The organism is Microbacterium meiriae (assembly GCF_025143875.1).
GTDB lineage: Bacteria > Actinomycetota > Actinomycetes > Actinomycetales > Microbacteriaceae > Microbacterium > Microbacterium meiriae.
The window spans coordinates 1-54,931 of the sequence record NZ_JAMBDU010000024.1 but is presented as its reverse complement, the minus strand read 5'-3'; the positions used below and the strand labels follow the sequence as shown (position 1 = coordinate 54,931).

At 70.5% G+C, this 54,931-nt stretch carries 51 protein-coding genes and 2 tRNA genes; 16 read left to right on the top strand and 37 right to left on the bottom strand.

Translation table 11 applies throughout. From position 1 onward, the window contains the following. Positions 1–44: 44 nt before the first annotated feature. From ndk to M4D53_RS13890, 5 genes are all read right to left on the bottom strand, one after another. Positions 45–461 carry a nucleoside-diphosphate kinase gene (gene ndk / locus M4D53_RS13910; protein ID WP_071329548.1) on the bottom strand — a complete coding sequence of 139 codons (417 nt, stop codon included), beginning with the start codon at positions 459–461 and terminating at the stop codon, positions 45–47. A 1-nt stretch (position 462) separates the two neighbouring features. Further along, on the bottom strand, positions 463–879 hold the full coding sequence (locus tag M4D53_RS13905; protein WP_232089036.1) for a DUF4233 domain-containing protein: 417 nt from the start codon (positions 877–879) through the stop codon (positions 463–465). Further along, positions 876–2,228 carry a bifunctional folylpolyglutamate synthase/dihydrofolate synthase gene (locus M4D53_RS13900; protein ID WP_259954587.1) on the bottom strand — a complete coding sequence of 451 codons (1,353 nt, stop codon included), beginning with the start codon at positions 2,226–2,228 and terminating at the stop codon, positions 876–878. Before M4D53_RS13900 ends, M4D53_RS13905 begins: the two co-directional genes overlap by 4 nt. After that, positions 2,225–5,719, bottom strand: a complete 3,495-nt coding sequence (gene ileS / locus M4D53_RS13895) for an isoleucine--tRNA ligase (protein ID WP_259954586.1) — start codon at positions 5,717–5,719, stop codon at positions 2,225–2,227. The genes M4D53_RS13900 and ileS overlap by 4 nt, the downstream gene beginning before the upstream one ends. A gap of 312 nt (positions 5,720–6,031) precedes the next feature. Continuing rightward, positions 6,032–6,883: an endonuclease domain-containing protein gene (locus M4D53_RS13890; protein WP_259954585.1), complete on the bottom strand. Its 852-nt coding sequence runs from the start codon at positions 6,881–6,883 to the stop codon at positions 6,032–6,034. Between the two features lie 408 nt (positions 6,884–7,291). Here M4D53_RS13890 and M4D53_RS13885 point away from each other — a divergent pair, with 408 nt between their 5' ends. Next, the gene (locus M4D53_RS13885; RefSeq protein ID WP_259954584.1) at positions 7,292–7,933 is read left to right on the top strand and encodes a pentapeptide repeat-containing protein; all 642 of its coding nucleotides are present in this window, start codon (positions 7,292–7,294) and stop codon (positions 7,931–7,933) included. Here the strand turns inward: M4D53_RS13885 and M4D53_RS13880 are convergent. From M4D53_RS13880 to M4D53_RS13830, 11 genes are all read right to left on the bottom strand, one after another. Then, positions 7,923–9,431, bottom strand: coding sequence for a dipeptide ABC transporter ATP-binding protein (locus M4D53_RS13880; RefSeq protein WP_259954583.1), 1,509 nt, complete (start codon positions 9,429–9,431; stop codon positions 7,923–7,925). The two genes, M4D53_RS13885 and M4D53_RS13880, sit on opposite strands and share 11 nt — an antisense overlap. Beyond that, positions 9,428–10,240, bottom strand: coding sequence for an ABC transporter permease (locus tag M4D53_RS13875; RefSeq protein ID WP_187661710.1), 813 nt, complete (start codon positions 10,238–10,240; stop codon positions 9,428–9,430). The genes M4D53_RS13880 and M4D53_RS13875 overlap by 4 nt, the downstream gene beginning before the upstream one ends. Further along, positions 10,237–11,181, bottom strand: a complete 945-nt coding sequence (locus M4D53_RS13870; protein WP_187661711.1) for an ABC transporter permease — start codon at positions 11,179–11,181, stop codon at positions 10,237–10,239. The genes M4D53_RS13875 and M4D53_RS13870 overlap by 4 nt, the downstream gene beginning before the upstream one ends. 46 nt (positions 11,182–11,227) lie before the next feature. Beyond that, positions 11,228–12,841, bottom strand: coding sequence for an ABC transporter substrate-binding protein (locus M4D53_RS13865; RefSeq protein WP_259954580.1), 1,614 nt, complete (start codon positions 12,839–12,841; stop codon positions 11,228–11,230). A gap of 84 nt (positions 12,842–12,925) precedes the next feature. Next, entirely contained in the window at positions 12,926–14,452 is a 1,527-nt protein-coding gene (locus tag M4D53_RS13860; protein ID WP_259954579.1) for a serine hydrolase domain-containing protein, read from the bottom strand. Then, entirely contained in the window at positions 14,449–15,162 is a 714-nt protein-coding gene (locus tag M4D53_RS13855) for a type 1 glutamine amidotransferase (RefSeq protein WP_259954578.1), read from the bottom strand. The genes M4D53_RS13860 and M4D53_RS13855 overlap by 4 nt, the downstream gene beginning before the upstream one ends. Continuing rightward, positions 15,159–16,289 (bottom strand): dipeptidase, encoded by a 1,131-nt coding sequence (locus tag M4D53_RS13850; RefSeq protein WP_259954576.1) that lies wholly within the window; start codon positions 16,287–16,289, stop codon positions 15,159–15,161. The genes M4D53_RS13855 and M4D53_RS13850 overlap by 4 nt, the downstream gene beginning before the upstream one ends. Beyond that, a complete protein-coding gene (locus M4D53_RS13845; protein WP_259954573.1) occupies positions 16,273–17,160 on the bottom strand; it encodes an aminotransferase class IV in 888 nt (295 codons plus the stop codon). Before M4D53_RS13845 ends, M4D53_RS13850 begins: the two co-directional genes overlap by 17 nt. Positions 17,161–17,191: 31 nt before the next feature. Further along, complete coding sequence (gene menC / locus M4D53_RS13840; protein ID WP_259954572.1) at positions 17,192–18,340, bottom strand: o-succinylbenzoate synthase; 1,149 nt, start codon at positions 18,338–18,340, stop codon at positions 17,192–17,194. Continuing rightward, positions 18,337–19,026, bottom strand: a complete 690-nt coding sequence (locus tag M4D53_RS13835) for a MurR/RpiR family transcriptional regulator (RefSeq protein ID WP_259954571.1) — start codon at positions 19,024–19,026, stop codon at positions 18,337–18,339. The genes menC and M4D53_RS13835 overlap by 4 nt, the downstream gene beginning before the upstream one ends. Next, positions 19,023–19,799 (bottom strand): hypothetical protein, encoded by a 777-nt coding sequence (locus M4D53_RS13830; RefSeq protein WP_259954569.1) that lies wholly within the window; start codon positions 19,797–19,799, stop codon positions 19,023–19,025. Before M4D53_RS13830 ends, M4D53_RS13835 begins: the two co-directional genes overlap by 4 nt. A 93-nt stretch (positions 19,800–19,892) precedes the next feature. On the opposite strand from M4D53_RS13830, the gene M4D53_RS13825 reads away from it, so the two are divergent. The 8 genes from M4D53_RS13825 to M4D53_RS13790 all read left to right on the top strand — a co-directional run bounded on the left by M4D53_RS13825 (position 19,893) and on the right by M4D53_RS13790 (position 29,437). Then, positions 19,893–21,041, top strand: a complete 1,149-nt coding sequence (locus M4D53_RS13825) for a M20 family metallopeptidase (protein ID WP_259954568.1) — start codon at positions 19,893–19,895, stop codon at positions 21,039–21,041. Between the two features lie 314 nt (positions 21,042–21,355). Continuing rightward, a complete protein-coding gene (locus M4D53_RS13820) occupies positions 21,356–23,161 on the top strand; it encodes an ABC transporter substrate-binding protein (protein ID WP_259954566.1) in 1,806 nt (601 codons plus the stop codon). Positions 23,162–23,233: 72 nt separating this feature from the next. Beyond that, on the top strand, positions 23,234–24,277 hold the full coding sequence (locus M4D53_RS13815; RefSeq protein ID WP_101845193.1) for an ABC transporter permease: 1,044 nt from the start codon (positions 23,234–23,236) through the stop codon (positions 24,275–24,277). Further along, positions 24,274–25,188 carry an ABC transporter permease gene (locus tag M4D53_RS13810; RefSeq protein WP_082758500.1) on the top strand — a complete coding sequence of 305 codons (915 nt, stop codon included), beginning with the start codon at positions 24,274–24,276 and terminating at the stop codon, positions 25,186–25,188. The genes M4D53_RS13815 and M4D53_RS13810 overlap by 4 nt, the downstream gene beginning before the upstream one ends. A gap of 1 nt (position 25,189) precedes the next feature. Continuing rightward, on the top strand, positions 25,190–26,839 hold the full coding sequence (locus M4D53_RS13805) for an ATP-binding cassette domain-containing protein (protein WP_259954564.1): 1,650 nt from the start codon (positions 25,190–25,192) through the stop codon (positions 26,837–26,839). After that, positions 26,836–27,798, top strand: coding sequence for a S66 peptidase family protein (locus M4D53_RS13800; RefSeq protein WP_259954562.1), 963 nt, complete (start codon positions 26,836–26,838; stop codon positions 27,796–27,798). The genes M4D53_RS13805 and M4D53_RS13800 overlap by 4 nt, the downstream gene beginning before the upstream one ends. Beyond that, the gene (locus M4D53_RS13795; RefSeq protein ID WP_259954560.1) at positions 27,795–28,628 is read left to right on the top strand and encodes a serine hydrolase; all 834 of its coding nucleotides are present in this window, start codon (positions 27,795–27,797) and stop codon (positions 28,626–28,628) included. Before M4D53_RS13800 ends, M4D53_RS13795 begins: the two co-directional genes overlap by 4 nt. Then, the gene (locus M4D53_RS13790) at positions 28,625–29,437 is read left to right on the top strand and encodes a serine hydrolase (RefSeq protein WP_259954558.1); all 813 of its coding nucleotides are present in this window, start codon (positions 28,625–28,627) and stop codon (positions 29,435–29,437) included. Before M4D53_RS13795 ends, M4D53_RS13790 begins: the two co-directional genes overlap by 4 nt. 96 nt (positions 29,438–29,533) lie before the next feature. On the opposite strand, the gene M4D53_RS13785 is transcribed toward M4D53_RS13790, so the two are convergent. After that, positions 29,534–30,583 (bottom strand): P1 family peptidase, encoded by a 1,050-nt coding sequence (locus tag M4D53_RS13785; RefSeq protein WP_259954556.1) that lies wholly within the window; start codon positions 30,581–30,583, stop codon positions 29,534–29,536. A gap of 157 nt (positions 30,584–30,740) precedes the next feature. On the opposite strand from M4D53_RS13785, the gene valS reads away from it, so the two are divergent. Next, complete coding sequence (gene valS / locus M4D53_RS13780; protein WP_259954555.1) at positions 30,741–33,335, top strand: valine--tRNA ligase; 2,595 nt, start codon at positions 30,741–30,743, stop codon at positions 33,333–33,335. Then, positions 33,335–33,544, top strand: a complete 210-nt coding sequence (locus M4D53_RS13775) for a hypothetical protein (RefSeq protein ID WP_025105004.1) — start codon at positions 33,335–33,337, stop codon at positions 33,542–33,544. The genes valS and M4D53_RS13775 overlap by 1 nt, the downstream gene beginning before the upstream one ends. Positions 33,545–33,629: 85 nt before the next feature. On the opposite strand, the gene M4D53_RS13770 is transcribed toward M4D53_RS13775, so the two are convergent. Genes M4D53_RS13770 through tdh form a run of 4 tightly spaced genes read right to left on the bottom strand, consistent with a single transcriptional unit; the run spans position 33,630 to position 36,736 of the window. Then, positions 33,630–33,848 carry a hypothetical protein gene (locus tag M4D53_RS13770; protein ID WP_187661727.1) on the bottom strand — a complete coding sequence of 73 codons (219 nt, stop codon included), beginning with the start codon at positions 33,846–33,848 and terminating at the stop codon, positions 33,630–33,632. Then, a complete protein-coding gene (locus M4D53_RS13765; protein ID WP_187661728.1) occupies positions 33,845–34,459 on the bottom strand; it encodes an ArsR/SmtB family transcription factor in 615 nt (204 codons plus the stop codon). The genes M4D53_RS13770 and M4D53_RS13765 overlap by 4 nt, the downstream gene beginning before the upstream one ends. 55 nt (positions 34,460–34,514) lie before the next feature. Beyond that, on the bottom strand, positions 34,515–35,693 hold the full coding sequence (locus M4D53_RS13760; protein ID WP_259954552.1) for a glycine C-acetyltransferase: 1,179 nt from the start codon (positions 35,691–35,693) through the stop codon (positions 34,515–34,517). Beyond that, positions 35,693–36,736 (bottom strand): L-threonine 3-dehydrogenase, encoded by a 1,044-nt coding sequence (tdh, locus tag M4D53_RS13755; protein ID WP_187661729.1) that lies wholly within the window; start codon positions 36,734–36,736, stop codon positions 35,693–35,695. The genes M4D53_RS13760 and tdh overlap by 1 nt, the downstream gene beginning before the upstream one ends. An 81-nt stretch (positions 36,737–36,817) precedes the next feature. Between tdh and M4D53_RS13750 the strand changes: the two genes are divergently transcribed. From M4D53_RS13750 to M4D53_RS13740, 3 genes are read left to right on the top strand one after another with little or no spacing between them, the layout of a single operon-like run. Continuing rightward, positions 36,818–37,750 (top strand): LysR family transcriptional regulator, encoded by a 933-nt coding sequence (locus tag M4D53_RS13750; protein WP_259954551.1) that lies wholly within the window; start codon positions 36,818–36,820, stop codon positions 37,748–37,750. Positions 37,751–37,759: 9 nt separating this feature from the next. Beyond that, on the top strand, positions 37,760–39,811 hold the full coding sequence (locus M4D53_RS13745; RefSeq protein ID WP_259954550.1) for a M3 family metallopeptidase: 2,052 nt from the start codon (positions 37,760–37,762) through the stop codon (positions 39,809–39,811). Between the two features lie 19 nt (positions 39,812–39,830). Next, a complete protein-coding gene (locus tag M4D53_RS13740) occupies positions 39,831–40,328 on the top strand; it encodes a GyrI-like domain-containing protein (protein WP_259954549.1) in 498 nt (165 codons plus the stop codon). A gap of 15 nt (positions 40,329–40,343) precedes the next feature. Here M4D53_RS13740 and M4D53_RS13735 read toward each other — a convergent pair whose 3' ends face one another. From M4D53_RS13735 to M4D53_RS13680, 12 genes are all read right to left on the bottom strand, one after another. Next, positions 40,344–40,880, bottom strand: a complete 537-nt coding sequence (locus M4D53_RS13735) for an NUDIX hydrolase (RefSeq protein ID WP_259954548.1) — start codon at positions 40,878–40,880, stop codon at positions 40,344–40,346. 3 nt (positions 40,881–40,883) lie between these two features. After that, positions 40,884–42,152: an ATP-dependent Clp protease ATP-binding subunit ClpX gene (gene clpX, locus M4D53_RS13730; protein ID WP_187661733.1), complete on the bottom strand. Its 1,269-nt coding sequence runs from the start codon at positions 42,150–42,152 to the stop codon at positions 40,884–40,886. A 117-nt stretch (positions 42,153–42,269) separates the two neighbouring features. Then, on the bottom strand, positions 42,270–42,794 hold the full coding sequence (locus M4D53_RS13725; protein ID WP_259954547.1) for a hypothetical protein: 525 nt from the start codon (positions 42,792–42,794) through the stop codon (positions 42,270–42,272). A gap of 103 nt (positions 42,795–42,897) precedes the next feature. Next, positions 42,898–43,749 carry an aldehyde dehydrogenase family protein gene (locus M4D53_RS13720; protein ID WP_259954546.1) on the bottom strand — a complete coding sequence of 284 codons (852 nt, stop codon included), beginning with the start codon at positions 43,747–43,749 and terminating at the stop codon, positions 42,898–42,900. Beyond that, the gene (locus tag M4D53_RS13715; RefSeq protein WP_259954544.1) at positions 43,746–45,188 is read right to left on the bottom strand and encodes an aldehyde dehydrogenase family protein; all 1,443 of its coding nucleotides are present in this window, start codon (positions 45,186–45,188) and stop codon (positions 43,746–43,748) included. Before M4D53_RS13715 ends, M4D53_RS13720 begins: the two co-directional genes overlap by 4 nt. Positions 45,189–45,242: 54 nt before the next feature. Then, entirely contained in the window at positions 45,243–46,244 is a 1,002-nt protein-coding gene (deoC, locus tag M4D53_RS13710) for a deoxyribose-phosphate aldolase (RefSeq protein WP_259954543.1), read from the bottom strand. Next, entirely contained in the window at positions 46,241–47,176 is a 936-nt protein-coding gene (locus tag M4D53_RS13705) for a sugar-binding transcriptional regulator (protein WP_187661738.1), read from the bottom strand. Before M4D53_RS13705 ends, deoC begins: the two co-directional genes overlap by 4 nt. A gap of 153 nt (positions 47,177–47,329) precedes the next feature. Further along, positions 47,330–47,971, bottom strand: coding sequence for an ATP-dependent Clp protease proteolytic subunit (locus tag M4D53_RS13700; RefSeq protein WP_025105017.1), 642 nt, complete (start codon positions 47,969–47,971; stop codon positions 47,330–47,332). 17 nt (positions 47,972–47,988) lie between these two features. Then, positions 47,989–48,576: an ATP-dependent Clp protease proteolytic subunit gene (locus tag M4D53_RS13695; protein ID WP_025105018.1), complete on the bottom strand. Its 588-nt coding sequence runs from the start codon at positions 48,574–48,576 to the stop codon at positions 47,989–47,991. Positions 48,577–48,657: 81 nt separating this feature from the next. Next, the gene (locus M4D53_RS13690) at positions 48,658–49,152 is read right to left on the bottom strand and encodes a tetratricopeptide repeat protein (protein WP_259954540.1); all 495 of its coding nucleotides are present in this window, start codon (positions 49,150–49,152) and stop codon (positions 48,658–48,660) included. 72 nt (positions 49,153–49,224) lie between these two features. Beyond that, on the bottom strand, positions 49,225–50,703 hold the full coding sequence (gene tig, locus M4D53_RS13685) for a trigger factor (RefSeq protein WP_259954539.1): 1,479 nt from the start codon (positions 50,701–50,703) through the stop codon (positions 49,225–49,227). A gap of 60 nt (positions 50,704–50,763) precedes the next feature. Further along, positions 50,764–50,837: transfer RNA gene (locus M4D53_RS13680), tRNA-Pro, on the bottom strand. Positions 50,838–50,931: 94 nt separating this feature from the next. Between M4D53_RS13680 and M4D53_RS13675 the strand changes: the two genes are divergently transcribed. Together M4D53_RS13675 and M4D53_RS13670 are read left to right on the top strand one after the other, a co-directional pair. Continuing rightward, positions 50,932–51,005 (top strand) — tRNA-Gly (locus M4D53_RS13675). A 71-nt stretch (positions 51,006–51,076) separates the two neighbouring features. Continuing rightward, a complete protein-coding gene (locus tag M4D53_RS13670) occupies positions 51,077–52,306 on the top strand; it encodes a hypothetical protein (RefSeq protein ID WP_259954538.1) in 1,230 nt (409 codons plus the stop codon). Between the two features lie 56 nt (positions 52,307–52,362). On the opposite strand, the gene M4D53_RS13665 is transcribed toward M4D53_RS13670, so the two are convergent. The 4 genes from M4D53_RS13665 to M4D53_RS13650 all read right to left on the bottom strand — a co-directional run. Continuing rightward, positions 52,363–52,716: an RNA polymerase-binding protein RbpA gene (locus tag M4D53_RS13665; protein ID WP_025105022.1), complete on the bottom strand. Its 354-nt coding sequence runs from the start codon at positions 52,714–52,716 to the stop codon at positions 52,363–52,365. After that, entirely contained in the window at positions 52,716–52,964 is a 249-nt protein-coding gene (secG, locus tag M4D53_RS13660; RefSeq protein ID WP_025105023.1) for a preprotein translocase subunit SecG, read from the bottom strand. Before secG ends, M4D53_RS13665 begins: the two co-directional genes overlap by 1 nt. Positions 52,965–53,044: 80 nt before the next feature. Beyond that, entirely contained in the window at positions 53,045–53,836 is a 792-nt protein-coding gene (gene tpiA, locus M4D53_RS13655) for a triose-phosphate isomerase (protein WP_259954537.1), read from the bottom strand. Continuing rightward, positions 53,827–54,931: phosphoglycerate kinase (locus M4D53_RS13650; RefSeq protein ID WP_259954536.1), on the bottom strand; the 1,105-nt coding region annotated here is incomplete at its 5' end. The genes M4D53_RS13650 and tpiA, both read right to left, overlap by 10 nt.

The following is a 54,931-nucleotide window of genomic DNA, read 5'->3' as shown; positions in this document are numbered from 1 at the left end:
CCCGCCCGCCATTCCGGCGGACGGGCTTCGTCGTGAAGATGGGGTCAGTCGAACCAGATGCCCAGCTCTCGGGCCGCCGACTCGGGGCTGTCCGAGCCGTGCACGAGGTTCTGCTGCACCTTGAGGCCCCAGTCGCGACCGAAGTCGCCGCGGATGGTGCCGGGGGCGGCGGTCGTGGGGTCGGTCGTGCCGGCGAGGGAGCGGAACCCTTCGATGACACGGTTGCCCGCGAGGCGGATCGCCACGGAGGGACCGGACATCATGAACTCGAGAAGGGGCTCGTAGAACGGCTTGCCCTCGTGCTCCGCATAGTGAGCGGCGAGGAGGTCGCGGTCGGGCTCGACGAGGCGGATGTCGACGAGCGCGTAGCCCTTCGCCTCGATGCGGGCGAGGATCGTGCCGGTGAGGCCGCGGGCGACACCGTCCGGCTTGACGAGGACGAGGGTTTCTTCGGTGGCCATGTCATTCACTCTCTGTGTCTGCGTTCTGCGCGGTCGGAGCCCCGCTCGGGCGTCGTGCGTCCAGGCGGGCCCCCATGATGGTCGCATACGCCCACATCCCGCCGAAAATCAGGACGACGAGGAGCACGGCGGGGACCGCGATGGCCGAGAGGGCCACGACGATCTGGACGATCCAGCCGGCGGCGATCGCCCACGGCTTCGTGATCATGCCGGCGATGACGACGCAGGCCACCGCGACGACGGCACCACCCACGATCCCCCACCACTGCTCGATGCCCGCCGGAAGAGCCTTCAAGCCGAAGATGGTGAGCCCGACGAGGAAGACGACGATCGCCTCGAAGCCGAGCACCACCGGGGCGAGCTTCTGCACGAGGGTGCGCGGCGCGCGCGGTCGACGCGGTGCGGCGGAGGCACTCACGCGCGCCACCCCGACTTCCAGTCCTCCTCCTCGGAGAGCGCGATCGCCTCGCCCGCGAGCACGACGGAGCCGGCGATGACCACGGCCCGACGATCCGACGAGGCCGCCCACTCCCGCGCCGCGTCCGCGGCATCCGCGAGCGACGGGTGCACGGTGGCGCGCTGTCCGGCCTGTTCGACGAGGTCGGCGATGAGGTCGGCATCGCTGGCGCGGTCGGACTCCGGCGCGGTCGCGAACACGTGGGCGGCGGCGGGCGCGAGACGCGCGACGATGCCTGCGGCGTCCTTGTCCGCGAGGACGCCGAGCACGAGTCCCCACTCGTCGAAGTCGAAGCTGTCCTCCAGCGCCTGGGCGAGCGCTGCGGCGCCGTGCGGATTGTGCGCGGCGTCGACGATGACGGTGGGGGCGATGCCGAGGAGCTGCAGACGGCCGGGAGACGTGCTGCCCTGCAGGCCGTCCGAGATCACTCCGCCCGCGATGGCCTGGCCGGCCCCGCCGATCAGCGACTCGACGGCGGCGACGGCGAGGGCCGCGTTGTGACCCTGGTGCGCGCCGTACAGCGGCAGGTACTCCTCCTCGTACTGCCCGGCGAGGCCGCGGATGGTGAGGAGCTGACCGCCGACGGCGAGCTTCTGCTCGGAGAGCCCGAAGTCCTCGCCCTCGAAGGCGATGGTGGCGTGACGCTCCGCGGCCACGCGACGCAGGACCTCGGCGGCTTCAGCCGGCTGCTGGGCGGAGACGACGGCAGCGCCTTCCTTGATGATGCCGGCCTTGACCTGGGCGATCTCCGCGATCGTGCTTCCCAGGCGGTCCGCGTGGTCGATGTCGATCGGAGCGAACACCGCCACGTCGCCGTCCGCGGTGTTCGTGGAGTCCCACTCCCCTCCCATGCCGACCTCGAGCACGAGCACGTCGACGGGGGCATCGGCGACGGCGACGAAGGCGAGGACCGTGAGCAGCTCGAAGAACGTCAGCGGGGCCTCCCCCGCCGCCTCGAGCTCGGCGTCGACGATCCCCACGAACGGCTCGATCTCGTCCCAGGCGTCGGCCACGGCCTCGTCGGCGATCGGCTCACCATCGATCATGATGCGCTCGGTGAAGCGCTCCAGGTGCGGGCTCGTGAACAGGCCAGTGCGCAGGTCATGGGCACGCAGCAGGCTCTCGATCATGCGCGCGGTCGACGTCTTGCCGTTGGTGCCGGTGATGTGGATAACGCGGTAGGTGCGCTGCGGGTCGTCGAGGTACTCGAGGATGCGGGCCGTGCGCTCCTTGCGCGGCTGCACCCAGCGTTCCCCGGCACGGCTCAGCAGCGTCTCATAGACGGCGTCGGCCCGGTCTCTCGCACTCATGCGCCCACCTTCTCCAGGTTCGTGTCGATCGTGACGAGGAGCGGTGCCTTCCCGGCCCCGAGGGCCTTCGCCCCGCTCCGATGCACGCCGTCTCCGGGGCTCGTGACCTCGTCGACGAGCCGGTCGAGGTCATCGGTCGGCTGCACGGCGAAGGCCACGGCAAGCGTCTCGGCGGCGATGAGGTCGGCGTGGGTCTCCAGCGCCGCCGCCTCCGCGGGGGCGGCGTTGAGCGCCAGCACGATCCGGTCGCTGACGTCGAGGCCCGCGTTCTTGCGCGCCTCCTGCACGACGCGGATGGCGTCGCGGGCGATGCCCTCGGCCTCCAGCTCCGGCGTCGTGTCGGTGTCGAGCAGGACGAACCCGCCGGACGGGACGATGGCCAGGGCCTCCCCCTCGGGGCGACCCGTGGTCTCCAGCACGAGATCGTACTCCGCGGGCTCCAGCGCGATGCCGCCGGCGGTGACGACGCCGTCGGTCTCGGACCAGTCACCCGAGCGCGCGGCCTGGATGGCCTTCTGCACGTCCTTGCCGAGGCGCGGACCCGCCGCGCGGGCGTTCACGCTCAGCCGGTGGCTGATGCCGTACTCCCCTGCCGCCTCGTCGGTCAGCGGGACGAGCTCGACGGTCTTGACGTTGAGCTCCTCGCGGAGGATGTCCTCGAACTGGCCGAGGTCGGCCGCGAGCGGAGAGACCACCGTGAGCCGTGCGAGCGGCAGGCGCACGCGCAGCTTCTCCTTCTTGCGCAGCGCGTTGCCGACGCTCGACAGCTCACGGACGGCATCCATGGCGTCGCGGATCTCGTCGGCCGCCGGGAACTGCTCCGGATCCGGCCAGTCCTGCAGATGCACGCTGCGCCCGCCGGTGAGGCCCTGCCACACGCGCTCGCTGATGAGCGGGACGAGCGGCGCGGCCACGCGGCACAGCGTCTCCAGCACGGTGTAGAGCGTGTCGAAGGCCTCGCGGCTCTTCGGGTCGTCCGTCACACCTACCCAGAACCGGTCGCGCGAACGACGGATGTACCAGTTCGTCAGCACCTCGGCGAAGTCCCGGAGTCGCGCGGACGCGGTGGTCGAGTCCAGACCCTCCAGGTCGGCGCGGACCTCGCGGACGAGATCGCCCAGTCGCGCGAGGATGTACCGGTCGAGGACGTCGGTCGAGTCGGTGCGCCACGACGCCTCGTACCCGCCTCCCTGGGTTGCCGAGCCTGCTCCTCCCTGGGGTGCTGAGCCTGCTCCTCCCTGGGGTGCTGAGCCTGCTCCTCCCTGGGGTGCTGAGCCTGTCGAAGCATTCGCATACGTCGCGAAGAAGTACCACGAGTTCCACAGCGGCAGCAGGAACTCCCGCACGCCGGAACGGATGCCCTCCTCGGTGACGATGAGGTTCCCGCCGCGGAGCACCGCGCTGGACATGAGGAACCAGCGCATGGCGTCGGACCCGTCGCGGTCCAGCACCTCGGACACATCCGGGTAGTTCCGCAGCGACTTCGACATCTTGTAGCCGTCGCTGCCGAGCACGATGCCGTGGCAGCTGACGCCCGTGAACGCCGGGCGGTTGAACAGCGCCGTCGAGAGCACGTGCATGACGTAGAACCAGCCGCGGGTCTGACCGATGTACTCGACGATGAAGTCCGCCGGCGAGTGCGAGTCGAACCACTCCTGGTTCTCGAACGGATAGTGCACCTGGGCGTACGGCATCGAGCCGGAGTCGAACCACACGTCGAAGACGTCGCCGATGCGCCGCATCGTGCTCTTGCCCGTGGGGTCGTCGGGGTTCGGCCTCGTCAGGTCGTCGATGTACGGGCGGTGCAGGTCCACCTCACCCTCGGGGTTGCGCGGCAGCGTGCCGAAGTCGCGCTCCAGCTCCTCCAGCGAGCCGTAGGCGTCGACGCGCGGGTACTCCGGATCATCGCTCTTCCAGATCGGGATGGGCGAGCCCCAGTAGCGGTTGCGGCTGATCGACCAGTCGCGGGCACCCTCGAGCCACTTGCCGAACTGCCCCTCCTTCACGTTCTCCGGCACCCAGGTGATCTGCTCGTTGTTCGCGAGGAGGTCGTCCTTGATGTCGGTGACCCGGATGAACCAGCTCGACACCGCCTTGTAGATCAGGGGGTTCCGGCAGCGCCAGCAGTGCGGGTAGGAGTGCTCGTAGCTCTGCAGCCGGACCAGGCGGCCGTTGTCGCGGATGATGCGCACGAGCGGCGTGTTCGCGTCCATCCACAGCTCGCCAGCGACATCGGTGACGTTCGGGAGGAAGCGCCCGCCGTCGTCGAGGGACAGGATCGTCGGGATGCCGGCCGCGCCGGCGACGCGCTGGTCGTCCTCACCATAGGCGGGTGCCTGGTGGACGATGCCGGTGCCGTCGGTCGTGGTGACGTAGTCGTCGACGAGGATGCGCCAGGCGTTCCCGGTGCCATAGGTCTCCTCGTCCGCGTAGTAGTCGAACAGGCGGTCGTAGGTGATGTCCGCCAGCTCCGCACCGCGCAACGTGGCGTCGACCGCGGCGAACGCGTCCTCCGGGCTCTCGTAGCCGAGATCCTTGGCATAGCCGCCGAGCAGGTCCTTCGCGAGCAGGTAGCGGTGCGCGGAGGCCTCGACCGCGAGCTGGTCTGCCGACGGAGCGGCACGGCCCTGGTGCACGTCGGAGGCGCCGGCGGGACCGGCGGGCAGCACGACGTACTCGATGTCCGGGCCCACGGCGAGCGCGAGGTTGGTCGGCAGGGTCCACGGGGTCGTCGTCCAGGCGAGGGCGCGCACGCCGGTGAGGCCCAGCGCCTCGGCCTTCGCGCCGGTGAGCGGGAAGGTGACGGTGACCGACGGGTCCTGTCGCATCTGGTAGACGTCGTCGTCCATGCGCAGCTCGTGGGCGGACAGCGGCGTCTCATCGCGCCAGCAGTACGGGAGGACGCGGTAGCCCTCGTAGGCGAGCCCCTTGTCGTACAGGGTCTTGAAGGCCCAGAGCACGCTCTCCATGTAGCCGAGGTCGAGCGTCTTGTATCCGCGCTCGAAGTCCACCCACCGGGCCTGGCGGGTGACGTAGTCCTCCCACTCCCGCGTGTACTTCAGGACCGAGGAGCGCGCCTTCTCGTTGAAGACGTCGATCCCCATCTCCTCGATCTCGCTCTTCTCGGTGATCCCGAGCTGCTTCATCGCCTCGAGCTCGGCCGGGAGCCCGTGGGTGTCCCACCCGAAGACGCGGTCGACCTTGTGCCCGATCATGGTCTGGAAGCGCGGGAACACGTCTTTCGCGTAGCCCGTGAGCAGGTGGCCGTAGTGCGGCAGGCCGTTCGCGAAGGGAGGGCCGTCGTAGAACACCCACTCGGGGGCACCCTCGCGCTGCTCGATGGAGGCGCGGAAGGTGTCGTCGGTCTTCCAGAAGTCGAGCACCTCCTCCTCGATCTGCGGGAAGCGGGGGCTCGGCGCCACAGACCCCTGGGTACCTGAGCTGGTCGAAGGGTCGGCAGCGGGGCCGAAGGAGGAGCGCGGGTAGGTCATTGTCTCTCGCAGTGGTCGTCGTGGCGGATGCTGCTGCGAGGACGATCCTCGCGGACCGCGGTACCACCTCGCGTGCCCCTGCATCCCTTCGACAAGCTCAGAGACCCACGGACCACTCTCACTGCGGCTGTGACGGGCCTGCCCCGCTCGGTTCTACTGAGTCCGTCGCCGGACCGTTCTTCCGAGAGCTCCCCGGTGATGGCCGGATCGATGCTCGTGTGCCCATTGTACGCGTGCTCCTCCCCCCGCGGATTCTCTTCGACGTCGCATGGACCGGAGCCAACCCTGCGACCAGGGGCGGAATCTGCGACATCACGCCGTGCGGGCACGATGCAGTCCCTGGGCGACGGCGCGCATGATGAGGTCCTGCACCGCGGGCCACTCGTCCATCACCTGGTGATAGCCGAGACGGATGACGTGGAAGCCGCGCAGCTTCAGCTCCGCATCGTGAGCGTTGTCCTGGTCGCGCTGGGCTCCGACATGGGTGCCACCGTCGATCTGCAGCACGAGCCGCTCCCCGATCAGGGCGTCCACCCGATGCCCGGCGATCCACGTCTGGAAGCGCAGCGGCAGACGGAGCCAGCGCAGTCGCACGCGCAGGTAGGTCTCGAGTCCCGCATCCGCGAACGGCAACGCCTCGGCCAGGAGCCGCCGCCCGCGCGGTCCCCAGCGGAGGCGGAGCAGCCTCTCTCGATCGACGAGTCCCTTGTTCAATGCCGACTCCCAGGTCGCGAGCGCCTGTTCGTACGGCTCGCACGTGGACACCAGGCTCAGCACGTTCTCGATCGGGTCCTCCAGGGCATCAGGATGTCGTGGGACCAGGGGCCGAGCCCAGTGCACGCGCGCCTCCGGTGGCTTCCCGCCCCTGCTGCCCGGGCTGGCGGCCAGGTGAAGGCGCGGTCTCTCGTCGTGCACCCAGATCCCGAGGCGCCGCGCCTGCGTCACGCACGTCATCAGAACACCGTGCTGCGCCGCGGTCACCCGAAGCGGATCCGCATCGGGCAGCGCCACCCACCCGACCCGCACCCGGTGGATGATCCGCTCCGCCACCGCCGTCTCGAGGTCGTACCGGCTGACCCCGCGTTCCCGGAGCCGCTCGACCCTCGCGACTCCGTCGACCTCGCGCATCGCCTGCAGCAGCCGCGCCCGCCTCATCCCGTTCATGCCCCTGATACTGCTTCCGTCCCCCTCCCTCGTTCCCTGCCTCGGCCAGCTCCTCCCATGCCCTGTGCACAACTCCCCCACTCCCCCTCCTGTGCAGCCCGAGTCCCTCTCCTCCCCGCCGCCGCCCGACGTCGCAGATTCGCGCCCATGTCGGACGTTCCCGCGGAGAACCTGCGACACAGCGCAGATCAGCGAGCTCCTACAGGGCGAGTCCCAGAGCCCCGGAGCTGGGGTGGGCCGGGGTGAGCCGGGGTGGGCCGGGGTGGGCCGGGGTGAGGTCGCAGATCGGGACTCCCGTCACAGGGGCTGCGAGGGAGAGTGCGAGGCAGCGAGGATCTGCGACCTCGCACCGGAACGGGAGCACGGAGCAGGAGCGGGGGTGTCGGAGGGAGGACATAGCCTCGGAGGATGCCGAAGTCCCCGAGTGCACCCCGAGTGTCCGCGCCCGACCTGCCACCGGTGCTGGAGCCGCGCGTGGCCGCCCGCCGCGCCGATCTCCTCGCCGCCGCGCTCGAGCTGACCGGCACCGTCGATCTCTCCTACGCCACGCTCGAGCAGTGCGCGGTGCAGGCGGACGCCGACAGCGTCGACCTCACCGGGGCGACGCTCCTCGACGTCGACCTCCCCGACCCGCGTATCGCGTCGCTCCGGATGCGGAACGCGAGCATCCGTCGGCTCCGGATCACGGGCGGCCGCATCGGGACCCTCGATCTCAGCGACGCCCGCGTGGCGGAGCTCGAACTGCGGGACGTGCGCATCGACTATCTCAACCTGGGTGCCGCCCGCGCCGAGGACGTCGATGTCGTGGGATGCGCCGTCCGCACGATCGACATCCCGCAGTCGGAACTCACGCGCGTCCGGTTCCAGGCCACGCGCAGCGACGAGGTCGACCCCCGGGGCCTGCGCGCGAAAGACCTCGATCTCCGCGGCCTCGATGCGCTCTCCTACCTCGACGTCCAGAGCCTCCGCGGCGCGACCCTCTCGTCCCTGCAGGTGCAGCAGCTCGCGCCGGTGATGGCAGCGGGACTCGGGATCGTCGTCACGGACTGACGGGGCCGCTCGCGGCGAGCAGCTCCTTGGTGAACGGATGCTGCGGGGCGGCGAACACCTCAGCCGTGCGCCCCTGCTCCACGATCCGGCCGTCCTGCATGACCAGGACGTCGTCCGCGACCGCGCCGACGACATCGAGGTCGTGCGAGACGAAGACCATCGTCAGCCGCCGTTCCTCCTGCACCCGTGCGAGGAGCCGGAGCACCCGCTCCCGCACCGACGGGTCGAGGGCGGAGACGGGCTCGTCCAGCACCAGCACGTCCGGGTCGGCGGCCAGCGCTCGGGCCAGAGCCGCCCGCTGCCGCTGCCCGCCCGACAGCGCCGCCGGTCGTCGTCCCGCCAGACTCTCCTCGAGCCCGACCTCGGCGAGCAGCGCACGCACCCGTGATCGACGCGCGCCGCGCGGCACGCCTCCCGCCTCCAGCGCCTCCTCCAGCGACCGCCCGACCGTCCACCGCGGGTCGAACGCCCCGAGCGGGTTCTGATGCACGAGCTGCACCCGCGGCGCCCCGGCCCAGCGCAGCTCTCCGGAGGTCGGCGTCTCGACGCCCACCATCATCCGTGCGAGGGTCGTCTTGCCCGACCCGGACTCGCCGACGATGCCCAGCGTGCGGCCGGTGGGCACCGTGAACGACGCGCCGACGACGGCCGGCACCCCGCCGAACGCCTTGGACACTCCCTCCGCGACGAGCATGACCCCAGGGGACGCCGTGCGCTCCTCCCGCGGCTCGTGCATCGTCGCCGCGATGAGCTGCTGCGTGTAGGGGTGCTGCGGGGCAGCGAGCACCTCCGTGACCGGCCCGGATTCCACGATCCGGCCGTCCTTCATCACGAGCACCCGGTCCGCCACCCGCCGCACGGCGGCGAAATCGTGACTGATGAAGACCACGGCGGTGCCGTCGTCGACGATCTCCCGCAGGAGCACGAGGATGCGGGCCTGCACCGTCGCATCCAGGGCCGTGGTGGGCTCATCCGCGACGAGCACGGCGGGGTTCCCGGCCAGCGCCGAGGCGATGAGTGCGCGCTGCCGCAACCCTCCGGAGAGCTCCTGCGGACGCTGCCGTGCACGGCGGTCGGGGTCGGGCATCCAGACCCGCGCGAGGAGGTCCCGGACGCGCGCGGCGACGACCGCCCGGCCGCGCGCGAGGCGGTGCAGCCGCAGCGGCTCCGCGATCTCGTCCGCGATCCGCCGCAGCGGGTCCAGCGACACCAGCGCGTCCTGGGAGACGAGGCCGATCCCGGTCCCTCGTATCCGCCGCCAGCCGCGCTCGGTCAGGGCGGCGGCATCCACCCCGTCGATGCGGAGTCGGTCGACGGCGACATCGGCTGCCGGCGGAGTGAGGCCGAGCAGAGCGCGAGCCGAGAGCGACTTCCCGGCCCCCGACTCCCCCACGATCGCGACGCACTCGCCGGCCTCCACAGCGAACGACACGCCCTCCACGACGGGAGTCCCCGCGAAGGCGATCCGCAGCTCCTCGACCTCCAGCGCCGCACTCATGCGTCCCTCCCGTCCGCCCGAGCCCGGAGGATCCGTCCGATCACGGTCGCACACACCACCGTCAGTGTGATCGCGAGACCGGGGAAGACCGACACCCACCACGCCTGTCCGAGCACATTGCGACCGCCGGCGAGCATGAGGCCCCACTCCGGGGTCGGCTCGGACGGCCCGAGACCCAGGAAGCTCAGTCCGGCGGCGGCGAGGATGCTCGATCCGATGCCGATGGTCGCCAGCACGCTCAGCGATCCCAGCACTCCGGGCACGACGTGGCGTCGGAACGCCCGCAGCGGCGGCACGCCCAGGATGCGAGCGGCCTCGACGTGCTCGGCCACGCGCAGCGTCCTGGTCTGCACGCGGGCGAGCCGCACGTACACGGGCGCGGCCGCCAGGGTCACCGCGATCGCGATGTTCACCGGCCCCGGTCCCAGCACGGCCACCACGACGAGCGCCACCAGGAACTCGGGGAACGCCATGAGGACGTCGTTGATGCGCATGAGCGTGACGTCGACACCGCGCGGAGACATGCCGGCGAGCGCCCCCACGAGCAGGCCGGCGGCGAGGGCGATCGCGGTGGCGAGCAACCCGATCCCGACCGAGCGCCCCGCGCCGAACACTACGCGGGAGTACACGTCACGGCCGCTCTGGTCGGTACCGAAGAGATGCTCGGCACTCGGCGGCAGGAGCGCGGCCCGCACCTCGGTCTGCAACGGATCGTGCGTGGCGAGCAGTCCCGGCCACAGGGCGGCGACGGCGATCACGGCCAGCACGGCTGCGGCGGACCCGAGCAGGAGCCGCTGGCCCCGACTCATACGGCACCTCCGGACCGGGGCGCGGCGACGCGCGGGTCGATCAGCGGGTGCACGAGCTCCACCACCACGTTGATGACGACGAAGACGAGAGCGCTCAGCAGGATGATGCCGGTGAGGACCGGGAGATCCCGGTCGTTGATGGCGGCGAGGGTCACCCGCCCCAGGCCGGGGCGGGCGAACACGGTCTCGACGAGAACCGCGCCGCCGAGCACCGAGCCGGTGAGATAGGCCGCGAGGGTGACCGCCGACGCGGCGCCGTGCCGCACCCCGTGCCGCAGCGTGAACCAAGTCGGCCCCGCGCCACGCGCGCGGACCGTCTCCGCGAACGGCATCCGCTCCGCCTGCATCAACCCGTCGCGCAGCACCTGGCTCAGCAGCGCCGCCACCGGGAGGGCGAGCGTGATCGCCGGCAGCACGATGGTCGCCGGGTTGCGGGTGCCCGAGACGGGGAACCACCCCAGTCCGAACGCGAAGACGCTGAGCAGCAGCAGCCCGATCCAGAACACCGGCGAGGAGAGCACCACGAGCTCGACGCCGGCGGCGATGGTGCGCCCGACACGACCCCGCACGAAGAGGGCGACCGCGAGAGCGAGCACGACGGCGATCACCAGGGCGAGGGCGGACAGCTGCACGGTCGCCCCGAGCTGCCGTCCGATGACCTCCGACACCGGAAGCCGCAGCTGGTACGACTCGCCGAGGTCGCCGCGGGCGAGCTGCCCGATGAAGCCGACATACTGCTCCAACGGCGGACGGTCGAGGCCGAGGTCGGCGCGGATGCCGTCCTTGACGGCCTCACTCACCTGCGCCTGCGGGCCCAGCATCACCGAGACCGGGTCGCCGGGGATCACCCGGAAGGCCAGGAATGCGACGGTCGCGGCCCCCCACAGCACGATGACCACCGAGGCCACGAGCCCGAGGGCGCGGCCGAGCACCGCCTTCACGGTTCGATCACTCCGCCCGCTCCCTCGAAACGACGGCCGCCGGATGTCAGCCGAGGCTCACATCGTAGAAGAGCGGCCGCCCGTAGAGGTCGTAGTCCAGGCCCTGCACGCGCTCGCCGACCGCCGTGATCGCCGAGGGGCTGTAGAGCGGGACGATGGCCGTGTACTCCGCGTTCCACTGCTGCAGCTGCGTGTAGAGCTCGTTGCGGGCGTCCTGATCACTCGACGCGACGGCCTCTTCCAGGAGCGCGTCGATCTCCGGATCGCTCACCTGCGAGGCGTTCTGGAAGCCGTCGGTGTGCAGGTGCGCACGGAGGAAGTCGGCGTCCACGCCGGAGAAGCCCCAGTCGGTGAGGTCGAACGTCTTCGGCTCGTACTGGGCGTTGTAGGCGCCGGGCTCCAACTCCTCGCGCTCCACCTCGAAGCCGATGGCCTTGAGGTCCGACTGGATCGCATTGGCCAGCGCCGCGCGGTCATCCGGGACCGGGGTCCAGGCGATCCACCGCACGGACAGGCGCTCGCCGTCCTTCATGCGGATGCCGTCCGCGTCGCGCTCCGTCCAGCCGGCCTCGTCGAGCAGGGCGTTCGCGGCGTCCTGATCGAACGGCCAGGAGTCCTCCAGCGACGCGTCGTAGCCCGGGGTCGTGCTGCCGAGGACGCTCCACGCCCGCGGGAACTGCCCGAAGTAGATCTCCTCGACCGCCGCGTCGACGTCGATGCCGCGGGCGAACGCCTGCCGCACCTTCTCGTCGGCGAAGACGCCGTACTTCTCGTTCAGGTAGAGCGAGTAGGGCAGTCCCGGGTACTCCACCGAGTCGACCGTGACGCCGGCGTCGTCGAGACCGGCGACCTGGTTCGGCGGGATGTTGCTGGCGAGGTCGGCTTCGCCGCTCTCGATCACTCCGGTACGCACCGACGCCTCCGGCTGGATCTGCACGCGCAGCGTCTCGAACGCCGGCGCCTTCGCCTCGTGCGGGCCCCAGGCGTAGTCATCGTTGCGCGTGTAGACGATCTCCTGGTCGGCGGTGTACTCGGTGAGCACGAACGGCCCGGTGCCGACCGTGACGTCGGGGCCGCCCGCCTTGAGCTTATCGGCCGACTCGGCGAGCACGGCCGGCGAGTAGAAGCCGAGCTGCGGGGTGCTGGCCGCCTGGAGGAACGGCGCATACGGCTGCGTGAACGAGACCTTCACCGTGTGGTCGTCGACGACCTCGGTGCCGGCGTAGAAGTCTGCACCGAGCATGCTCGCCGCCTGCGCCGACGCCGTCTCCGGGTCGACGATCCGGTCGAAGTTCGCCTTGACGGCCTCCGCATCGAACGGCTCGCCGTCCGTGAAGGTCACGTCGTCGCGCAGCGTGAAGGTGTACTCCGTGCTGTCCGGCGAGACGTCCCAGCTCGTCGCGAGCCACGGGCTGAACGTGCCGTCGTCCTCCTGGAACACCAGGGAGTCGAGCACCGCGCGCTGCACCATGCCGGAGACGTCGAGCTGGCTCACCTGCGGGTCCATGTGCCCCGCGGACAGGTTCGCGCCCTCGATCGACCAGACGAGCTCACCGCCGTCGCTCTCCGTGGACGGGCCGGCGCACGCGGTCAGCACCAGGGCGGTGGCGGCGGCGAGCGCGGCGAGGGGAAGGAGGCGACGCACAGGGGTGGCGGGCATGAGGATTCCTCAGAACGGACGGGTCGGGATGCCTCCATCCTAGGGCGGTTTTTTGGACCCGGTCGATATGTGCAGGTAGCGCTATCAGAACGACGGCAGGACGACCAGGTGCCGCTCGGTCGCTCCGGCTCGCTCCCCCTCGACACGTGTCTGCCCTGGCGCGACGACCGCCGCGCTGAGCCCCTGCACGCGAGGCTCCGGCAGCCCGACCAGCCGCACGTCGACGAGGAGGTCGCCGCGGTTCCCCGCGATCCGCCAGCGCAGTTCGGCCTCCGTCGCCGCGGCCACCACGCGATCGGGGAACGGGTCCTGCTCCGCGCGGAATCCGCCGATCTCCTGAACCTGTGCCGCCAGCCGGGCATCGCGGACGTCGGCCGGGATGTCGTCGAGCACATGGTCGGCGAGGAACGGGTACGTGGCGGCGGGCCCTCCCGAGCGGATCGCGACGTCGAGAGCCTGCGCGGCGGCGACCGTCTCCGCCCACGGGTGCAGGACGGCGGAGGGGGCGTCCGTCCGTTCGAGCAGCTGCTGGAGCGCGGCGCCTGCGATCCGCCGGGCGCCGAACTCGTCGGAGTTCCCGAAGGCGACGACGCCGATGCCGCTGGCCGCGTGCCAGCGCATGTGCGCCGAGAATCCGGGAAGACCGCCGGAGTGCTGCACGATCCGCCCGAACCGCCGGTCGTCCTCGACGAAGAGGCCGTAGCCGTAGCCGGCCCCCGCAAGGTCGCGCCCGTCGAACATCGCCGACGGCACCGGGATCGGGGTGCGGGCCTGCTGCAGCTCCCGTCGCGACGCCGGAGCCAGCACGTCGGGCGCCAGCGGGTCGTCGGTGAAGGCCGAGCCGAGGAACCACATCCATCTCGCGATGTCGTCGACGGTGCTGAACATGCTGCCGATGCAGCCGAGCGCGCCCGACCCCACGAACGGCTCGGGGCGGAACGTGGTGCCGTCGTCGAACGTCCGGAACCCGCCCGCCAGCGTCTCCGGCGCGAAGCCGTCCGACACGTGTGCCGTCCGGCGCAGCCCGAGGGGCTCGAGCAGGGTCTCCCGGATCACGTCCTCCACCGTCCGCCCGGTCACCGCTTCCACGACGCGGCCGAGCAGCGACTGTCCGAGGTTGGAGTACTGGTAGACGGTTCCCGGCACGGCCGCGAGAGGCACCCCGCCCGCGAACAGGGCGGCGATCTCGGCCCGGGAGGCGCCGAGGTGCCGATCCACCCAGGCGTTGTCCTCCCCTAGACCCGAGCGGTTGGAGAGCAGCAGGTCGCCGGTGACCTCGACGTCGGCACCGCGGTGCCGCAGTCGGACATCGGGCAGGTAGGTGCGGATCGGCGCGTGGAGGTCGAGCAGACCGCGGTCGCGCAACGAGAGCACGGTGGCGGCGAGGAAGCTCTTGGACATCGACGCGATGCGGAAGACGGTGTCCCGCGTCGTCGGGGCCTCATCGGCGCGGGGATGGCCGTGGGTGAGCACTGCGCGGACGCGCCCCCGTTCGGCCACCGCGGCGATGGCGGCCGGGGCGGCACGACGTGCGCGCTCGTCCAGGCCGTGCTGGAGAGCTTCCGCGGCGGTATCCGTCGTGACGAGGAGACCCGCATCCGCAGGCGTCACGCCGGGACCTCGGCGCGCACCTCGTCGGCGAAGGCCTCGATGAGCGCGCGGCTGGCCGCGGTGTTGTGGTCGTGCACGCGCTCGGCGGCGGCGATGAGCGCGGGAAGCGAGCGTCCCTCTCCCCGCAGCGCCGCGTCGTCCCACCGCGCGAGGTCGGCGGCGGAGGCCTCGGGGTGGAACTGCACGCCGCGCACCCGCGCTCCTAGACGGAAGGCCTGGTTCTCGACGGCCGCGCTCGACGCCAGCAGCACCGCCGCGGGAGGGAGCCGCGTGATCATGTCCTGATGGTTCTCGATCATCGGAGCCTCGTCACCCAGCGCCGCGAACACGGCGTCCGTGCGTCCGGCCGCGGTCGGACGGATGGGGGTCGCGCCGCGCTCGATCGGTCCGGTCTTCTCGGCGACCTCGCCGCCGGCCACGTGGGCGAGCAGCTGACCTCCCAGACAGATGCCGAGCGTGGGGAGGTCGCGGGCGATGGCCTCCGCGGCGAGCGCCCGCTCTGCCGCGAGCCACGGCGCGCGGTCATCGTCGTCCGGCATGAGCCCGCCGCCCAGCATCACGAGTCCTGCGTAGCCGTCCAGGGAGGTGGGCAGCGGCTGCTCGGCTCCCACGATCTCGTCGACGTCGATCGCCTTCTCCCGCAGCCAGGTGCCGAGGCGACGCGGGCCGGAGCTCGCCGAGTTCACGATCACGAGGACGCGCGGGGTCACAGCGCCCCCTCCCGCATCGTCGTGTCGACCGCCGGCGCGAGTGCGGCCGCGGCGGGCTCTCCTGCGCGGCCGTCCAGGAAGGCCTCGTGGTCGGGGTCGGAGGCCTCCAGCACGCGGAGGACGTTCTCGTGGGCCGCCGCCCGGAGGTCGTCCTCCGACCAGCCGCGACGCCGCAGCTCGGCGAACAGGGCCGGATACCCCGAGACGTCGCCGAGACCGTCCGGCATCGCATCGGAGCCGTCGTAGTCGGCACCGATCCCGACCGCATGCGCGCCGGCCACGCGACGCACATGATCGAGGTGATCGGCGACGTCGGCGACACCGACGCGCGGGGCCTCTCCCTCTCCCCCGGCCTCCCACCAGTCGCGGCGGGCCTGCGAGACGAACGTGGGCACGAACGGCACCATCACGACGCCGCCCTGCCCGCCGATCGCGGCGAGCACGTCGTCCGGCACGTTGCGGGGGTGGTCGCACAGGGCGAAGGCGCCGGAGTGGCTGACCATCACCGGGCGCGTCGTGACCTCGAGCGCGTGCCGCATCGTCGTCGGAGCGACGTGCGAGAGGTCGACGAGCACACCGATGCGGTTCATCTCGCGCACCACCTCGCGTCCGAAGTCCGTCAGACCGCCGTGGCGCGCCTCGTCGGTCGCGGAGTCCGCCCAAGCGATCGTCCGCGACCAGGTGAGGGTGAGATACCGCGCGCCGAGACGCGCGAACTGCCGCAGCACGGCCAGCGATCCGCCGAGCTGGTCGCCGCCCTCGATGCCGATGAGCGAGGCGATCCGCCCCTCGGCCATCGCCGCACGCACGTCGGCCGCCGTCCGAGCGATCGCGAAGCGCTGCGGGTGGGCGTCGACGAGCCGGCGCACGAAGTCGATCTGCTCGAGCGTGGCCACGACCTGCTCCGCCCCCTCCAGCACGGGATCGACCCAGACCGACCAGAACTGGCCGGCGACCCCGCCGGCGACCAGTCGCGGCAGGTCGGTCTGCGTGGCCGCCACCGACCCGGCGAGCTCCGCGACCCGGTAGCCGAGCAGCGTCCTGCTCGCCCAGGCGAGATCGTTGTGGCCGTCGATCACCCGATCGATCGGCAGGTCCTCGTCGACCATCTCAGTCCTCTCGTCCATCCAGCACCGCGTTCATCCGCGCGGTGAGAGCGGGGTCCACGCGGCGCGCGACGCCGTCCAGCTCCCGCACGGGCACGGCGCCGCGCGTGCTGGAGCAGAGCCACAGCGTCTCCGCCCGCTCCAGATCGTCCCGCACCAGCGGACCGATGCGGGAGGGCATGTCGGCGAGTCCTGCGAAGACGTCGGCCTGGGTCGTCCCGGGGAGCACCCCGTGCTCGGGCGGTGGCGTGACCAGCGTCCCGTCGAGCAGCGCGATCAGCGTCGACCGCGGCCCTTCGAGCACGAAACCGTCGGCGCTGACGAAGATGACATCGTCCGCGCCCCGGCTCCGCGCCTCCCGCAGGGCCGCCTGGTTCACCGCGTACGCGAGGGATTTCGCCCCCTGCAGCAGCCAGGGCGCCGTCGCCATGACGTCGTGCCTATATCCGCGGTCGAGGACCACCGCGGAGACGCCCCGCGCGCGGACGGCCTCCGGGTCCTCGCCCGCGAAGCCCAGCACCCACCCCGTCGGCCCGGCCGGGTCGATCTCGTCCCCGCGGGTCATCGCGAACTTGATCGAGGCGATCTCCCCCTCGCGGAGCACTCCGGGACGGGACACCTCGACGGCTGCGTGGCGCACCGCCCGTGCCCACCGCTCGCGGCGTGGCACGGGCAGCCCCAGGAGCTGCGCCGAACGCTCCAGTCGTGCGAGGTGCGACTCCAGGGCCTGCGGCCTGGCCCGACGCACGACAGCGGTCTCGAACACGCCGTCGCCGCGGGTCACGCCGAGGTCGGTCGCCCGGATGATCGGCTCCCGCGGGTCGACCGGGTGGATCCCGTCCTCCGCGGCTTCGTCGGCGAGATCGAGCCGGTACAGCAGCAGTGCACGCATGGGATTCCGCTCTCGCAGGTTCGGGGGCCGGTCAGCCCGCGGTCAGGACGGCCTCGGGGGCCTCGGCCGCGGAGGAGTCGAAGACCCGGGACGCGTCACGGGCGATGCGCTCGGCGAGCACCTCGTGTCCGATCCCCGGTCCGGTGGGGACGGTGACCCGGCCCGCGACGGCCGTCACCGGAGGGGTGATGATGTCGGACTCGTAGTACTTGTCCGAACCCGACACGTCCGACGGGAGCAGGAAGCCCGGGAGCGAGGACAGCGCGACGTTCGCGGCCCGCCCGACGCCGAACTCGTGCATCCCCCCGCACCACACCGGGATGCCCGCATCGCGTGCCATGTCGTGCGCGGCGCGGGCGACGGTCAGCCCGCCCATCCGCGACACCTTGATGTTGAGGACCCGCCCTGCACCCAGCCGGATCATGGTCCGCAGGTCGCCGAGGTCGACGACCGACTCGTCCAGGCACACGTCCGTGTCGAGCCGCGCCTGCAGATCGGCGTGGGCCACGAGATCCCGCGGCGCGAAGGGCTGCTCGATCATGGTGAGCGCCTCACGGTCCAGGCGCCTGAACACCTCGGCCGCCCGGTCGTCATCCGCGTAGGCTCCGTTCGCATCCACGTGGAGGTCGAGGTCGGGGAAGGCACCGCGCACCGCGCGCACGGGCTCCACGTCCCACCCCGGAGCGATCTTGAGCTTGACGCGCGGGTAGCCGGCCGCGCGCTGCAGCTCGACCTGGGCGAGCAGCTCGTCGAGCGACGGCTCGATCCCCAGCGACACCCCGGCGACGACCTCGTCGCGCGTCCCGCCCAGGGCCGCGGCGAGCGCGATCCCGCGCATCCGGGAGGACAGGTCCCACACCGCTCCGGAGAACCCGGCCTTCGCGAACTCATGCCCGCGGACGCGTGCCCACGACGCCTCCAGAGCCGCCGGCTCGTCCCCGTCCGCACGGAGCAGCGCGGGCACGAGGTAGCGCGTGGCGATCTCCCACGCGGTGACCGTGGTCTCCGCGCCGTAGAACGGATCGCTCGGCGACGCGATCTCCCCCCAGCCGGTCTGCCCGTCGGCATCGGTGACCTCGACGAGCACGTGCTCGATGCCGGACTTGCGGTGCGAACTCGTCTCGAAGCTGTGACGCAGCGGCTGTCGAAGGGCGAACAGCCGGACGCGGACGACCCTCACGCGTCCTCCTCGGTGCGGGGGCGCGGCGTCTCGGGGCCGTAGAGACCCAGCCGTGCCACCAGCCGGTCCCGTTCGGCCAGCCGCCTCCGCGCGCCCTTCGCGCTCGCCGTGGTGAGCGCACTGAGCAGGTGGCACACCGCCGCGACCGGGGTCGGGGAGTCGGCATACGAGGCGGATCCGGTGCGCACCCGGATGAGCGAGGTCGCGATCGATGCGAGCGGGGCGTCCTCACTGTCCGTGATGACGACGAGCTGACCCCCGGCTTCATGGAAGAGCCGCCCGAGCCGCACGGTCTCCTCGCGGTAGCGCCGCAGGGAGAACGCGATGAGCACGTCGCTGGCCCGCACGTCCGTGAGCACGGTGAGCGGCTGCAGCGCGTGCCCGTCGACGAGGAACACGTTCGACAGCGTCGCCGAGAGATCCGCATTGAGCAGTTGCGCGTACGCCGCCGCCTTGCCCTCGCCTGCCACATACCGTCGTCGGGCACCGAGCAGCAGCGCGGCGGCCTGCGGGACCTGGGCCGATCGGCTGAGCTCCTCGAAGGTCTGGGCGAGCGTGCGCTGCTCGGTCTCGATGATCCGCGCCTGGATGCTCTCGGCGGAGAGGTTGGTACGGATGCGCTCGCCGTAGCGGTCCCGCGGAGAGACGAGGTCGCGATCCTCCTGGTCGTGGTCGTGGTCGTTCATGCCGTACCCTCCCCGGGTGTCGCGCGGTAGACCGCCGTGTCGTCGTCGAGGCGCACGGCCCCGACGAGGACGTCCCCGCGGCGGAACGCCGCAGTCATCGTCCGCTCCAGATCCCGCCGCAGCACCGCACGATCCTCGGCGTCGAGCTCGCCGGGGCGGGTCGGGATCGCGATCCAGGTGCCGCCGTCCGCCGCCACGGCCCGCCCCCAGTCGTCCGGCCCGAGTTCAGGCGGGACCGGGAGGGTGCGGCGGGTCGGGTGATCGGCGGCGTCCAGATCCCAGGAGACCACCAGGCGGTCGGTGTCGGGACGGGCGTAGTAGTCCCGTTCGTACGCGATGCCGACGGCGCCGAGCGAGCTCAGGTTGAAATGGGCGTTGCGCGAGAGCAGCGGATCGAACGTCCACCGCATCGTCCGCTGCCCCCAGCGCAGAGCCACCGCGCGCTGCGCGAACTTGAGTGCCTGGCCGACGCCCCGCCCCTGGTGCGCGGCGTCGACGGCCGCCGCCTGCGAATAGTGGAACGACGCACCGGCGGTGTCGCAGCCGGCGAAGCCGTAGGCGAATCCGATCAGCGTTCCGTCGTCGGCGAAGGCGCCGACCGCGGAACCACCGTTGCGGGCGAGGGCGGTGAGCAGGTTGGCGTTGAGCGCGTACTCGTTCTCCGTGTAGGCGAAGACGCGGGCGTACAGCGCGGCGGCCTCACGGAACTCGGCGTACTGGGTGAGTTCGCGGCAGCCGTGGGCGACACCGGCGGCCACCGAAGAAAGAGGCACGATACGTTTCCTAAGATCGAGAAGTCCTGCTGCTCTGAGCGATGCTATCGGCGGGTTGCGGGGTGATCAAGGGGCAAGATACGGTTCGTAACCGTGACGACTCCTTCGGCAGTGCGCGACGCGGACCATCCTTCCGACGACATCATCGCACTCGTGCGCGAACTCGTGCTGCTCGAGACGCCGAGCCGCGACGTCGAGGCGAGCGGCCGTATCGCCGACCTGCTGTCCGCGTGGTTCGCCGGCGTCGGCGGCACCGTCCAGCGGGTCCCGCACGAGCTCGGGACGGATCTCGTCATCGACGTCCTCGGCACCGGAGACCCGGTGCTCCTCATCGGCCACACCGACACCGTGTGGCCGGTCGGCACGCTGGCGCACGACCTGCCATGGAGCGAGGAGGGCGATGTCGTGCGCGGCCCCGGCTCCTACGACATGAAAGCCGGCATCGTCGTGATGCTGGAGACGCTGCGCCGCCTGCAGCCCCTGCCGCTCGCACAGCGGCGAGCCGTGCGGATCGTGCTGGTCGCGGACGAGGAGATCGGCTCGCCGGTCTCGGGCCCTCTGCTCGCGGAGCGGGCTCGAGGTGCGGCCTGCGCCATCGGGTTCGAGTCCCCGCATCCCGACGGCGCCCTCAAGGTCGGCCGCCGCGGCAGTGCCCGGGTGCGCATCGCCGTCACCGGACGTGCGGCCCACGCCGCGCTCGACCCGGAGCACGGCGTCTCGGCGATCGACGAACTCGTCGACCAGCTCCTGCGGGTCCGCGCGATCGTCGCCGACCCGGATCTGCCGAGCCCGGTGCTCTGCAACGTCGGGGTCATCGACGGCGGGGCGCGCACCAACGTGGTGCCGGCGCAGGCCGCGGCCGAGATAGGACTCCGCTTCCTCGACCCGGACTCCGAGGAGCGCGTCCTCGCCGCTCTCCGCGGTCTGACCCCCGTGCGCCCTGGCGCCCACGTCGAGGTCGCCGTGCTCAGCGCCCGACCCGCCTGGCGTGCCTCCGCGGCGGACGCCACCTTCCTCGCGCGGATCGCCGAGGAAGGGGCCGCGCTCGGCCAGCACGTCGACGGCCGCCCCGCGGCCGGCGCGGGCGACACCAACCTCCTCGGCGGGGGCGGGATCCCGACGGTCGACGGCCTCGGCCCGCGGGGTGGCGGCGCGCACGCGGTGGACGAGCACTTCCTGCGTTCCTCCCTGCACGAACGCATCGCCCTCCTGCGCGCCGTGCTCACCATCCCGACGGAGTGACGATACGATTCCGGTTCCCGTGCCCGAGCAGAACCGGCCCGGGATACGTTCCGGATGTCTGGGGCGAGTGACCACCGTCCGCCTCGTCGATCTCTCCGGGCGCATCCTGGCATCCGCGTGTTTCCGCCGTGTTACACCCCCTCGACGGCCGGCGATCTTTCGGGATGGCGACACTTTTCTTCCGCGATACGCATCGAATGTCTTGACCGCGCGGCCGTCTTCCGCTTGCATGGTCAGCACCGACCCGGCTTCACTGTGGATCCGGGCGGCGCCCGAAGGGACCTTCCATGCGTCTTGCCCCCCGCTCCAGAACCGTGCGAAGTCTGACCGCCGCCGCGATCGCCTCCGCGCTCCTCATCGCCGCTCCGGCCGGCGCCGCCCAGGCGCAGTCCGTCAGCGCCGCCACCGAGTCCCCGGCGTCCGAGACGACGCTCCGGATCGCCACCTCCGGGTTCGTGGACACGTTCAACCCGTTCATCTCGATCTACCTGACGCCGACGAACATCATCCGGTACGTCTACGAGTCGCTCGTGCAGAACGACGCCGAGGACGGCTCCCCCACGAAGGGCCTCGCGGACTCCTGGGAGGCGACGGACGGCGGCCAGACCTGGACCTTCACCCTCCAGGACGACCTCGTCTGGTCGGACGGTGAGCCCATCACCTCCGCCGACGTGAAGTACACGTACGACCAGATGATGACGGTCCCCGCCCTCGGCACCGCCAACGGCAACCTCGTCTCGAACTTCGACACCGTCGAGACCCCCGACGACAAGACCGTCGTGATCACCCTGAAGACGCCGCAGGCCCCGAACCCCGGCTCGGAGATCCCGATCGTCCCGAAGCACATCTGGGAGGCGGTCGACGACCCCACCACCTTCACCAACGACGCCGACGTCGTCGGCTCCGGTCCGTTCGTCCTCGACAGCTACTCGGCCAACCAGTCCATCGTGCTGAAGGCGAATGAGAACTTCTGGCGCGGCGCCCCCAAGATCGACGCGATCCAGTACGTGTACTACACGAACTCCGACGCCCAGGTGCAGGCGCTCAAGGCGGGCGACGTCGACCTCGTCACCGGCCTCACCCCGACCCAGTTCTCGGCACTCGACGGCGTCGACGGCGTCACCACGCACTCCGGCGAGGGCCGCCGCTACCACTCGATCAGCATCAACGTCGGTCAGCAGACGCGCGACAACGTGCCCTACGGCACCGGCAACGCCGCGCTGAAGGAGCTCGAGGTCCGCCAGGCCATCCGCCTCGGCACCGACACGGCCACCCTGCTCGACAAGGTGCTGGACGGCGAGGGCACGCTCGCGACGAGCTTCATCCCGGCGTCCTTCCCGAAGTGGCACCTCTCCGACGACGACGACGTGATCGTCGGCTTCGACCCCGAGGCCGCACAGGCGAAGCTCGACGAGGCCGGCTGGGTTCCCGGCGCGGACGGCATCCGCGAGAAGGACGGTCAGCGCCTGAGCCTGCGCCTGCTGACGGATGCGGACGATGCCAACGAGCAGTCCATCTCCGACTTCTTCGTCCCGTGGATGAAGGACATCGGGATCGAGATCACGGTCGAGTCCACCGACTCCGACACGATCAGCGCGAAGGCCACGTCCGGCGACTACGACCTGTACTTCAGCGGCTGGTCGGTCAATCCCGACCCCGACTACCAGCTGGGCATCAACACCTGCATGAATCTGCCGACCGCGACCGACGGCACCGGCGGCACCACGCAGGACGGGTACTGCAACCCGGAGTTCGACGAGATGTACGCCGCGCAGCGCTCCGAGATCGACCCGGAGAAGCGCCAGGAGATCGTGCACGACATGCTCGCGCTGAACTACACCGACACCGCGCAGGTCGCGACCTGGTACGCCAACTCGCTGGAGGCCTACCGCTCCGACCGCTTCACAGGCTTCACCCTGCAGCCGAAGGACGGCGGCATCATCGCCAACCAGGCCGGCTACTGGGGCTACCTGACCGTCGAGCCCGTCGAGGGGGCGACCGCCGGCGGCACCGGCACGAACACCGGACTCATCATCGGAGGCGTCGTGGTGGGGGTGGTCCTGATCGGAGGACTCATCTTCTTCCTGATCCGTCGCCGCAACATCGCCGACGTCGAATGAGTCCGGCGAGACGCCGCGGGTGGCGGGCTTCCGCCCCCGCGGCGTCTCCCGGTCCGCTGTAAGGAGACCCCCATGTCCAACGCGGTTCCCCCGTCCACCTCCGCCATCGCGACGAGCGCCGCGGCCGAGGAGCAGCCGAAGGGCGTCGGCGCCCTCCGCTACTTCCTGGTCAAGCTCGGCGGCGCGGCCATCAGCCTGGCGATGGTGATCCTCCTCGGATTCTTCGCCTTCAAGATCCTGCCGGGCGATCCGGTCGCCTCGATCGCCCGTGAGCGCGGCATGAGCGCCGAGCAGGCCGACCAGCTACGCGAGCAGCTCGGCCTGAACAAGCCCCTGTGGCAGCAGTTCGTCGACTACCTCGGCAACGTGTTCACCCTGAACTTCGGCACGAGCTACGTCTACCGCACCTCCGTGTCCGAGCTCATCGGCCAGTACTTCTGGAACACGATCCTCCTCACCGGCACGGCGGCGATCATCGCGATCGCGCTCGGTCTCTGGCTCGGTCAGAAGGCGGCCTGGAAGCACGGCTCCACCTTCGACCGCATCGTCTCCGGCACCTCGCTCGTGTTCTGGTCGGTACCGACCTTCTGGCTGGCGCTGCTGCTCCTGATGATCTTCGGCGGCACGCTGCACTGGTTCCCGACCGGAGGCATGGTCTCCCCCAACCCGCCCACCGATCCGGTCGGCGCGGTCCTGGACGTGATCTCGCACATGGTGCTCCCGGTCATCACGATGGTCGCGGTCGTCTACGCGCAGTACCTGATGGTGATGCGCAGCTCGCTCCTCGAGGAGATGGGCGCCGACTACCTCACGACCGCGCGGGCCAAGGGCCTCAGGGAAGACCTCGTCCGCCGTCGGCACGCCGTCCCCAACGCCCTGTTGCCGACCGTGACGCTCGTCTTCATGCACATCGGCGGCCTCATCGCCGGGGCGGTCACGGTGGAGACGGTGTTCTCCTGGCCCGGGCTCGGGAAGCTGACCTTCGAGGCCATCTCCGGACCCGACCTCCCGCTCCTGCAGGGTACCTTCGTGGTGTTCTCCACGATCATCATCGCGATGAACCTCATCGCGGACCTCATCTACCGTCAGCTCGACCCGAGGGTGAGGCGCGCATGACCACGGCATCCCCGACCATCCGTTCCCCCCGTGCTCTGGCGTGGCACCGCCGCGGCACCGCGTTCGTCGACTTCTGCCGGCAGTTCGCCCAGCACCGGGCGGGCATGGTGGGCCTCGTCTTCCTCGTGATCGTCGCGCTCATCGCGATCTTCGCCCCCGTGATCGCCCCCGCCAGCATGCTCGACGTCACGAAGCTCGTCGACGTGCAGCGCTTCGCCCCGCCGTCCTGGGAGCATCCCCTCGGCACTGACCATCAGGGTCGCGAGATCTGGGTCCGCATGGTGTGGGGCGCCAGGGTGTCCCTGCTCGTCGGCCTCGCCGCCACGGCGATGTCGATGATCATCGGCACTCTCGTCGGCCTCTCGGCGGGCCACTTCACCGGCTTCTTCGGCGGGCTGATGATGCGCATCATCGACTTCTTCCTCGTGCTGCCGTCGCTGATCCTCGCGATCGTGCTGTCGTCGGTGCTGAGCCGCGGCGTCTGGACCATCATCATCGCGATCGGCCTGACCTCGTGGGCCGGTACCGCCCGCGTCGTCCGCGCGCAGACCCTCTCCGTGGAGTCGCGCGACTACATCGAACGCTCGCGGGCCCTCGGCGCCGGGCACTGGCACATCATCATGAAGCACCTCCTCCCCGGGGTGCTGCCGCTCGTGCTCGCCAACACGACGCTCACGGTCGGCTCGGCGATCATCTCCGAATCCACCCTGGCGTTCCTCGGCCTCGGCGACACCACGCTGCAGTCCTGGGGCTCGATCCTGAAGAACGCGATGGACGTCTCCGCGGCGACCAGCGGCTACTGGTGGTACGTGCTCGTGCCCGGCATCGCCATCGTCCTCGTCGTGCTGTCGTTCACCCTGATGGGCCGTGCCGTCGAGAACATCACCAACCCGACGCTGAGGAGCCGCTGAGATGCCCGACCTGATCTTCGACGACGTCTCCATCACGTACCGCACCTCCGGGCGGTCCGGTCGGGACGAGGTGGCGGCCGTGCGCAACGTCTCGCTCACCCTCCCGGCAGGGCAGACCCTCGGCATCGCCGGCGAGTCAGGCTCCGGCAAGTCCACGCTCGCCATGAGCGTGCTCCGGCTCCTGCCGCGCAACGCACGTCTCAGCGGCCGTGTGCTGCTGGGCGACGAGGATGTCGCCTCGTTGTCCTTCGGGCAGCTGCGCGCCGTGCGCTGGGCGCAGACGTCCATCGTGTTCCAGGGCGCGATGCACTCGCTCAACCCGGTGCGCACCGTCGGCTGGCAGCTCCTGGAGGCGCTCGAGCTGCACGCCTCGGAGCGTTGGAAGGGCGAGAAGGCACGCAGAGAACGCGTGCGCGAACTGCTCGACATCGTCGACCTGCCGCAGCAGAAGAGCGAGTCGTACCCGCATGAGCTCTCCGGCGGCCAGAAGCAGCGCGTGATGATCGCTATGGCCCTCGCCTGCGATCCCGAGGTCATCATCGCGGACGAGCCGACCACCGCGCTCGACGTGATCGTGCAGAAGCAGATCCTCGACATGATCTCCCGGCTCGTGGCCGAGCGCGGCATCTCGATGCTCATGATCAGCCACGACCTGTCGGTGCTCGCCACGGCCTGCGACCGGATCGCCATCATGCGCGACGGGGAGCTGGTCGAGGTCGGCGAGAGCTACGCCGTCTGCACCACCCCGCAGGAGGCGTACACGCGTCAGCTCGCCGACGCCTTCCCCACGATCGGCGACCCGGCCTCGCGGATGGCCCCGGTGACCCGGCACGGTCGTGGCGCGGACGAGGTGCCGGAGATCACGCACGGCGACGAGGTGCTGCTGGAGGCCCGCGGCGTCAACGTCACCTACCGCTCCGGCGGACGCCCGGTGCACGCGGTCCGCGATGTCGACCTCTCCGTGCGTAAAGGCGAGATCGTCGCGCTCGTCGGGCAGTCGGGCTCGGGCAAGTCGACCCTCGCCCGCGCGCTGATGGGCTTGCAGCCTGCCGACCCGGGGTCGCAGATCCGCTTCGACGGCGCACCCCTTCCGTCGAAAGGACGCGACCTCGCGCGATTCCGCTCGCAGGTGCAGCTCGTGCTGCAGGACCCGTGGGCCGCGCTGAACCCGAAGCACAGCGTGTACGAGTCCGTCGCCGAGGGGCTGCGTGTGCAGCGCTTCGCCGGCGACGAGCGCGAGCGGGTGGCGCAGAGCCTCGCCGACGCGGAACTCACCCCGCCGGAGCGCTACTTCGGCGCCATCCCGCAGGAGCTCAGCGGCGGGCAGAGGCAGCGCGTCGTCATCGCGGGGGCCCTCGCCGTGCAGCCGCAGATGCTCATCGCGGACGAGCCCGTCGCCTCGCTCGACGCGTCCGTGCGCGGGGAGATCCTCGGACTCCTGCTGGAGCTGCGCCGCCGCCTCGGGCTCTCCGCCCTCGTCATCACACACGACCTCGGTCTCGCCTGGAACATCGCCCACACCGTCGCGGTGATGTACCACGGGCAGATCGTCGAGCACGGCCCCACCGAAGAGGTGCTGCTGAACCCGCAGCACGAGTACACCAGGCACCTGCTGTCCGCGGCGCCGCGCATCGAGGAGAAGACGGCATGAGCGTCACGACGGAGGCGGCGGTGTCGCCCTATCTCGACACAGCACCCCTGCAGCCCGGCGACACCGTGGCGATCGTCTCGCCCTCCGGTCCTGGTAACGAGGAGAACACCCAGCGCGCCGTCGGCTACTACGAGTCCTGGGGCCTGAAGGTCCGGGTGGGAGAGCATGTCCTCACGCCGCACCCGCGCGCGTCGTACCTTGCGGGGCCGGACGAGCTCCGCCGCGCCGACCTCGTCGACGCCTGGCTCGATCCCGAGGTGGACGCCGTCGTCACGGCCCGAGGCGGCTACGGGGCCCTGCGCCTCCTCGACGGCATCGACTGGGCCGACATGCGCCGAGGCGCGCTGCGCAAGGACGGACGACCGAAGCTCCTCACGGGCTCGTCCGATGTGACCGCCCTGCACGAGACGTGGCGCGCGCATCTCGACGTCGCGACGCTCTTCTGCCCGATGGCGGGCAACAACGTCTTCCGCGATTCCGAGCAGGTGCGCGACGACGTGCAGCGCTGGCTCTTCGAACCCTGGCGGGGGCGGGAGCTCATCGGCCCGAAGACCGAGATCATGACGCCGGGTCGCGCCGAGGGGCGCTTCACGGGCGGCAACCTCAGTCTGCTCGCCGCCGGACTCGGCGCCCCGGAGGCGGACGTCCCCGCCCCCGGCATCCTTTTCCTGGAGGACATCACCGAGGAGCCGTACCGCCTCGACGGCTTCGTGACGCAGCTGCGTCGGGCAGGCCGTCTGGCGCAGGCGACGGGCATCGTGCTCGGCTCCTGGCATGAGTGCGGCGACCTCGACCTGGTCCACGCGCTCATGCGGGACGAGTTCCAGGACGCCGGCGTCCCCGTGCTGTGGGAGCAGGGCTTCGGCCACGACCCGCACGCCCTCACCATCCCGCTCGGTGTGGATGGGGTGCTGGACGCGACCGGCGACGAGCCGCGCCTCACGGTGGGACGGCCATGATCGCGCTTCCTCCCCTCGACCCCCGTGTCATCTGGTCGATCCGGCTCGTCGACGCCGGCACCGCGGAGACCCTGGCCGAGCACGAGCCGCACACGCAGTGCGAGACCGCGAGCATCGGCAAGATCTTCCTGCTCCTCGAGGTCGCGCGCCGGCTGGAGGCGGGCACGCTCGCCGAGGACGACCGGATCGAGATCCCGGACGAGCACCGCGTCGAGGACTCCGGACTGCTGTACCGCATGCACGATCAGCGCATCACGGTGCACGACGCGGCGCTCCTCGTCGGTGCGGTGAGCGACAACCTCGCCACGAACGCGCTGATCCATCTCTGCGGCCTGGAGGAGGTGCGGGCCGTCGCTCCGACCCTCGGGTACCGCGACACCGCGCTGCACGACTACATCCGCAACGAGCGCACGCCCGACCTGCCCTGGACGCCGTCGTTCGGCACCGCGGCCGAGCTGTCCGACGTGATGCGCCGTCTCGGTGCCGGCGAGGCGTTCTCGCCCGCGGTGAGCGCCCGGGTGCTGGACTGGCTCGCCGCCGACACCGACACGTCGATGACCGCCGACGCCTTCCTCCTCGACCCCCTCGCCCACGTCGAGGCCGAGTATCAGGGCATGGTGCTGCGCCACAAGACCGGCAGCGTGGGCTTCGCCCGCGTCGACGTCGGGCTGCTGCGGGGCCCGAGGGCCGCCGTCGCGTATGCAGTGGCGGCGAACTGGAAGGACTCCCCGGCGGACCTCCGCGCCCCGGTGCTCGACGGGATGCGGGCCGTCGGCGAGCTCATCCGTGCGCACGTGACCGGGCGTGCACGGGACGAGGAGGACGCATGAGCGCTATCGACGTGGAGCTCCCCGACGAGAACGGCACCGTGTGGTCGGTGCTCGTCCAGGACATCGACTCGGGCGAGGTGCTGCTGCGCCATGACCCGGAGACGGTGCAGGACACCGCGAGCGTGGGCAAGATCTTCCTCCTGCACCGGCTCCTCACCGAGGTCGACGCGGGCACGCGCACCCTCGAGGACCGGGTCACCCGGCGGCCGGTCGAGGCCATCGAGGACTCCGGTCTCTGGTACCTGCTCCAGGCATCCGAGCTGTCGCTGTACGACGTGGCCGCTCTCATCGGAGCGGTGAGCGACAACGCCGCGACCAACACGCTGGGTCGCGTCATCGGCATCCCGACCGTGCAGGAGCACACCCGCGCGCTCGGCTACACCGCCTCCGCCCTCGACGACATCGTGCGGTGGCCGATCCCGCCCGGCGCACCCCGCACGCTGTCGCACGCGAACGCCGCGGAACTCGTGCGCTTCATGTCGCGGCTCGCCGACGGCACCGACCTCTCCCCCGCCTCGGCCGACACGCTGCGCCGCTGGCTGGGCGCGGGCATGGACCTGTCGATGGTCGCCTCGGCGTTCGACCTCGACCCGCTCGCGCACTGGGGCTTCGACCGCGGCGTCTGGCTGCTGAACAAGACCGGCACGATCTCCCGCGTCCGCGCCGACACCGGGATCGCGATGTCCCCCACCCGCCGGATCGCCTACGCCGTGCTGGCCAACTGGGACAGAGGAGCCGACGGACGCGGTCCGGTGCTGGCCGCGATGCGTCGCATCGGCGAGGGCATCCAGGCCGCGCTCGCCGACTGACCTCGGTTCACAACTCAGGACCTCCGGCGGCGGTCGGTACGACGCGCCGCTCCCGCGGCGCCGCCGACCCGGTTTCTCCTGAGTTGTGAACGCGGGTCAGACGGCCCCGGCACGAGCCAGACGCTCCCGCACCCGGTCGATCGGCACCGCGTGCGCCGTCCGCCCCTCGGGGCCCACGGTGGTCTCCGCGGCGAGCACCGAGTTGATCAGCGCCTCCTCGACAGCGTCCATCGTCGCGGCGAAGAGCGGCGAGAGGTCGTCATCCGCCGCAGGACCGCCCGACGCCGGGTCGTGCACGGAAAAGGCGATCGCGTAGTCGCCGCTTCCCTGTGCGTAGTCGGCGCCCACGCCCCGCATCGCGAACACGGCGCGGTGGGCCACCCGGCCGAGCTGACGGCCGTCGACGGGCGCATCCGTCGCGACGACGATCATGCACGAGTTGCCGACGGGCTGTGCCGGCTCCTCGGCGAGCAGCTCCTCCGCGGGCAGCGGCACCCCCGCGATCCGCAACGTGCCGCTGAAATTCGTCTGCACGAGAGCCCCGACCGTGGACGCGCTCCCCGCGACATCGACCAGACGGGACGCCGTGCCGATGCCGCCCTTGTACCCGAGGGCGACGGTTCCGGCACCGGCACCGACGCACCCCTCCGCGACCGGACCCGCTGCCGCCGCGGCCAGTGCCGCCGTCACCTGCTCCTCGCCCACGGCGCGCTGGCGGATGTCGGAGAGGAACCCGTCGTTCGTCTCGCCCACCACCGGGTTCAGGGTGGTCGTCCGTGCGTGCGCCGGCGTCGCCAGCAGATGCCCGAGCAGCGCATCCGCGACACGGAACACGGACAGCGTCGAGGTCAGCAGGATCGGCGTCTCCAGAGCCCCGAGCTCGCGGAGCTGCGTGGCACCCACGAGCTTGCCGTAGCCGTTGCCGACCGAGAGGTTCGCGGGAAGGCTGCGGCGCTCGGCGGTGAGGGCGTCGGGGACGATGGCCGTCACTCCCGTGTGCAGACCGTCGCCGTGCAGCGTGGCGTGCCCCACCCGCACGCCGGGGACGTCCGTGATGGCGTTCTGCGGGCCGCGCGCGAAGGCGCCGGACGGGACACCGAGGTCGGCGAGACGGGGACGTGAGGACGAGGACGACGGCGGTGTCATGCTCCGATCCTCCCAGCGTCGGAGGGGCCGGCCGCAGTGCCGCGCCGGACGCTCCCCCGGGTCGAGCGCCCGTCCCGTGCGCTCGGTAGACTGGGCGGCACCACCCACACTCAGGCACGCTCACACAGTGCCGCATACATCGCTCGAGGAGACCTCCATGTCCGCCATTCCCGACAAGCCCGCACTCGAAGGTCTCGAAGCGAAGTGGGACGCCGCCTGGGCGGAGCAGGGCACATACCTGTTCGACCGTCTGCGCGCCGCCGAGCTCGGTCGTGAGGGCGTCTACTCGATCGACACTCCGCCGCCCACCGCCTCCGGGAGCCTCCACATCGGTCACGTGTTCTCCTACACGCACACCGACGTCAAGGCCCGGTACGAGCGCATGCGCGGCAAGACCGTGTTCTACCCGATGGGCTGGGACGACAACGGTCTGCCCACCGAGCGCCGCGTGCAGAACTACTACGGCGTGCGCTGCGACCCCTCGCTCCCCTACGACGCCGACTTCACCCCGCCGTTCGAGGGCGGCGACAACAAGTCGAGCCGGGCGGCCGACCAGCAGCCGATCAGCCGTCGCAACTTCATCGAGCTGTGCGAGCGCCTCACGATCGAGGACGAGAAGCAGTTCGAGGCGCTGTTCCGTCAGCTCGGACTGAGCGTGGACTGGACGCAGACGTACCGCACCATCTCCGACGACACGATCCGGCAGAGCCAGCTCGCCTTCCTCCGCAACATCGAGCGCGGCGAGGCGTACCAGGCTCTCGCGCCGACGCTGTGGGACATCGACTTCCGTTCCGCGATCGCGCAGGCCGAGCTCGAGGACCGCGACCAGCAGGCCGCGTACCACACGATCGAGTTCCCCTTCGCGGACGGCTCCGGCTCCATCGCGATCGACACCACCCGCCCGGAGCTCCTCCCCGCGTGCATCGCGATCGTGACCCACCCCGAGGGACCGCACAAGCACCTCATCGGCACGAAGGTCCGTACGCCCTACTTCGGCGCCGAGATCGAGGTCCACGGCCACCACCTCGCCCAGCCCGACAAGGGCACCGGCGCCGCCATGGTCTGCACCTTCGGCGACGTGACCGACATCATCTGGTGGCGCGAGCTGCGCACCACTGCCGGCGAGTCCCTGCCGAACATGACGACGATCGGTCTCGACGGCCGCTTCCTCCCCGAGGCCCCGTCGATCGTGGCCGACGCCGACGCCCGCGCCTGGTACGCGGAGAACGTGGCCGGCAAGACCGTCTTCAGCGCCCGCAAGGCGATCGTCGAGAAGCTGCAGGAGACCGGCGACATGACCGCCGTCGGCAAGCCCTTCCAGCACGCCGTGAAGTTCTTCGAGAAGGGTGACCGCCCGCTCGAGATCGTCTCGACCCGGCAGTGGTACATCCGCAACGGCGCCCGCGACGGCGAGCTGCGCGAGCAGCTCCTCGCGCACGGCACCGAGCTGGCGTGGCACCCCGACTTCATGCGGGTCCGCTACGAGAACTGGGTCGGCGGCCTCACCGGCGACTGGCTCGTGTCCCGGCAGCGGTTCTTCGGTGTGCCGATCCCGCTCTGGTACGCGCTGGACGAGAACGGCGAGCGCGACTACGACCGCGTGCTCACCCCGGACGCGGCCGCGCTGCCCATCGACCCGACCACGGACGTCCCCGCGGGCTACACCGAGGCCCAGCGCGGCGTGCCGGGCGGGTTCGACGCCGAGGCCGACATCCTCGACACCTGGGCGACATCCTCCCTGACCCCGCAGCTCGCGGGCGGCTGGCAGCGCGACGAGGAGCTGTGGCAGCTCACCGCGCCGTTCGACCTGCGCCCGCAGGGACAGGACATCATCCGCACCTGGCTCTTCTCGACCATGCTGCGCTCCACGCTCGAAGACGGCCGCGCCCCGTGGAAGAACGCCGCCATCTCCGGCTTCATCGTCGACCCCGACCGCAAGAAGATGTCGAAGTCGAAGGGCAACGTGGTCACCCCTGCCGACGTGCTCGACGCCCACGGCTCGGACGCGGTGCGGTACTGGGCGGCTTCCAGCCGCCTCGGCATGGACGCGGCCTTCGACCCGCAGAACCCGACTCAGGTGAAGATCGGTCGGCGTCTGGCGATCAAAGTGCTCAACGCCGCGAAGTTCGTGCTGTCGTTCCCGGTGCCCGCGGGCGCTCAGGTGACACACGCGCTCGACGCCTCGATGCTCACGGCGCTCGACGCGGTGGTGGCCGAGGCGACCGCGGCCTTCGACCGGTATGACGCGGCCAGGGCGCTCGAGCTGACCGAGGCGTTCTTCTGGACGTTCTGCGACGACTACCTGGAGCTCGTGAAGGAGCGCGCCTACAACCAGAACGACGTGGGCCAGGCCTCGGCCGCCCTTGCGCTGCGTCTGGCGCTGTCCACGCTGCTCCGCCTGCTCGCACCGGTGCTCTCCTTCGCCACGGAGGAGGCCTGGTCGTGGTTCGAGGAGGGCTCCGTGCACACCGCAGCGTGGCCCGAGAAGCTCGGCATCGAGGGCGACCCGGCCGTGCTGGCCGCCGCCAGCGAGGCGCTCATCGGCATCCGGCGCGCGAAGACCGAGGCGAAGGCGTCGCAGAAGACCCCGGTCTCCCGTGCCGCCATCGCCGCACCCGCCGCGAAGGTCGAGGCCTTGCGCGCCGCGGCGGACGACCTCCGCGCTGTCGGCCGCATCGCCGAGCTCGAGATCTCCGAGGCGGAGGAGTTCGCGGTCACCGCGATCGAGCTCGCCCCGGTCGAGGCTTCCTGATGCAGCTCGGCACGCGCTGGGCCACGGGGGCGCAGCCCCCCGCGTCCGTCCCCGAGGCGCTGCGCCCCGCGATCGCCGAGGTCGAGTCCCAGGGCCTCACCGGTCACTGGACCCTCACCTGGCTGGAAGGCCGCGCGATCGCGGAGCTCGACGCCGGCTGGGAGGTCCTCCAGACCCCCTCCGGCGAGGTCATCGCCCGCCCCTTCTGATCGCCGAGACCCCGCTTCATCGTCGAGACCCCCTCCTCTCCGCGCGGATAGGAGGGGGTCTCGACGCGTATCCGGGGTCTCGGCGTCAGCGGCGCGGGGCTCCGAGCTGCGCGAGGAGATGGTCGACGGCGTGCGGGTCATGCCGGCGGGCCTGCTGTTCGCGGAGGAGGTCGAGGGCGAGGACCCGCCGCTGTGCGCGACGCTCGATCCGGTGCTCGATCATTGCGGTGACCCGGTCGGCGAGGTGCAGCAGGCCGCGCTCCGTCCGCGTGGGACTGACGAGGTGCAGGGTGGCGGCGGTCACGATGCGTCCGTCGTCTCGGCCGTGGCGGCGCCTCCAGGCGTGGGGAGGTCGAAGATCTCGGCACGGAGGGAGACACGGCGCACGTCCGGGCCCTCCTGACCGCGGTACTGCGCGATCGCCTTCTCCACGACGGCCTCCAGTTCCGCCCGCAGCGACATCGCCTGCTCCGCGGTCATGTCGAGGTGCGTGGTGATGGTCAGACCCACGTCACGCCACCCCTCGGGGATGTCGGCATCCGAGCGGTTGAGGTACTGCATCAGCGTTTCGTGCCGGAGCCGGAAGAACTCCGATGTCACGATCTGGGCCGCGGCACGGTTGGCCGGCGACATCTGCTCGTCCGGTCCCGGCACGTCGATGCGGCCCTTCGGGCGCTCCCACCACCGCTCCCGCGCCGTGCCACGACCTTCCACTTCGCGGATGAGATCGTGGGCGGCGAGGGCGCGGAGGTGGTAGCTGGTGGATCCCGAGGTCTCCCCGACGAGGGCCGCGAGAGAGCTGGCCGTCTGAGGACCACGAGAGGCGAGCAGATCGAAGATCTTGACCCGCAGCGGATGCGCCAGCGCCTTGAGCGCTCCCGCATCCAGCGTCCGTACCTGCGTCTCGTTCGTCATGCATGCAAAGGTACGCTTGCAAACAACTCTTTGCAAGCTTTTCTTTGCAACGCGGTCAGCTCACCGCATCCCGCGCCGCGACGAAGGCCGTTACACAGCGCTCGACCTGCTCGGCGGAGTGCGCGGCGGAGAGCTGCACCCGGATGCGCGCCTTCCCCCGCGGCACCACCGGGAAGCTGAACGCCGTCACGTAGACGCCCTGGTCCTGCATCGCCGCGGCGATCCGGGCTGTGAGCGCGGCATCACCGAACATGACCGGCACGATCGGGTGCCCTCCGGGAAGCAGATCGAAGCCTTCCTCCGCCATCCGGGTGCGGAACAGGGCTGCGTTGTCCCGCAGCCGCGCCCGCAGGTCCGCCGATCCCTCGACGAGGTCGAGTGCGGTCAGGGCACCGGCCACGATGGCCGGAGCGAGGGTGTTCGAGAACAGGTACGGACGGGAACGCTGACGCAGCAGCGCGACGATCTCCGCGTGGGAGGCGACGTACCCCCCGGAGGCGCCGCCCAACGCCTTGCCGAAGGTGCCGGTGTAGATGTCGACACGATCTGCGACGCCGCACAGCTCCGGCGTCCCCCGCCCGTTCTCCCCGACGAAGCCGACCGCGTGCGAGTCGTCCACGAAGACGAGGGCGTCGTACCGCTCGGCGAGGTCGCAGATCTCAGCGAGCGGGGCGATGTAGCCGTCCATCGAGAAGACGCCGTCGGTCACGATCACGCGGAACCGGGCATCGGCGGCCGCCCGCAACTGCTCCTCCAGATCCGCCATGTCGCGGTTGCGGTACCGGAGTCGGCGCGCCTTCGAGAGGCGGATGCCGTCGATGATGGACGCGTGGTTCAACTCGTCCGAGATGATCGCGTCCTCCGCGGAGAACAGCGTCTCGAAGACACCGCCGTTGGCGTCGAAGCAGGACGAGTAGAGGATCGCGTCGTCGGTGCCGAGGAAGTCCGCCAGCCGACGCTCGAGTTCGAGGTGCTGCTCCTGCGTGCCACAGATGAAGCGCACGCTCGCGAGCCCGTACCCCCACTCGTCCAGGGCCGTCCGGGCCGCAGCGAGGATGCGGGGGTCGTCGGCGAGCCCGAGGTAGTTGTTCGCGCAGAAGTTGAGCACCTCGGCGCCGTCGGCCGTAATCTCCGCCCGCTGCGGACCGCGGATGCCGCGCTCATGCTTAGTGAGCCCGGCCTCCTCGATCCCCGCCAGCTCCCGCGCCACATGGTCCTTGAAGGTCGCGTACATCACAGCTCCGTCCAGTCGAGGATGATCTTGCCCGTGCCGGCGGACTCCGCCGCCGCGAATCCGCGCTCCCAGTCGCGCGCCGGCACGACCTCGGCGATCACGCGACCGATGGCCGCCCGCAGTGTCGCACTCGTCTGCAGCATCGCCCCCATGGCGTTCCAGGTCTCGAACATCTCGCGACCATAGATGCCGGTGATGGTGAGCATATGCGTGACGAGCTTGCCCCAGTCGATGTCGAACCCCGTCGACGGCAGCCCGAGCATCGCGATCCGTCCGCCGTGGTTCATGTTGTCGATCATCGCCGGGAGCGCCGATGCCGCACCGCTCATCTCGAAGCCGATGTCGAAACCCTCGCGCATGCCGAGCGCCCGCTGCGCGTCGCGGATCTCCTGGCGGGAGACGTCGACGACGTCGTCTGCTCCCATCCCTCGCGCCATCTCCAGGCGCGGGCCGCTCACGTCGGTCCCCACGATGAAGCGGGCACCGGCATGCCGGGCGACGGCGATCGCCATCAGGCCGATCGGGCCGCAGCCGGTGACGAGGACGTCTTCGCCGACCAGAGGGAAGCGGAGGGCGGTGTGCACGGCGTTGCCGAGCGGGTCGAAGATCGCGCCGAGCTCCGGAGCGACCTCGGCGTGGTGGACCCACACGTTGGTCGCCGGCAGCGAGAGGTACTCGGCGAAGGCACCGTCGCGCTGCAGACCGAGCCCGATGGTGCGGATGCACATCTGCCGCCGTCCGGCACGACAGTTCCGGCAGGTGCCGCAGACGATGTGTCCTTCGCCGGAGACCCGGTCGCCGACGGCGATGTCATGGACGAGCGATCCGACCTCGACGACCTCGCCGTAGAACTCATGTCCCGGGATGAGGGGCGCGGAGATCGCGGAGGCCGCCCAGTCGTCCCATCGCCGGATGTGCAGATCGGTCCCGCAGATGCCGGTGCGGAGGACGCGGATGACGACCTCGCCGGGGCCGGCCGTGGGATCGGGTCGCTCCACGAGCGCGAGGCCGGCGCCGGGTTCCTCCTTGAACAGAGCCTTCATGCTCCGATCTCATCGCATACGTCGCTGTAGAACAATCGGCAGATTCTGCATCGTCTCTATAGCCAGGTCTAAACTATCGACGTGGAACTCCATCAGCTCCAGATCCTCCGCGAACTCGGAGCCCTGGGCAGCGTGACGGCTGTCGCCGACACGCTCCGGGTCACCCCGTCCGCCGTCTCGCAGCAGCTCGCCGCGCTGCAGCGCTCCTTCCCCGCCCCGCTCACCCGTCGCCAGGGCCGCACGCTCGTGCTGACCTCTGCCGGCGAGGTCCTCGCGGCGGCCGGCGGGGAGGCCATCGATGCCATGGCCGCAGCGCGGCACGCGCTGGACGACTTCGAGGGCGCGGCGACCGGAGAGGTGAGCATCAGCGGGTTCCACAGCGTCGGTCAGGCGCTCTTCGGCCCGCTCGTGCGGGAGCTCTCCGGGAAGGAGCACGCGCCGACGGTACGCCTGACGGACGAAGATGTCGCGCAGAGCGAGTTCCCTGGGCTCACCGCGCGGTACGACCTCGTCCTCGCGCATCGGATGGAGCACTCCGCGCCGTGGCCGACCGCAGGCATCCGCGCTGTCGGTCTCGTCCGCGAGCCCCTGGACGTCGCGGTCGCCGCCGCACATCCTCTCGCCGGTCGCCGCACCCTCTCACCGGACGAGGTCGCCGACGAGCACTGGGTGACGAGCCGCGTGGGGTACTCCCCCGACGACGTGCTCCGTGCCGTCGCCGCCGTCGCCCGCCGCCCGGTCGAGGTCCGCCACCGCATCAACGACTACGGCGCGGTGTCGGCGGTTGTCGCGGCCGGCGGCGTCCTGGGAATGCTCCCCCGGTTCACCTCGCGCAGCGTCGACGATCGCGACATCGTACGCATCCCCCTGCGCGGCGTGAGCACGCACCGCATGATCGACGTCCTCGCGCGCCCGGAGAACCTGCGCCGCCGCTCGGTCCGTGTCGTCGTCGACGCCCTGCGAGAGGTGATGACCCGTCTGAGCACGGAACGTTCCGGGGATGGCGGTGGCTAGGCTCGGAGGATGAGCGACGCCACGAATCCGCTGCTGCAGCCGTCGATCCTTCCCTTCGGGCTCCCGGACTATCAGGCCATCCGCCCGGAGCACTACCTTCCCGCCTTCCGAGCCGGTTTCGCGGAGCAGCTCGCGGAGGTCGCGAACATCACCCGCGTGCGGTCGATGCCGACGTTCGAGAACACGCTCGAGGCGCTGGAGCGGTCGGGCGAGCTCCTCGACCGGGTGGCGCACGCGTTCTACACGGTGAGCTCCGCCGATGCCACACCGGGGATCCAGGCGATCGATGAGGAGCTCGCTCCGCTCATGGCCGCCCATGAGGATGCGATCACGCTGGATGCGGCCCTCTACGCCCGCGTGGCCCACGTGTACGAGCAGCGCGAGGCGCTCGACCTCGATCCTGAGCAGCGGTATCTCGTGGAGCGCTACCACCGCGAGATGACGCATGCCGGCGCTGGGCTCGACGACGACGCGAAGGCGCAGCTCACGGGTCTGAACCAGAAGCTGTCCGTGCTCACGAACACGTTCGAGCGGAACCTGCTGAGCGATACGAACGACCTCGCCGTGGTCTTCGACTCCGCCGCCGAGCTGGAGGGCCTGAGTGCGGGCGAGCTCTCGTCCGCGGCGCGCGCCGCGGCCGACCGTGGGCTCGACGGCCGCTACCTCCTCACCCTGCCGCTGTTCACCGGCCATCCGGCCCTCGCCCGGCTCGCGGTGCGGGAATCCCGTCGCCGGATCATGGCGGCGTCGCGCGCGCGGGGCTCGCGCGACAACGGCAACGACAACCGCCCGGTGCTGCGCGAGATCGTGCGCCTCCGCGCCGAGCGCGCGCGCCTCCTCGGATATCCGTCGCATGCCGCGTACATCACCGCCGACGAGACGGCGGGCTCCCCCGAGGCCGTCGAGCGGATGCTGCGCCGGCTGGCTGCGCCGTCCGCCCGGAACGCCCGCGCCGAACGGGACGCGCTCCAGGCGATCGTCGACGAGACCGAGCCGGAGCCCTTCCCCGTGGAGGCCCACGACTGGGCGTTCTACACCGAGCGCGTGCGCACTGCCCGCTACGACATCGACACCGCCGCCCTGCGCCCCTGGTTCGACGCGGAGCGCGTGCTGCAGGACGGCGTGTTCTTCGCGGCGACCCGCCTGTACGGGGTGACGTTCCACGAACGGCACGACCTCGCGGCCTATCACCCGCAGGCCCGCGTGTTCGAGGTGCGCAACGCCGACGACTCTCCCCTGGGCCTCTACGTGCTCGATCTCTACACCCGCGACTCCAAGCGCGGCGGGGCATGGATGAACGCGATCGTCAGCCAGTCCCGGCTGCGCGGCAGCGCCCCGGTCGTGGTGAACAACCTCAACGTCCCGCAGCCCGGGGACCGCGAGCCCACGCTGCTGACGCTCGACGAGGTGACGACGCTGTTCCACGAGTTCGGGCACGCCCTGCACGGCCTGTTCGCCACGGTCACCTACCCGCACTTCGCCGGGACCAACGTGTTCCGCGACTTCGTCGAGTTCCCCAGTCAGGTGAACGAGATGTGGATCCTCTGGCCGGAGGTTCTGGACCACTATGCCCGGCACCACGAGACCGGCGAGCCGCTGGATCCCGCCATCGTGCAGCGGCTGCGGGCGACTGCGACGTTCGATCAAGGGCACGCGACCAGCGAGTACCTCGCCGCAGCGTGGCTGGATCAGGCGTGGCACCGGCTCTCCACCGAGGACGCGGTGGAGGATGTCGCCGCGTTCGAGGCCGCAGCGCTGGCCGACATCGGGCTGGATGACCCCGCCGTGCCGACCCGGTATTCCTCCACGTACTTCGCGCACGTCTTCTCCGGCGGTTACAGCGCGGGGTATTACTCGTACATCTGGAGCGAGGTGCTCGACGCCGACACCGTCGAGTGGTTCCGAGAGAACGGCGGGCTCACCAGGGCCAATGGGGACCGTTTCCGCGACCGGCTGCTCGGGGTCGGCGGCTCGAAGGACCCGCTGGCCGCCTACCGCGACTTCCGCGGGCGGGACGCCGACATCGAGCCGCTCCTGAAACGCCGTGGACTGGATTCCTGAGTCGTGAGACCCTGAGCGCATGGACGCATTCCCCGACGCTCCCTTCGGCCCGGCGGACAGCCTGGAGCTGGACGCCGTTCCCCTCGCCGTCATCCAGCACAAGGGTATCCGCCTCGCCGACCTCCGTGACGCTTTCGACACCGGCTACGGGGCGATCGCCGCGGCCTTCGCCGCCGGCAGGCTGATCCCCACCGGCCCGGCGCTCGCGATCTATCACGGCGACCCGATGGGCGTGTTCGATCTGGAGCTCGGCTTCCCGGTGCAGGCCGCACCGTCCGACCCGATCGCCACCGGCGACGGAACCGCCATCGTGGCGTCGGCCCTGCCGACCGGGCAGGCCGTCGCGACCACCGTCTTCGGCTCCTACGACGGTCTCAGCACCGGATGGGCCGGGCTGGTCGCACGCGCGGCGGAGGCCGGGCTGCACCCACGCGGCCTCTGGATCGAGGTGTACGTCTCGGACCCCGGCGTCGATCCGGACGAGCTCCGCACGGACCTGCTCATGCCGATGGCGTGAGCAGGCATTCAGGTCCTATCGCCGGAGTCGGTCCATCGCCTTGTACCAGGTGAGCTGGTGGTAGCTCTGGGTGAGTTGCTCCCCCACCAGGTCCAGCGGCAGGGACCGCACGACGACGGCCTCGTGCTCATCCAGGGACTGCTCAGTGACGCGTATGCAGCCGAGAGCGAGGAAGTGATGGACCTTGTTCGTGTGCGTTCCGAAGTTCGCCCAGGTCGCGCCGAGGGCCACCAACTCGTCGGCGACGCACCCAGTCTCCTCCCGGAGTTCGCGCGTAGCCGCGTCTTCCGGACGCTCGCCGGGCTCCGCTCCCCCTCCGACCGTGCCCAGCGCGAGGACTCCCGCTCCGTGGCGGTACTCCTCGACCACGATCGCTGCGCCATCGCGATCGACGGCGAGGACGGAGACCCAGTCACCGCACTCGAGGACGTAGTACGGCGCTATACGGCGGGCGTGCTCGTCGAGACACTCATCCGCGTGCACCCTGATCCACCGATCGGCGACGAGCGTCGTCCGCGCGACAGTCGTCCACGGAACGGGGTCGGCACCCATGGCTCAGGCGCTCTTGCGCTTGCGCTCCATCACGATGGTGGGCGGGGCCCCCTCGTCGACGGCGGCACGGGTGATGATCACCTTCGCGACGTCCTCCGCAGACGGGATCTCGAACATCACCGGACCGAGCACGTCCTCCAGGATGGCACGGAGACCACGGGCACCCGTCTTGCGCTCGACCGCCAGATCCGCGATCGACCGCAGCGCGTCCTCCTCGAACTCCAGCTGGACGCCGTCGAGCTCGAACATGCGCTGATACTGCTTCACGAGCGCGTTGCGCGGCCCCGTGAGGATGTCGATGAGCGCGGCCTGGTCGAGCGGCGACACGTTGGTGACGACGGGCAGGCGCCCGATGAACTCTGGGATGAGCCCGAACTTGTGGAGGTCTTCCGGGAGCACCTCGCTGAAGAGGTCGAGGTCCTTGCCCTTGTCGTGCAGCGGAGCGCCGAAGCCGACGCCGTGCTTGCCGACGCGCGCGGAGACGATGTCCTCCAGCCCGGCGAAGGCACCGGCCACGATGAAGAGCACGTTCGAGGTGTCGATCTGCAGGAACTCCTGGTGCGGGTGCTTGCGACCGCCCTGCGGCGGCACCGAGGCGACCGTGCCCTCGATGATCTTCAGCAGCGCCTGCTGCACACCCTCGCCCGACACATCGCGGGTGATCGACGGATTCTCGGCCTTGCGGGCGATCTTGTCGACCTCGTCGATGTAGATGATGCCCTGCTCGGCGCGCTTCACGTCATAGTCCGCGGCCTGGATGAGCTTGAGGAGGATGTTCTCGACGTCTTCGCCGACGTAGCCGGCCTCCGTCAGCGCGGTCGCGTCGGCGACGGCGAACGGCACGTTGAGGCGCTTGGCGAGCGTCTGCGCCAGATAGGTCTTACCGCAACCCGTCGGGCCGATGAGCAGGATGTTGCTCTTCGCGATCTCGATCTCTTCGGCCTTCTGCTCGGCCGGCTGCAGCGTGCCGTGGGCGCGGACGCGCTTGTAGTGGTTGTAGACGGCGACGGAGAGGGCGCGCTTCGCGGGCTCCTGTCCGACGACGTACTCCTCGAGGAACGTGAAGATCTCGCGAGGCTTCGGAAGCTCGAACTCGGCCACGCCCTCGGCGGACGACTCCGCCATGCGCTCTTCGATGATCTCGTTGCAGAGCTCGACGCACTCGTCGCAGATGTACACGCCGGGTCCGGCGATGAGCTGCTGCACCTGCTTCTGGCTCTTTCCGCAGAACGAGCACTTGAACAGGTCAGCGCTTTCACCGATGCGGGCCATGCGCGTCCTCCTCGGGGGGATCAGGATCGTTCTTCGAGCCTAACCGCTGCATACGACACCGGGCCGCATTGGCGACGAGTCGTTCGGCGGGTCCGGCGGATGACGGTGTCTCCGCCGTCATTCCGCGGGGAGGCAGCCGCCGTCCATGATGTATCCCCCGACTTCGATGTGCACCTCGTCCGGACGCACCTCCCCGAAGACGCAGCCGCCCTCGGGACCGTCGGCACCGAACGCCACCGCGCGCGCATCTCCCCGGGCGACGTGATGGACGAGGCCGACCTCGCGCAAGGCGTTCTCGACGGAGGTCACAGCGATCGTGCTCTCCGTGCGCAGTGCTTCGAGACGCACGCGGAGGTCCGCCACCGGCTGCTCGGCGGCCGCCCGCGCCTCGACCGACGTCTCCATTCGCTCACGATGCCGGTCGTTCTGTTCCATCGCGTGTTCCGGGTCGTACGGCGCACACTCCGGCGGAAGCTCGGCGCCGTCCACCTGCGGACAGGCGACGGTCGGGGTCACGGTCGGCGTCGGCTCTCCGGCGGTGACGTCGGCCGGCGCCGCTGCGCAGCCGTCGAGAAGCAGGATCGCCGCCAGCACGAGCGTCACTCGCCCGGGGCGGGCGCGGACGCTGGAGGTCGCCATCATGCCGCCATGAAACCACAGCACCGGCGTCACGCGCACGCTGCTCGAACGACGAGGGCCCCGCCGCGCGGTACGCGACAGGGCCCTCAGCCATCCTGACGTGTCGTCAGACCATGCTCTTCGTGTGCCAGACCGTCTTGACCTCGGTGAAGGCGGCGATCCGCTCCGGCGACGCGACCACGTCACCGGGGGCGAGCACGCGCTTCAGCGTGTCCGCTGCGGCGATCTGCATGTCGACCCACTCCAGCGCACCGGCGCCGGCGAGGTCGAGGGCGTTCACATCCTGGTGCGAGGCGAGCCAGGGGGCGATCTCGGCCGGCGAACCGGTGAGCACGTTCACCACGCCGCCGGGGACGTCGCTGGTCGCGAGCACCTCGGCGAGACTGATCGCGGAGAGCGGGTACTGCTCGCTCGCGACCACGACGACGGTGTTCCCGGCGACGAGGGCCGGGGCGACGACAGAGACCAGGCCGAGCAGCGCTGAGTCCTGCGGCGCCACGATCGCGACCACACCGGTGGGCTCTGGCACCGAGATGTTGAAGTACGGACCGGAGACGGGGTTCGCGTTGCCCGCCACCTGGGCGTACTTGTCGCACCACCCGGCGTACCAGACCCAGAGATCGATCGCCTCGTCGACCTGCGCCGTGGCCGCCGAGGACGAGATGCCCTCCTGCGCCACGATCTCGTCGACGAACTGTGCGCGACGTCCCTCGAGCACCTCGGCGACGCGGTAGAGCACCTGGCCGCGGTTGTAGGCCGTCGCCCCCGACCAGCCCTTGACGGCGGCGCGCGCGGCGACGACCGCATCGCGGGCGTCCTTGCGGGAGGCCTTGGCGGCGTTGGCGAGGAAGGCGCCCTTGCGGGAGACGACCTCGTACGTGCGTCCGGACTCGCTGCGGGGGAAGGCCCCGCCGATGGCGAGCTTGTAGGTCTTCGGAACGGTCAGTCGCTTGCTCATGCTGCGGCTCCCTTGAGGTAGGCGGTGAGCCCCTGACGACCGCCCTCGCGGCCGAATCCGGACTCCTTGTAGCCGCCGAACGGGCTCGACGGGTCGAAACGGTTGAACGTGTTCGCCCACACGACGCCCGCACGCAGCCGATCCGCGACTGCGAGGATGCGCGAGCCCTTGTCGGACCAGATGCCGGCGGAGAGACCGTACGGGGTGTTGTTGGCCTTCGCGATCGCCTCGGCGGGTGTCCGGAAGGTGAGGACCGACAGCACCGGGCCGAACACCTCGTCGCGGGCGATGCGGTGCGAGGCCTCGACCCCGGTGAAGATCGTCGGGGCGAACCAGAAGCCCTGCTCCGGGATCGCGCAGTCGGCGGTCCAGCGCTCGGCACCCTCGGCCTCGCCGATGTCGCTCAGCTCGCGGATGCGGGCGAGCTGCGCCGCGGAGTTGATCGCGCCGATGTCCGTGTTCTTGTCGAGCGGGTCGCCGAGACGCAGCGTCGACAGCCGGTTCTTCAGCCGGTCGACGACCTCGTCGTGGATCGACTCCTGCACGAGCAGACGACTCCCGGCGCAGCACACGTGGCCCTGGTTGAAGAAGATGCCGTTGACGATGCCCTCGACCGCCTGGTCGATCGGCGCGTCGTCGAAGACGATGTTCGCGGCCTTGCCGCCCAGCTCCAGGGTCAGCTTCTTGTTCGTCCCCGCGACGGCCCGGGCGATGTCGCGACCGACACCCGTCGAGCCGGTGAACGCGACCTTGTCGACGTCGGGGTGACGGACGAGGGCGGCCCCGGTCGAGCCGGCCCCCGTGACGATGTTCACGACACCGGCGGGGAGATCGGCCTGCTGCAGGATCTCGGCGAAGATCAGTGCCGTCAGCGGCGTGGTCTCGGCCGGCTTGAGCACGACCGTGTTCCCGGCCGCCAGCGCGGGCGCCAGCTTCCACGCGAGCATCAGCAGCGGGAAGTTCCAGGGGATGACCTGCCCGGCGACGCCCAGGGCGCGCGGGTTCGCGCCGAGACCGGCGTAGTCGAGCTTGTCGGCCCACCCCGCGTAGTAGAAGAACCAGGACGCCACGAGCGGCACGTCCACATCGCGGCTCTCCTTGATGGGCTTGCCGTTGTCGAGGCTCTCGGCGACGGCCAGCTCACGGGCACGCTCCTGCACGAGGCGGGCGATGCGGAACAGGTACTTGCCCCTGTCGCGGCCGCTCATCCGCGACCAGACCTTGTCATAGGCGCGACGGGCCGCGGCGACGGCGCGGTCGATGTCCGCGTCGTCGGCGGAGGCGATCTCGGCGATCTCCTTCTCCGTCGCCGGGGAGATGGTGCGGAAGGGGGTGCCGGAGCCGTCGACGAACTCGCCGTCGATGAACAGCCCGTAGCTGTCCTTGAGGCTCAGCACCGCCGTGGACTCCGGAGCCGGAGCGTATTCCAGGAAGTTCATTTTCAATCCCTTGGGTTGCTGCCCTTCGACCGGCTCAGGGACCGGCCGAAGATGTCAGTCGATCGTGACGTAGTCGGGGCCGGAGTAGTGGCCGGTGGCGAGCTTCTGACGCTGGAGGAGCACGTCGTTGAGCAGGCTCGAGGCGCCGAAGCGGAACAGGTGCGGCTGGAGCCACTCCTCCCCCACGGTCTCGGCGACCGTCACCAGGTACTTGACCGCGTCCTTGGACGAGCGGATGCCGCCGGCGGGCTTCACGCCGATGCGCTCCCCCGTGCCGCGGTACCAGTCGCGCACCGTCTCCAGCATCAGCAGCGTGGTCGGCAGCGTCGCCGCCGGCTGCACCTTGCCGGTCGACGTCTTGATGAAGTCGCCGCCGGCGAGGATGCCGAGCCAGGAGGCGCGCTTGATGTTGTCGTACGTGTTCAGCTCGCCGGTCTCGAGGATCACCTTGAGCGAGGCGTACGAGCCGTCCTCCCGGCGGCACGCCTCCTTGACCTGGGCGATCTGGTCGAACACCAGCCCGTAGCGGCCGGCCAGGAACGCGCCCCGGTCGATGACCATGTCGATCTCGTCCGCACCGGCCGCGACCGCCTCCGCGGTGTCGGCGAGCTTGATCGCGAGGGAGGACCGGCCGCTCGGGAAGGCGGTGGCCACGGCGGCGACCGAGATGAGCCCGTCGTCGGGGTCGCCGTGCAGGCTGCCGAGGGCCTCGACCGCGCCGGCGACCATGTCGCCGTAGACGCAGACCGCGGCGACGCGGGGCGTCGAGGGGTCGGCGGCGTCGGGGTTCTTCGCCTTGGCGACGAGGGACCGTACCTTGCCGGGGGTGTCCGCGCCCTCCAGGGTGGTCAGGTCGATCAGCTTGATGATCGTGTCCAGCGCCCACGCCTTCGACGTCGTCTTGATGGAGCGGGTGCCGAGGCCGGCAGCGCGCTGCTCCAGCCCGACGGCGTCCACGCCGGGGAGGCCGTGCAGGAAACGACGGAGGGTCGCGTCGTCCGGCTCACCGCCGAGGACGTCCACCGCCGTCCTGCGGCTGAGTTCTGTCGTCGTCACTGTTCCTCCAACAATGCTCGTGCTGTGGTCTCATCGGTCACCAGGACCCCGCACAGGCCGCTGGTCACGACGGTGCGCGCGATGTCGTGCTTGGCGGGGCCCGCCGTCACGAAGATGGCCCGCGCGGCGCCGCGCAGGCGGTCGAGCGAGACGCCGACCGTACGGGCGTCCAGCTGCGGGTCGACGATGTTGCCCTCGGCGTCGACGTAGCGCCCGAGGACGTCGCCGACGGCGCCGCGGCGCGCGAGCTCCTCCACATCGTCGGCGGTGAGATAGCCGTTCTCGACGTGGGCGGAGGTCGCATCGCAGGGGCCGGCGGTGAACAGGAACGCCTGGGCGTCCGCGGCCTCCTCCAGCACGGCCGCGACGGTGCGGTCCCCTTCGATCGCCTGCTTCGTCTCGACGTGCTCCAGGATCGCGGGGCTCGGCAGCAGGGAGACCTGGCCGGAGGCGCGCTGGGCGATGGTCACCGCGAGTCCCGCGGCCCCGCCCGAGCGCCGGTTCAGGCTGACGCCGCCGTTGAGCTGCACGACCGTGACACCGTTCGCCCAGCCGTCGGGCAGGGCCTCGGCCACGGCGCGGAGCGTCTTGCCCCAGCTCACCCCGAGGGTGCGCGGAACAGGGCGGAGGGCGGTCAGGAAGTCGGCGGCCGCCTGAGCGACGCGCTCCAGAGTGCCCTCGTCGCCTTCGGGTGAGGGGACGACCACGGCATCGGTGAGGCCGAAGCGCTCCACGAGCTCGCGCTCGAGGCCGAGCCGACGGGCGCGCGGGTGGACGATCTCGATGCGGACGATGCCGCGCTGCCGCGCCTGCGTGAGGAGGCGCCCGACCTTCCACCGGGAGATCTTCAGGAGACCACCGATCTCGTCCTGCGTCTTGTCCTCGTCGTAGTACAGCTCGGCGACCCGGACCATGAGCAGATCTTCTTCCACGGTGTCCTCCTTCCTCCTCCAGGGTAGGCCGGATTCAGCGTTCGCGCACCCATCTGCTCATATGCGCAGGCGCGCCGTCTTCCCGCGCACTTCCGCCGGAGACGCGAAGAGGACGCCCGTCGATCGACGGGCGTCCTCTTCTACGGATGCAGACTACGCGCGCTTGCGCGAGGTGAGCACCTGGTCGACGATGCCGTACTCCAGCGCCTCGTTGGCCGAGAGGATCTTGTCGCGATCGATGTCGCGGTTGACCTGCTCGACCGGCTTGCCGGTGTGACGGGCCATGGTCTCCTCGAGCCAGGTGCGCATGCGGAGAATCTCCGCCGCCTGGATCTCGATGTCGGAGGCCTGACCGTGCCCGGCCTCCCCCATCGCCGGCTGGTGCATCAGCACGCGGGCGTTCGGCAGCGCGAGACGCTTGCCGGGAGCGCCCGCCGCGAGCAGCACGGAGGCAGCCGAGGCCGCCTGGCCGAGCACGACGGTCTGGATCTGCGGCGCGACGTACTGCATCGTGTCGTAGATCGCCGTCATCGCGGTGAACGAGCCACCGGGCGAGTTGATGTACATGGTGATGTCGCGCTCGGAGTCCTGGCTCTCCAGGACGAGGAGCTGTGCCATGACGTCGTCGGCCGACGCGTCGTCGACCTGCACGCCGAGGAAGATCACGCGGTCTTCGAACAGCTTGTTGTACGGGTCCTGGCGCTTGAAGCCGTAGGCGGTGCGCTCCTCGAACTGCGGCAGCACATACCGGCTGGAGGGCAGGTTTCCGGCGGACTGGAACGTGGGTGTGTACATGGTGTCCTCTCGAATCCTTACTCGACGCCCGTGCCGCCGCCGCCGGTGACGTCGCTGGCGTGCTCGCGGATGTGGTCGACGAAGCCGTACTCGAGGGCTTCCTCCGCCGTGAACCAGCGGTCGCGGTCGCCGTCGGCGTTGATCTGCTCGACGGGCTTGCCGGTCTGCGACGCGGTGATCTCGGCGAGGCGCTTCTTCATCGACAGGATGAGCTGCGCCTGGGTCTGGATGTCGCTCGCGGTGCCGCCGAAGCCGCCGTGCGGCTGGTGCAGCAGCACGCGGGCGTTCGGCGTGATGTAGCGCTTGCCCTTGGTGCCGCTCGTCAGCAGCAGCTGGCCCATGGACGCGGCCATGCCGATGCCGACGGTGACGATGTCGTTCGGCACGAACTGCATCGTGTCGTAGATCGCCATGCCCGCGGTGATCGAGCCGCCGGGCGAGTTGATGTAGAGGTAGATGTCCTTCTCGGAGTCTTCGGCGGCGAGAAGGAGGATCTTCGCGCAGATCTCGTTGGCGTTGTCGTCTCGCACCTCCGAGCCGAGCCAGATGATGCGGTCCTTCAGCAACCTGTCGAAGACGCTTGTCGCGACGAGGGGTTCAGCCATGTCAGCTCCTGCTTCCGTGTTTCAGTGATTCGAATCTACCGGCGCGCGCACAGCCCCTAGGTCGTGTTCGCCGTCGGCATATCAGGTGTCGCTGCCGGCGATCTCCTGCGCATACGCCGTCATGGATCGGTGGTAGCGCGGCAGGTGCGGGACGAGCGCGAGGATGGCCACCGACAGGCCCTGCGCGGGCCGGCCGGCACTGGCGAGGATGAGGGCGTGCACCACCGCGACCGCGTCGCGATACGGTCCGTCCGCCGCGATCTCCTCCTCGGCGCGGATGACGCGCAGCGCCTCGTCGTAGTCGCCGAGGTTGCGCAGCGAGCTCGCGAGCTGGATCACGCACTGCGGGCGATGCTCCTCATCGAGGCCGAGCGCCAGGGCGCGACGGTAGAGCTCCACCGCCTCCGCCGGGCGTCCGGCGGAATCGCGGGCACCGGCGCGCTCGAACTCGGCCCGGGCGTCGTCCGCACCCCGTTCCGCGGCGAGGGCGTCGATGCGCGCGATCGTCTCGTCGCCGACCTCTTCTCCCGAAGCGTCCGCCCACACCTGATCGATGCGGTCGTCCCAGCTCGCCATCCCGTCGTCCTTCCCTCGATGAGAAAGAGGGCGGATGCCGCAGCACCCGCCCTCTTCACTCGACCGCGCCGATCACTCGGCGGTGTCGGCGTCCTTCTTGGCCGCAGCCTTCTTCGCAGCCGGCTTCTTGGCGGCGGGCTTCTTCGCCGCGGCGGGCTTCTCGTCCGCGTCGGCGTCCTTCTTGGCGGCCGCCTTCTTGGCCGGAGCCTTCTTCTTCGCGGCGGGCTTCTCCTCGGCCTCGGCGGCCTTCTCGCCCTCGGCCTCGGCCTCGTCGTCGGTCACGACGAAGTCGGAGAGGTCGACGGCCTTGCCGTTGGTGTCCACGACCTTGACCTTGCCCAGTGCGATCGCGAGCGCCTTGTTACGGGCGACCTCGCCGACCAGGGCCGGGAGCTGGTTCGAGGACTGCAGCGCCTCGACGAACTCCTGCGGCGCCATGCCGTACTGCGCGGCGGACTGGATGAGGTACTGCGAGAGTTCCTCCTGCGAGACCTGCACGTCGGCCTGCTCGGCGATCGTGTCGAGCAGCACCTGCGTGCGGAACTGCTTCTCGCTGGCCTCGGTCACCTCGGCGCGGTGCACGTCGTCCTCGAGACGACCCTCGCCCTCGAGGTGGTTGTGCACCTCGTCCTCGATGAGCTGCGGCGGGACCGGGATCTCGATCTGCGCGAGCAGCGTCTCGACGAGCTTGTCGCGGGCGGCGGAGCCCTGCGTGAAGACGCCCTGCTGCTCGACGCGCTCGCGCAGGCTGTCGCGCAGCTCCGCGATGGTGTCGAACTCGCTCGCGATCTGCGCGAACTCGTCGTCGGCCTCGGGAAGCTCGCGCTCCTTGACGGCCTTGACGGTGACGGAGACCTCCGCCTCCTTGCCGGCGTGGTCGCCACCGACGAGGGCGGAGCGGAAGGTGGTGTCCTCACCGGCGGTGAGCGACTCGATCGCGTCGTCGATGCCCTCGAGGAGCTCGCCGGAGCCGATCTCGTAGGAGACGCCCTCGGCGCGGTCGATCTCGCTGCCGTCGATCGTCGCGACGAGGTCCAGCTCGACGAAGTCGCCCTTGGCTGCGGGGCGGTCGACGGGGATGAGCGTGCCGAAGCGGGCGCGCATGTTCTCCAGCTCGGCGTCGAGGGCGGCCTCGTCGGCCTCCACGGCGTCGACCTCGAGGGTGATGCCCGCGTAGTCGGGGAGCTCGATCTCCGGGCGCACGTCGACCTCGACGTCGACGAGCAGGTCGCCCGAGAAGTCCTTCTCGTTGGGCCACTGCGTGATCTCGGCCGACGGACGACCGACGATGCGGAGCTTGTGCTCGGCGGTCGCCTCGCGGAAGAACTTGTCCAGGCCCTCGTTGACGGCGTGCTCGATGACGGCACCACGGCCGATGCGCTGGTCGATGATCGGAGCCGGCACCTTGCCCTTGCGGAAGCCGGGGATCTGGACGTCCTGCGCGATGTGCTCGTAGGCGTGCGCGATGCTCGGCTTGAGGTCGTCCGGGGTGACCGTGATGGTGAGCTTGACCCGGGTCGGGGTCAGCTTCTCGACGGTGCTGTTCGCCATGCTGGTGTGTTCTCCTTGTGGTTTCCGCGCAGAACGCGGCTGGAAGGTCGTGGGGTCGAGTCGGGGCGACAGGAGTTGAACCTGCGACCTCCCGCTCCCAAAGCGGGCGCTCTACCAAGCTGAGCTACGCCCCGGGGAATCCGCACGCAGATTCAGCCCCATCGAGTCTAACGGACAGGAGCACGCCCGACCGTCCGCTATGATCGATGGAGTCCGGACTCCGGTTCCGGGGGTGTAGCTCAATGGTAGAGTCTCAGTCTTCCAAACTGATTGCGCGGGTTCGATTCCCGTCACCCCCTCCACGTCGTCACCTCGGTCGAATACGCTGACAGGATCAGCTCCCGACCGGAAGGCCTGCCGAGATGAGCGCCTCGTGACCGCCCCTCCGCCGTCGGTTGCCGCGACCGCCACGGGGCCGGCTCCGGGTGGGCATCGTCTCCCGCCCGTCCTCTCCTCCGCGTCCGGCGTCCCCCGGCCGCCGCGCGACCGGCGAAGGCTGAAGGGCATCCTCGCCGGCGCCATCGGCACGGTCGTGGTGTTGACCGGTCTCGGCATCACGCAACTCGTGGCGAACCAGGGATACGACGAGGCCGCCAGCGGGGTCGAGGACGCCACCCGATCGGTGACCGCCCAGCAGACGGAACTCCGACAGCGGACCGCCGATCTGATCGCGGCGACGGACGCCGGGCATGTCATCATCGACACCGGCGCGCCCGCCCTCGCCGTTCCCGAGGACCTCTGGGCGGCCCTGGACTCCGCCGTGGCGGAGGGCGAGACCACGGGCGGCGAGGCCGAGGACGTCCTCGCGACGCGGCTCCCGGCCGACGAGACGAAACCCGGCTGGTTCTGGGACCTCTTCGCCGCGACGAGCCGTCTCGCCGAGGACCAGAGCATCCTGCGCGGCGTCGCCGAGTCGATGGACAGCGCCTCCACGTCCGCCGCCGCGAGCGTGGACGCGGTCCGGACGAACGGCGTGGCCGTGCTCACCACCGCGGCCGAGGCCGCCGGCGCCTTCGAGAGCGCGCATCCGTCGACCCGCAACGCCGCCGTGATCGCTCTGCGCGGAGCCGCCGCGGATGCTCTCGCCGTCACCGAGGTCGACGACGCGGCTGCGGCCGCCTACGTCGCCCTGCAGAAGGCGGCCACCGATGTCGTCGCGGCCGAGGACGCGGAGCTCGCGGAGAAGGCGGGCCCACTGCGGAACGCCCGGCTCGAGATCGAGGCCTTCGCCCGCTCGCTCGCGCCCGGCGTCCTGTTGGAGTTCGACTGGGCACCCGTCGTCAACGGCGCCGGGTACAACGGCAGCATGGGCGGCTACACCACCTGGTGGTGGGACGAGCCGGGACGCGCGGTCATCGAGCTGTCGAACTCGGTCGCGGAGCAGTGGCCCGCAGAGCGCAGCAGAGCGCTCGTCGCCCACGAGGTGGGTCATGCCATCAGCGTGAAGTGTCAGGACATGTACGACCCGTCCACGCAGGACAGCATCGAGAAGTGGGCGACGGCCTGGGCCATAAGCATGGGGTTCACGGACGACGCCAACGGCGTATGGGCCTACGGGTATCCCCCGCAGAACTACATCGACGCCGCGGCCGGCTGCCGTTGAGACTGAAGAAGCCGCCGTGATCATCACGGCGGCTTCTCCTCTCGCTCAGTCGGCGGTCACTGACCCCGACGCTCGCGCAGCTGAGTGAGGGCGTCCTCCAGGAGCTGGACGGCCTCTTCGTCCGTCCGGCGCTCCTTCACGTAAGCGAGGTGCGTCTTGTACGGCTCGGCCTTCGCGACGGCGGGAGGGTTCTCCTTGTCGCGCCCGGCCGGGAGACCCGACTGCGGGTGGTCGATGATCTCCGGGATCTCCTCCTCGGGGAGGCCGGCGGCGAAGTAGCGCACCGTCTCGTTGCCGAGGCCGTCCCAGTACGACACCGCGATGCGGTCGGCGTGATAGCCGTGGTCCTGCTCGCCCATGGGACCGGAACCGACACGGGTACCGCGGATCGCGTTTCCACCGGTAGCCATCAGATCACCTCGAACTTCGTGATGAGGCCGAGCGCCACGATGGCGATGAACCACGTGAGCGCCAGGACGACGGTGAAGCGGTTCAGGTTCCGCTCCGCGAGACCGGAGGAGCCGACCGCAGTGGTCATGCCGCCGCCGAACATGTCGGACAGGCCGCCACCGCGACCCTTGTGCAAGAGGATGAGGAGAGTCAGCAGGACGCTGGTGATGCCCAGCACGACCTGCAGGACGAACTCGAGAATTGCCACGGAAAGAGCCTTTCGCTGGGGCCGGAGCGCCCCCGTAACGGTCAAGTATACGGTGCAGCGGGACCGGAGCCCCGCCGCACTCACACGCCGACGTGCTTCTCGAAACGGATGATCGCCGCGAACTCGTCGACGACGAGGCTCGCGCCGCCGACCAGAGCGCCGTCCACGTCGGGCTCGCGCATGAAGCTGGCGATGTTCGCCGCCTTGACGGAGCCGCCGTAGAGGATGCGGGTGCGCGCAGCCGCCTCGTCGCCGAGGACCTTCGCGATCACGCCGCGGAGTGCCGCGCACACGTCCTGCGCCTGCTGCGGCGTGGCCGCCCGACCCGACCCGATGGCCCAGACCGGCTCATACGCGACGACGATGTCGGCCGAGGGCGAGACGCCCTGCAGCGCGGCCTCGAGCTGTCCGGCCGGAACCGCGCTGGCGCCGAACTTCTCCAGGTCCTCCGCCGTCTCACCGACGCAGATCACCGGGGAGAGGCCGTGCTTGAGAGCAGCCTTCACCTTGCCGGCCACGATCTCGTCGGACTCGGCGTGGTACTCGCGACGCTCGGAGTGTCCGATGATGACGTACTTCGCGTCGAGCTTCGCCAGGAACGCGCCGGAGATCTCGCCGGTGTACGCCCCGGAGTCGTGCGCCGAGACGTCCTGCGCACCGAACGCGAACGGGATCTTGTCCGCGTCGATGAGCGTCTGCACGCTGCGGATGTCGGTGAAGGGCGGGAAGACCGCCACCTCCACGGATCCGTCCTCGTGCTTGGCGTCCTTCAGCGTCCAGTGCAGCTTCTGCACGAACGCCACCGCCTGCAGGTGATCCAGGTTCATCTTCCAGTTGCCCGCGATCAGCGGGGTACGGGAGCTCACGCCCATCCGAGGACCTCCAGCCCAGGTAGTTTCTTGCCCTCGAGGAATTCGAGGCTCGCGCCGCCGCCGGTCGAGATGTGCCCGAACTGGTCGTCGGTGAATCCGAGCTGACGGACGGCTGCGGCGGAGTCGCCGCCACCGACCACGCTGAGGCCGTCGACCTCGGTCAGCGCCTGCGCGACCGCCTTCGTCCCTGCGGCGAAGGCCGGGAACTCGAACACGCCCATCGGGCCGTTCCAGAACACGGTCTTCGATCCGCGGATGACCTCGGCGAAGCGCGCCGCGGTGTCCGGCCCGATGTCGAGGCCGATGCCCGACGAACCGAACGCCGTCTCCTCGATCGCGTCCGCGGGGGCCACCTCGTGGTCCGCGTCGGCGCCGAAGGACGCGGCGACGACCACGTCGGTGGGGAGCACGAGCTCCACGCCGCGCTCGGCCGCCTCGGCGATGTATCCGCGCACGGTCTCGAGCTGGTCCTCCTCGAGGAGGCTCGACGCGACGGCATGCCCCTGCGCCTTCAGGAAGGTGAAGAGCATGCCGCCGCCGACCAGGATGCGGTCGACCCGCGGGAGCAGGTGCGAGATGACTCCGAGCTTGTCGCTCACCTTGGACCCGCCGAGCACCACCGCGTACGGCCGCTCCGGATTCTCCGTCAAGCGGTCGAGCACGTCGAGCTCGGTCGCGATCAGGAGGCCGGCCGCCGAGGGCAGCAGCTTCGCGAGGTCGTAGACGCTCGCCTGCTTGCGGTGCACGACGCCGAAGCCGTCGGACACGAGCACGTCGCCCAGCTCCGCGAGCTGGGCCGCGAAAGCACCACGCTCGGCCTCGTCCTTCGAGGTCTCCCCCGGGTTGAACCGGAGGTTCTCGATCACGACGACCTGGCCGTTCTCGAGGGACGCCACGGCGTCCTTCGCGGCTTCGCCGACCGTGTCGCCCGCGAAGGCGACCGGTGCGCCGAGCAGCTCGGACAGTCGCTGCGCGACCGGCTCCAGGCTGAACTGCGGATCGGGCGCGCCCTCGGGGCGTCCGAGGTGCGAGCAGACGACGACGCGGGCGCCCCCGGGGAGGTGGGGGGTGAGGGGGCGCCGCCCCGCGGCGCCC

Excerpts from the sequence above, each read along its gene's own strand:
- M4D53_RS13760 (WP_259954552.1), bottom strand. The coding sequence starts at position 35,693 with ATGTACGCGACCTTCAAGGACCATGTGGCGCGGGAGCTGGCGGGGATC.
- M4D53_RS13835 (WP_259954571.1), bottom strand. The coding sequence starts at position 19,026 with ATGAACGACCACGACCACGACCAGGAGGATCGCGACCTCGTCTCTCCG.
- M4D53_RS13850 (WP_259954576.1), bottom strand. The coding sequence starts at position 16,289 with ATGGACGAGAGGACTGAGATGGTCGACGAGGACCTGCCGATCGATCGG.
- M4D53_RS13885 (WP_259954584.1), top strand. The coding sequence starts at position 7,292 with ATGCCGAAGTCCCCGAGTGCACCCCGAGTGTCCGCGCCCGACCTGCCA.
- M4D53_RS13690 (WP_259954540.1), bottom strand. The coding sequence starts at position 49,152 with ATGGCGAGCTGGGACGACCGCATCGATCAGGTGTGGGCGGACGCTTCG.
- tdh (WP_187661729.1), bottom strand. The coding sequence starts at position 36,736 with ATGAAGGCTCTGTTCAAGGAGGAACCCGGCGCCGGCCTCGCGCTCGTG.
- M4D53_RS13720 (WP_259954546.1), bottom strand. The coding sequence starts at position 43,749 with ATGAGCAAGCGACTGACCGTTCCGAAGACCTACAAGCTCGCCATCGGC.
- M4D53_RS13815 (WP_101845193.1), top strand. The coding sequence starts at position 23,234 with ATGTCCAACGCGGTTCCCCCGTCCACCTCCGCCATCGCGACGAGCGCC.
- M4D53_RS13845 (WP_259954573.1), bottom strand. The coding sequence starts at position 17,160 with ATGCGTGCACTGCTGCTGTACCGGCTCGATCTCGCCGACGAAGCCGCG.
- M4D53_RS13790 (WP_259954558.1), top strand. The coding sequence starts at position 28,625 with ATGAGCGCTATCGACGTGGAGCTCCCCGACGAGAACGGCACCGTGTGG.
- clpX (WP_187661733.1), bottom strand. The coding sequence starts at position 42,152 with ATGGCCCGCATCGGTGAAAGCGCTGACCTGTTCAAGTGCTCGTTCTGC.
- M4D53_RS13805 (WP_259954564.1), top strand. The coding sequence starts at position 25,190 with ATGCCCGACCTGATCTTCGACGACGTCTCCATCACGTACCGCACCTCC.
- M4D53_RS13900 (WP_259954587.1), bottom strand. The coding sequence starts at position 2,228 with ATGAGTGCGAGAGACCGGGCCGACGCCGTCTATGAGACGCTGCTGAGC.
- M4D53_RS13665 (WP_025105022.1), bottom strand. The coding sequence starts at position 52,716 with ATGGCTACCGGTGGAAACGCGATCCGCGGTACCCGTGTCGGTTCCGGT.
- M4D53_RS13725 (WP_259954547.1), bottom strand. The coding sequence starts at position 42,794 with ATGATGGCGACCTCCAGCGTCCGCGCCCGCCCCGGGCGAGTGACGCTC.
- valS (WP_259954555.1), top strand. The coding sequence starts at position 30,741 with ATGTCCGCCATTCCCGACAAGCCCGCACTCGAAGGTCTCGAAGCGAAG.
- M4D53_RS13695 (WP_025105018.1), bottom strand. The coding sequence starts at position 48,576 with ATGGCTGAACCCCTCGTCGCGACAAGCGTCTTCGACAGGTTGCTGAAG.
- M4D53_RS13700 (WP_025105017.1), bottom strand. The coding sequence starts at position 47,971 with ATGTACACACCCACGTTCCAGTCCGCCGGAAACCTGCCCTCCAGCCGG.
- tig (WP_259954539.1), bottom strand. The coding sequence starts at position 50,703 with ATGGCGAACAGCACCGTCGAGAAGCTGACCCCGACCCGGGTCAAGCTC.
- M4D53_RS13775 (WP_025105004.1), top strand. The coding sequence starts at position 33,335 with ATGCAGCTCGGCACGCGCTGGGCCACGGGGGCGCAGCCCCCCGCGTCC.
- M4D53_RS13785 (WP_259954556.1), bottom strand. The coding sequence starts at position 30,583 with ATGACACCGCCGTCGTCCTCGTCCTCACGTCCCCGTCTCGCCGACCTC.
- tpiA (WP_259954537.1), bottom strand. The coding sequence starts at position 53,836 with ATGGGCGTGAGCTCCCGTACCCCGCTGATCGCGGGCAACTGGAAGATG.
- M4D53_RS13735 (WP_259954548.1), bottom strand. The coding sequence starts at position 40,880 with ATGGGTGCCGACCCCGTTCCGTGGACGACTGTCGCGCGGACGACGCTC.
- M4D53_RS13890 (WP_259954585.1), bottom strand. The coding sequence starts at position 6,883 with ATGAACGGGATGAGGCGGGCGCGGCTGCTGCAGGCGATGCGCGAGGTC.
- M4D53_RS13865 (WP_259954580.1), bottom strand. The coding sequence starts at position 12,841 with ATGCCCGCCACCCCTGTGCGTCGCCTCCTTCCCCTCGCCGCGCTCGCC.
- ileS (WP_259954586.1), bottom strand. The coding sequence starts at position 5,719 with ATGACCTACCCGCGCTCCTCCTTCGGCCCCGCTGCCGACCCTTCGACC.
- M4D53_RS13740 (WP_259954549.1), top strand. The coding sequence starts at position 39,831 with ATGGACGCATTCCCCGACGCTCCCTTCGGCCCGGCGGACAGCCTGGAG.
- M4D53_RS13810 (WP_082758500.1), top strand. The coding sequence starts at position 24,274 with ATGACCACGGCATCCCCGACCATCCGTTCCCCCCGTGCTCTGGCGTGG.
- ndk (WP_071329548.1), bottom strand. The coding sequence starts at position 461 with ATGGCCACCGAAGAAACCCTCGTCCTCGTCAAGCCGGACGGTGTCGCC.
- M4D53_RS13745 (WP_259954550.1), top strand. The coding sequence starts at position 37,760 with ATGAGCGACGCCACGAATCCGCTGCTGCAGCCGTCGATCCTTCCCTTC.
- M4D53_RS13880 (WP_259954583.1), bottom strand. The coding sequence starts at position 9,431 with ATGAGTGCGGCGCTGGAGGTCGAGGAGCTGCGGATCGCCTTCGCGGGG.
- M4D53_RS13715 (WP_259954544.1), bottom strand. The coding sequence starts at position 45,188 with ATGAACTTCCTGGAATACGCTCCGGCTCCGGAGTCCACGGCGGTGCTG.
- M4D53_RS13875 (WP_187661710.1), bottom strand. The coding sequence starts at position 10,240 with ATGAGTCGGGGCCAGCGGCTCCTGCTCGGGTCCGCCGCAGCCGTGCTG.
- M4D53_RS13800 (WP_259954562.1), top strand. The coding sequence starts at position 26,836 with ATGAGCGTCACGACGGAGGCGGCGGTGTCGCCCTATCTCGACACAGCA.
- M4D53_RS13795 (WP_259954560.1), top strand. The coding sequence starts at position 27,795 with ATGATCGCGCTTCCTCCCCTCGACCCCCGTGTCATCTGGTCGATCCGG.
- M4D53_RS13765 (WP_187661728.1), bottom strand. The coding sequence starts at position 34,459 with ATGACGAACGAGACGCAGGTACGGACGCTGGATGCGGGAGCGCTCAAG.